This is a genomic window from Streptomyces sp. ISL-87 (assembly GCF_018614095.1).
GTDB lineage: Bacteria > Actinomycetota > Actinomycetes > Streptomycetales > Streptomycetaceae > Streptomyces.
This window is the reverse complement of record NZ_JAGGOY010000044.1, coordinates 1-43628: the sequence shown is the minus strand read 5'-3', so window position 1 is coordinate 43628 and position 43628 is coordinate 1. Positions and strand designations below refer to the sequence as shown.

At 71.3% G+C, this 43628-nt stretch carries 40 protein-coding genes, 1 tRNA gene and 1 pseudogene; 23 read left to right on the top strand and 19 right to left on the bottom strand.

The annotated features are described in order from the left end of the window. Nucleotides 1–80: 80 nt before the first annotated feature. Nucleotides 81–1067, bottom strand: a complete 987-nt coding sequence (locus tag J7I97_RS17480) for an ADP-ribosylglycohydrolase family protein (protein WP_214935927.1) — start codon at nt 1065–1067, stop codon at nt 81–83. A 247-nt stretch (nt 1068–1314) separates the two neighbouring features. On the opposite strand from J7I97_RS17480, the gene J7I97_RS17475 reads away from it, so the two are divergent. The 3 genes from J7I97_RS17475 to J7I97_RS17465 all read left to right on the top strand — a co-directional run bounded on the left by J7I97_RS17475 (nt 1315) and on the right by J7I97_RS17465 (nt 8447). Further along, complete coding sequence (locus J7I97_RS17475; protein WP_214935925.1) at nt 1315–2046, top strand: VIT1/CCC1 transporter family protein; 732 nt, start codon at nt 1315–1317, stop codon at nt 2044–2046. Between the two features lie 382 nt (nt 2047–2428). Beyond that, entirely contained in the window at nt 2429–6994 is a 4566-nt protein-coding gene (gene gltB / locus J7I97_RS17470; protein WP_214935934.1) for a glutamate synthase large subunit, read from the top strand. Further along, the gene (locus J7I97_RS17465) at nt 6987–8447 is read left to right on the top strand and encodes a glutamate synthase subunit beta (RefSeq protein WP_214935923.1); all 1461 of its coding nucleotides are present in this window, start codon (nt 6987–6989) and stop codon (nt 8445–8447) included. Before gltB ends, J7I97_RS17465 begins: the two co-directional genes overlap by 8 nt. 103 nt (nt 8448–8550) lie before the next feature. Here J7I97_RS17465 and J7I97_RS17460 read toward each other — a convergent pair whose 3' ends face one another. Then, nucleotides 8551–9333, bottom strand: a complete 783-nt coding sequence (locus J7I97_RS17460) for a GntR family transcriptional regulator (protein ID WP_214935922.1) — start codon at nt 9331–9333, stop codon at nt 8551–8553. Beyond that, complete coding sequence (locus J7I97_RS17455) at nt 9330–9872, bottom strand: GntR family transcriptional regulator (RefSeq protein WP_214935920.1); 543 nt, start codon at nt 9870–9872, stop codon at nt 9330–9332. The genes J7I97_RS17460 and J7I97_RS17455 overlap by 4 nt, the downstream gene beginning before the upstream one ends. Before the next feature lie 147 nt (nt 9873–10019). Between J7I97_RS17455 and J7I97_RS17450 the strand changes: the two genes are divergently transcribed. Both J7I97_RS17450 and J7I97_RS17445 read left to right on the top strand, forming a co-directional pair. Then, the gene (locus tag J7I97_RS17450) at nt 10020–10418 is read left to right on the top strand and encodes an ATP-binding protein (protein WP_214935918.1); all 399 of its coding nucleotides are present in this window, start codon (nt 10020–10022) and stop codon (nt 10416–10418) included. Nucleotides 10419–10465: 47 nt separating this feature from the next. Continuing rightward, nucleotides 10466–11788, top strand: coding sequence for a DUF1906 domain-containing protein (locus tag J7I97_RS17445; RefSeq protein WP_214935916.1), 1323 nt, complete (start codon nt 10466–10468; stop codon nt 11786–11788). On the opposite strand, the gene J7I97_RS17440 is transcribed toward J7I97_RS17445, so the two are convergent. The 3 genes from J7I97_RS17440 to J7I97_RS17430 are packed head-to-tail and all read right to left on the bottom strand — an operon-like array spanning nt 11781 to nt 13695. Next, complete coding sequence (locus J7I97_RS17440; protein WP_214935915.1) at nt 11781–12290, bottom strand: pyridoxamine 5'-phosphate oxidase family protein; 510 nt, start codon at nt 12288–12290, stop codon at nt 11781–11783. The two genes, J7I97_RS17445 and J7I97_RS17440, sit on opposite strands and share 8 nt — an antisense overlap. Before the next feature lie 37 nt (nt 12291–12327). Further along, nucleotides 12328–13056, bottom strand: a complete 729-nt coding sequence (locus J7I97_RS17435) for a VWA domain-containing protein (protein WP_214935913.1) — start codon at nt 13054–13056, stop codon at nt 12328–12330. A 15-nt stretch (nt 13057–13071) separates the two neighbouring features. Next, nucleotides 13072–13695 carry a PadR family transcriptional regulator gene (locus J7I97_RS17430; RefSeq protein ID WP_214935912.1) on the bottom strand — a complete coding sequence of 208 codons (624 nt, stop codon included), beginning with the start codon at nt 13693–13695 and terminating at the stop codon, nt 13072–13074. 103 nt (nt 13696–13798) lie between these two features. Between J7I97_RS17430 and J7I97_RS17425 the strand changes: the two genes are divergently transcribed. After that, nucleotides 13799–14527, top strand: a complete 729-nt coding sequence (locus J7I97_RS17425) for an SDR family NAD(P)-dependent oxidoreductase (protein ID WP_214935910.1) — start codon at nt 13799–13801, stop codon at nt 14525–14527. A gap of 28 nt (nt 14528–14555) precedes the next feature. On the opposite strand, the gene J7I97_RS17420 is transcribed toward J7I97_RS17425, so the two are convergent. After that, nucleotides 14556–14629, bottom strand: a tRNA-Trp gene (locus J7I97_RS17420). A 67-nt stretch (nt 14630–14696) separates the two neighbouring features. On the opposite strand from J7I97_RS17420, the gene J7I97_RS17415 reads away from it, so the two are divergent. The 3 genes from J7I97_RS17415 to J7I97_RS17405 are packed head-to-tail and all read left to right on the top strand — an operon-like array spanning nt 14697 to nt 16243. Then, the gene (locus J7I97_RS17415) at nt 14697–15035 is read left to right on the top strand and encodes a hypothetical protein (protein WP_214935908.1); all 339 of its coding nucleotides are present in this window, start codon (nt 14697–14699) and stop codon (nt 15033–15035) included. 43 nt (nt 15036–15078) lie between these two features. Further along, nucleotides 15079–15438 (top strand): hypothetical protein, encoded by a 360-nt coding sequence (locus J7I97_RS17410; RefSeq protein WP_214935907.1) that lies wholly within the window; start codon nt 15079–15081, stop codon nt 15436–15438. Between the two features lie 40 nt (nt 15439–15478). Beyond that, nucleotides 15479–16243 (top strand): class I SAM-dependent methyltransferase, encoded by a 765-nt coding sequence (locus tag J7I97_RS17405; protein WP_214935932.1) that lies wholly within the window; start codon nt 15479–15481, stop codon nt 16241–16243. Here J7I97_RS17405 and J7I97_RS17400 read toward each other — a convergent pair. Both J7I97_RS17400 and J7I97_RS17395 read right to left on the bottom strand, forming a co-directional pair. Then, the gene (locus J7I97_RS17400; protein WP_214935905.1) at nt 16204–17247 is read right to left on the bottom strand and encodes an acyl-CoA dehydrogenase family protein; all 1044 of its coding nucleotides are present in this window, start codon (nt 17245–17247) and stop codon (nt 16204–16206) included. The two genes, J7I97_RS17405 and J7I97_RS17400, sit on opposite strands and share 40 nt — an antisense overlap. Continuing rightward, entirely contained in the window at nt 17247–18428 is a 1182-nt protein-coding gene (locus J7I97_RS17395; RefSeq protein WP_214935904.1) for an acyl-CoA dehydrogenase family protein, read from the bottom strand. Before J7I97_RS17395 ends, J7I97_RS17400 begins: the two co-directional genes overlap by 1 nt. 85 nt (nt 18429–18513) lie before the next feature. On the opposite strand from J7I97_RS17395, the gene J7I97_RS17390 reads away from it, so the two are divergent. The 6 genes from J7I97_RS17390 (at nt 18514) to J7I97_RS17365 (ending at nt 24729) form a co-directional block, all read left to right on the top strand. Next, entirely contained in the window at nt 18514–19359 is an 846-nt protein-coding gene (locus tag J7I97_RS17390; protein ID WP_214935902.1) for an SDR family oxidoreductase, read from the top strand. A 29-nt stretch (nt 19360–19388) separates the two neighbouring features. Continuing rightward, nucleotides 19389–20003 carry a TetR/AcrR family transcriptional regulator gene (locus J7I97_RS17385; RefSeq protein ID WP_214935889.1) on the top strand — a complete coding sequence of 205 codons (615 nt, stop codon included), beginning with the start codon at nt 19389–19391 and terminating at the stop codon, nt 20001–20003. Nucleotides 20004–20021: 18 nt separating this feature from the next. After that, a complete protein-coding gene (locus tag J7I97_RS17380; RefSeq protein WP_214935887.1) occupies nt 20022–21179 on the top strand; it encodes an acetyl-CoA C-acetyltransferase in 1158 nt (385 codons plus the stop codon). A gap of 130 nt (nt 21180–21309) precedes the next feature. Then, entirely contained in the window at nt 21310–22542 is a 1233-nt protein-coding gene (locus tag J7I97_RS17375; protein ID WP_214935885.1) for a serine hydrolase, read from the top strand. A gap of 127 nt (nt 22543–22669) precedes the next feature. Beyond that, nucleotides 22670–23842, top strand: a complete 1173-nt coding sequence (locus J7I97_RS17370) for an FAD-dependent oxidoreductase (RefSeq protein ID WP_214935883.1) — start codon at nt 22670–22672, stop codon at nt 23840–23842. After that, on the top strand, nt 23839–24729 hold the full coding sequence (locus J7I97_RS17365; protein WP_214935881.1) for an RNA polymerase sigma-70 factor: 891 nt from the start codon (nt 23839–23841) through the stop codon (nt 24727–24729). Before J7I97_RS17370 ends, J7I97_RS17365 begins: the two co-directional genes overlap by 4 nt. A gap of 367 nt (nt 24730–25096) precedes the next feature. Here J7I97_RS17365 and J7I97_RS17360 read toward each other — a convergent pair whose 3' ends face one another. Further along, nucleotides 25097–25339: a DUF397 domain-containing protein gene (locus tag J7I97_RS17360; RefSeq protein WP_214935879.1), complete on the bottom strand. Its 243-nt coding sequence runs from the start codon at nt 25337–25339 to the stop codon at nt 25097–25099. Continuing rightward, a complete protein-coding gene (locus J7I97_RS17355) occupies nt 25336–26205 on the bottom strand; it encodes a helix-turn-helix transcriptional regulator (RefSeq protein WP_214935877.1) in 870 nt (289 codons plus the stop codon). Before J7I97_RS17355 ends, J7I97_RS17360 begins: the two co-directional genes overlap by 4 nt. A 118-nt stretch (nt 26206–26323) precedes the next feature. On the opposite strand from J7I97_RS17355, the gene J7I97_RS17350 reads away from it, so the two are divergent. Beyond that, nucleotides 26324–26764 carry an ATP-binding protein gene (locus J7I97_RS17350; protein ID WP_308369292.1) on the top strand — a complete coding sequence of 147 codons (441 nt, stop codon included), beginning with the start codon at nt 26324–26326 and terminating at the stop codon, nt 26762–26764. A gap of 63 nt (nt 26765–26827) precedes the next feature. Here J7I97_RS17350 and J7I97_RS17345 read toward each other — a convergent pair whose 3' ends face one another. After that, entirely contained in the window at nt 26828–27463 is a 636-nt protein-coding gene (locus J7I97_RS17345) for a hypothetical protein (protein ID WP_214935875.1), read from the bottom strand. Between the two features lie 414 nt (nt 27464–27877). Here J7I97_RS17345 and J7I97_RS17340 point away from each other — a divergent pair, with 414 nt between their 5' ends. Both J7I97_RS17340 and J7I97_RS17335 read left to right on the top strand, forming a co-directional pair. Continuing rightward, on the top strand, nt 27878–28084 hold the full coding sequence (locus J7I97_RS17340; protein ID WP_030707191.1) for a cold-shock protein: 207 nt from the start codon (nt 27878–27880) through the stop codon (nt 28082–28084). A gap of 121 nt (nt 28085–28205) precedes the next feature. Next, a complete protein-coding gene (locus tag J7I97_RS17335; protein WP_251058891.1) occupies nt 28206–29894 on the top strand; it encodes a DEAD/DEAH box helicase in 1689 nt (562 codons plus the stop codon). A 190-nt stretch (nt 29895–30084) separates the two neighbouring features. Here the strand turns inward: J7I97_RS17335 and J7I97_RS17330 are convergent, their stop codons facing one another. Genes J7I97_RS17330 through J7I97_RS17310 form a run of 5 tightly spaced genes read right to left on the bottom strand, consistent with a single transcriptional unit; the run spans nt 30085 to nt 34575 of the window. After that, the gene (locus tag J7I97_RS17330) at nt 30085–31020 is read right to left on the bottom strand and encodes a tyrosine-protein phosphatase (RefSeq protein WP_214935871.1); all 936 of its coding nucleotides are present in this window, start codon (nt 31018–31020) and stop codon (nt 30085–30087) included. Between the two features lie 31 nt (nt 31021–31051). After that, nucleotides 31052–32137, bottom strand: coding sequence for a nitronate monooxygenase family protein (locus tag J7I97_RS17325; RefSeq protein ID WP_214935869.1), 1086 nt, complete (start codon nt 32135–32137; stop codon nt 31052–31054). A gap of 4 nt (nt 32138–32141) precedes the next feature. After that, nucleotides 32142–32924: a CoA-transferase subunit beta gene (locus tag J7I97_RS17320; RefSeq protein ID WP_374103726.1), complete on the bottom strand. Its 783-nt coding sequence runs from the start codon at nt 32922–32924 to the stop codon at nt 32142–32144. Beyond that, the gene (locus J7I97_RS17315) at nt 32921–33820 is read right to left on the bottom strand and encodes a CoA transferase subunit A (RefSeq protein ID WP_214935867.1); all 900 of its coding nucleotides are present in this window, start codon (nt 33818–33820) and stop codon (nt 32921–32923) included. Before J7I97_RS17315 ends, J7I97_RS17320 begins: the two co-directional genes overlap by 4 nt. After that, complete coding sequence (locus J7I97_RS17310; protein ID WP_214935865.1) at nt 33817–34575, bottom strand: enoyl-CoA hydratase family protein; 759 nt, start codon at nt 34573–34575, stop codon at nt 33817–33819. The genes J7I97_RS17315 and J7I97_RS17310 overlap by 4 nt, the downstream gene beginning before the upstream one ends. Nucleotides 34576–34631: 56 nt before the next feature. Here J7I97_RS17310 and J7I97_RS17305 point away from each other — a divergent pair, with 56 nt between their 5' ends. Then, complete coding sequence (locus J7I97_RS17305) at nt 34632–35426, top strand: SDR family oxidoreductase (protein WP_214935863.1); 795 nt, start codon at nt 34632–34634, stop codon at nt 35424–35426. A gap of 1 nt (nt 35427) precedes the next feature. Next, nucleotides 35428–36348 carry an SDR family oxidoreductase gene (locus J7I97_RS17300; RefSeq protein ID WP_214935861.1) on the top strand — a complete coding sequence of 307 codons (921 nt, stop codon included), beginning with the start codon at nt 35428–35430 and terminating at the stop codon, nt 36346–36348. 335 nt (nt 36349–36683) lie between these two features. Here the strand turns inward: J7I97_RS17300 and J7I97_RS17295 are convergent. Further along, a pseudogene (locus J7I97_RS17295) lies at nt 36684–37139 on the bottom strand (hypothetical protein); the annotation flags it as partial. 98 nt (nt 37140–37237) lie between these two features. Between J7I97_RS17295 and J7I97_RS17290 the strand changes: the two are divergent. From J7I97_RS17290 to pepN, 3 genes are all read left to right on the top strand, one after another. Further along, the gene (locus J7I97_RS17290; RefSeq protein ID WP_214935859.1) at nt 37238–38056 is read left to right on the top strand and encodes a serine protease; all 819 of its coding nucleotides are present in this window, start codon (nt 37238–37240) and stop codon (nt 38054–38056) included. Between the two features lie 395 nt (nt 38057–38451). After that, nucleotides 38452–38799 carry a chorismate mutase gene (locus J7I97_RS17285; protein ID WP_214935857.1) on the top strand — a complete coding sequence of 116 codons (348 nt, stop codon included), beginning with the start codon at nt 38452–38454 and terminating at the stop codon, nt 38797–38799. A gap of 41 nt (nt 38800–38840) precedes the next feature. Next, nucleotides 38841–41357 (top strand): aminopeptidase N, encoded by a 2517-nt coding sequence (pepN, locus tag J7I97_RS17280; RefSeq protein ID WP_214935855.1) that lies wholly within the window; start codon nt 38841–38843, stop codon nt 41355–41357. A 63-nt stretch (nt 41358–41420) separates the two neighbouring features. On the opposite strand, the gene J7I97_RS17275 is transcribed toward pepN, so the two are convergent. Beyond that, nucleotides 41421–43295: a hypothetical protein gene (locus tag J7I97_RS17275; RefSeq protein WP_214935853.1), complete on the bottom strand. Its 1875-nt coding sequence runs from the start codon at nt 43293–43295 to the stop codon at nt 41421–41423. Nucleotides 43296–43628: the final 333 nt, after the last annotated feature.

Genomic DNA, 43628 nt, shown 5'->3' with positions numbered 1-43628 from the left:
GGGTGGGGGTAGTGGCGTGCGTGGGGTGGTTGGGCGGGGTGGGGGTTCGGGGGCCGGGTCTGAGCGGTAGGCGGGTGGGGTCATCGGGGGGCCTCGTATTCCGGGGTGAGGAGGTCCGCGATGTCCAGGACGTGGTAGCCCCGCATCGAGGGAAGGCAGCTGCCGCGGACCGGGCCGATGGCCGAGGACCAGGCGGCCGGGATCGCCGCGGCGCCGGACAGGGCGCCGGAGAGCGCGCCGGCCACGGCCGCCGTGGTGTCCGCGTCGCGGCCCATGTTGACCGCCGTCAGGACCGAGGACGGGAAGTCGCCGCGGCAGGCGGCGAAGGCACCGAAGGCCAGCCCCACCGCCTCCGGGGCCAGGTCCGTCCAGGGGTAGCCGCCGATCACCACCGCGGAGCGCACCGCCCGCTCGCCGCGCGGGGCGGCGGTGACGGCGCGGCGCAGGGAACGCGCCGTCCAGGAGTCCGAGGGGATGACGGACAGCGCGGCCGACACGACCGAGGCCGGGGAGCCCCCGGCCATGGCCGCCGCGACGCCCGCCGCGACCGCCTGGCCGCCGTAGATGCCCTCCCCGTCGTGGCTGACCGAGCCGTCGATGGCGACGAGCCGGGCGGCCTCCGCCGGGCGGCCCGCCGCGAAGACGCCGAAGGGGGCCGCCCGCATCGCCAGCCCGTCCGACCAGGCGTGGCGGTGCTGGGCCGAGATGGGGGCGGCCAGCCCGCGGCGGAGGTTCTCCAGCGTGCCCCGCTCCGAGAAGCCCGCCCCGCGGAAGGGGCCCTCGTCCAGGTCCGCGATCCAGTGGTGCCAGGCCCGCTCGACGTGGGACACGGTCAGCGCCGAGCCGTGGCGGGCCAGCAGCAGCCCCGAGAAGATCGCGTACTCCGTGTCGTCCGTGCCCGCCGGATCGTCGGAGACGAAGCCCTCGATGCGGCCCCATCGGGCACGGATCTCGGAAGGCTTCATGTTCTCGGCGGGGGCGCCCAGCGCGTCACCCACCGCGAGTCCCAGAAGAGCGCCCCTGGCCCGTTCGAGGAGGACCTGCGGATTGCATGCAATCAGCTCCATGGCGCGCCTCTCCACTTGATGGGACCCATATTGGGCCCTTGGGGGATTTGTGCCATGGCATGTGGTTTGTCGCTCGTCGCGAAACGCGTCGCCCACGCCGCCGTCACCCGGTCGCCGACCCCCAAAACCCCAGGTAAGTACGGCCTACCTTGCTGGCGGGCGGCAGAAATCGTGCGTAGTTTCGAGGTGTTCAGGGGGAGCGGTGCGTCTCACGCCGCCCGTTCGCACAAAAGGGGAGATAGGCCGCATGTCCATTATTGATACCGAAGCGCCGCTGCACACCGCTCACCGCGACAACCACACCCACCGTGATGTCAACGGTGGATGGCTGCGGCCGGCCGTCTTCGGCGCCATGGACGGGCTCGTCTCCAACCTCGCCCTGATGACCGGTGTGGCCGGAGGCGCGGTGGCCACGCAGACCGTCGTCATCACCGGGCTCGCGGGCCTGGCCGCCGGTGCCTTCTCGATGGCGGCCGGCGAGTACACCTCCGTCGCCTCGCAGCGCGAGCTGGTGCTCGCGGAACTCGACGTGGAACGCCAGCAGTTGCACAAGCACCCCATCGACGAGATGGAGGAGCTGGCCGAGCTGTACGTATCGCGCGGTGTCGAGCCGGCCCTCGCCCGCGAGGTCGCCATGCAGCTGTCGCGCGACCCGGAGCAGGCGCTGGAGATCCACGCCCGGGAGGAGCTCGGGATCGACCCCGACGACCTGCCCTCGCCGGCCGTCGCCGCGGTCTCCTCGTTCGGCTCGTTTGCGCTGGGCGCGCTGCTGCCCGTACTGCCGTACCTGCTCGGGGCGACCGCCCTGTGGCCGGCGGTGCTGCTCGCGCTGGTCGGGCTCTTCGCCTGCGGCGCGGTCGTCGCGCGGGTCACCGCCCGGTCCTGGTGGTACAGCGGGCTCCGGCAGCTGGTCCTGGGTGGCGCGGCCGCCAGTGTGACGTACATCCTGGGAACCTGGATCGGCAGCGCCATAGGCTAAACGGAGCAGGAGTGAGACACTATGCGGTACACAGCATAAGTAGTCCGTTACTCGGCGGTTTCAATCGTGTGACCGCTGGGCATCAGACTCTGGGGCCCGGGCAATGATGCCCGCCCCACCTTGGGCCTTCGCCCCGTAATCGTTCGCAGAAGTCCGCACAACGGCCGCGAAGGTCCCCTTTTCTGCTTCGGGCAGTGTCCGCATGCTGGAATGACGTATCCGCTTCTCGGGATTGCAGTCATCATGTAACCTGCACGAAATTTCGCAGAGGGCCAACGTCGTCCCTCGGCTATGCACATATGCCACGACGACGACGGGAGAGCCGATGCGTTCCGCATCCACGCACTCCGCGACCGGCCTCAGCAACACCGCCTGGTCGCCCATGGACGGTCGCCCCGCCCAGCAGGGCATGTACGACCCGCGCAACGAGAAGGACGCCTGTGGCGTCGGATTCGTGGCGAACCTCACCGGCGAGGCGACCCACACCCTCGTTGAGCAGGCCCTGACCGTACTGCGGAACCTCGAGCACCGCGGCGCCACCGGATCCGAGCCGGATTCGGGCGACGGTGCCGGAATCCTGTCCCAGGTCCCGGACGCGTTCCTGCGCGAGGTGGCCGGTTTTGAGCTTCCCGAGGCCGGCTCCTACGCCGTCGGCATCGCCTTCCTCCCCGCCGACGGCTCCGCACAGGCCGTCGCCGTGGAGCAGATCGAGGCCATCGCCGCCCAGGAGAACCTGACGGTTCTCGGCTGGCGCGAGGTGCCCGTCACCCCGGACCTGCTCGGCAACGGCGCCCGCGCCACCATGCCGGCGTTCTCCCAGCTGTTCGTCAGCAACGGGACGACGGGCATCGAGCTGGACCGCAAGGCCTTCGTGCTGCGCAAGCGCGCCGAGCGCGAGGCCGGCGTGTACTTCCCGTCGCTCTCCGCCCGCACCATCGTCTACAAGGGCATGCTGACCACCGGCCAGCTGGAGCCCTTCTTCCCGGACCTCTCCGACCGCCGCTTCGCGTCGACGCTCGCCCTGGTCCACTCCCGGTTCTCGACGAACACCTTCCCGTCCTGGCCGCTCGCCCACCCGTACCGCTTCGTCGCGCACAACGGCGAGATCAACACGGTCAAGGGCAACCGGAACTGGATGAAGGCCCGCGAGTCCCAGCTGGCGTCCGGCGTGTTCGGCTCTGCCGGCAATGGGCACAGCGGCGACGGCACACTGGACCGGATCTTCCCGATCTGCACCCCGGACGCCTCCGACTCGGCCTCCTTCGACGAGGTCCTGGAGCTGCTCCACCTCGGTGGCCGCTCGCTCCCGCACAGCGTGCTGATGATGATCCCGGAGGCGTGGGAGAACCACACCTCCATGGACCCGGCCCGCCGCGCGTTCTACCAGTACCACTCCACGATGATGGAGCCCTGGGACGGCCCGGCCTGCGTCACCTTCACCGACGGCACCCAGGTCGGCGCGGTCCTCGACCGCAACGGTCTGCGCCCCGGCCGCTACTGGGTCACCGACGACGGCCTCGTCGTCCTCGGCTCCGAGGTCGGCGTGCTCGACATCGACCCGGCCAAGGTCGTCCGCAAGGGCCGCCTCCAGCCCGGCAAGATGTTCCTCGTCGACACCGCCCAGAAGCGGATCATCGAGGACGACGAGATCAAGGCCGAGCTGGCCGGCGCCGCGCCCTATGCCGAATGGCTGGAGACCGGCGAGATCGAGCTGACGGACCTGCCCGAGCGTGAGCACATCGTGCACACCCACGCCTCGGTCACCCGCCGCCAGCAGACCTTCGGCTACACCGAGGAAGAGCTGCGCGTCATCCTCGCGCCGATGGCCCGCACGGGCGGCGAGCCGCTCGGCTCCATGGGTACGGACTCCCCGATCGCGGCCCTGTCCGAGCGCCCCCGGCTGCTCTTCGACTACTTCACGCAGCTCTTCGCGCAGGTCACCAACCCGCCGCTGGACGCCATCCGCGAGGAGCTCGTCACCTCGCTGCTGTCCTCGCTGGGCCCGCAGGGCAACCTGCTGGAGCCGACCGCCGCGTCCTGCCGCAGCGTCACCCTGCCCTTCCCGGTGATCGACAACGACGAGCTGGCCAAGCTCATACACGTCAACGCCGACGGCAACATGCCGGGCATGAAGGCCGCCACCCTCTCGGGCCTCTACCGGGTCTCCGGCGGCGGCGAGGCGCTCGCCGCCCGGATCGAGGAGATCCGCGCCGAGGCCGACGCGGCCATCGAGAACGGCGCCCGCCTGATCGTCCTGTCGGACCGCCACTCGGACGCCGAGCACGCGCCGATCCCGTCGCTGCTGCTCACCTCCGCCGTGCACCACCACCTCATCGCCACCAAGCAGCGCACCCAGGTGGGTCTGCTCGTAGAGGCCGGTGACGTCCGCGAGGTCCACCACGTCGCGCTGCTGATCGGCTACGGCGCCGCGGCCGTAAACCCGTACCTCGCCATGGAGTCCGTCGAGGACCTGCTGCGCGCCGGTACCTTCCTGTCCGGCCTGGAGCCGGAGCAGGCCATCAAGAACCTGATCTACGCGCTCGGCAAGGGCGTCCTGAAGGTCATGTCCAAGATGGGCATCTCCACCGTCGCCTCCTACCGCGGCGCCCAGGTCTTCGAGGCCGTCGGCCTGAACGACGAGTTCGTCGCGACCTACTTCAGCGGCACCGCCACCAAGATCGGCGGCGCCGGCCTGGACGTCGTCGCCAAGGAGGTGGCCGCGCGCCACGCCAAGGCGTACCCGGCCTCCGGCATCGCCGCCACGCACCGCGCGCTGGAGATCGGCGGCGAGTACCAGTGGCGCCGCGAGGGCGAGCCGCACCTGTTCGACCCGGAGACGGTCTTCCGCCTCCAGCACGCCACCCGCAACCGCCGGTACGACATCTTCCGGCAGTACACGGACCGCGTGAACGAGCAGTCCGAGCGCCTGATGACGCTCCGCGGCCTGTTCGGCTTCAAGAGCGACCGCCCGTCGATCTCCATCGACGAGGTCGAGTCGGTCGCCGACATCGTCAAGCGCTTCTCCACCGGCGCCATGTCGTACGGCTCCATCTCCAAGGAGGCGCACGAGACCCTCGCCATCGCCATGAACCAGCTGGGCGGCAAGTCCAACACCGGTGAGGGCGGCGAGGACCCGGACCGCCTGTACGACCCGGCGCGGCGCTCCTCCATCAAGCAGGTCGCCTCCGGCCGCTTCGGTGTGACCTCCGAGTACCTGGTCAACGCGGACGACATCCAGATCAAGATGGCGCAGGGTGCCAAGCCCGGCGAGGGCGGCCAGCTGCCCGGCCACAAGGTCTACCCGTGGGTCGCCAAGACCCGGCACTCCACCCCGGGTGTCGGCCTGATCTCCCCGCCGCCGCACCACGACATCTACTCCATCGAGGACCTGGCTCAGCTGATCCACGACCTCAAGAACGCCAACCCGGCCGCGCGTATCCACGTGAAGCTGGTGTCGGAGGTCGGTGTCGGCACCGTCGCCGCGGGTGTCTCCAAGGCGCACGCGGACGTCGTCCTCATCTCCGGCCACGACGGCGGTACGGGCGCGTCTCCGCTCACCTCGCTCAAGCACGCGGGCGGTCCCTGGGAGCTCGGCCTCGCCGAGACCCAGCAGACCCTGCTGCTCAACGGGCTGCGCGACCGGATCGTGGTCCAGACGGACGGCCAGCTCAAGACCGGCCGCGACGTCGTCATCGCCGCGCTGCTCGGCGCCGAGGAGTTCGGTTTCGCGACCGCGCCGCTCGTCGTCTCCGGCTGCGTCATGATGCGCGTCTGCCACCTGGACACCTGCCCGGTCGGCATCGCCACGCAGAACCCGGTCCTGCGGAGTCGCTTCTCCGGCAAGCCCGAATTCGTCGTCAACTTCTTCGAGTTCATCGCGGAGGAGGTGCGCGAGCTGCTCGCCGAGCTCGGCTTCCGCACGATCGAGGAGGCCGTCGGCCACGCCGAGCTCCTCGACACCAGCAAGGCCGTCTCGCACTGGAAGGCGCAGGGCCTCGACCTGGAGCCGCTCTTCTACGTGCCGGAGCTGCCCGATGGCGCGGTCCGCCACGCCCTGATCGAGCAGGACCACGGCCTGGAGAAGGCTCTCGACAACGAGCTGATCGAGCTCGCGGCGGAGGCCCTGTCCGCCGCCACCGCCGAAGAGGCCCTGCCGGTCCGCGCCCAGGTCGCCATCCGGAACATCAACCGGACCGTCGGCACCATGCTCGGTCACGAGGTCACCAAGAAGTTCGGTGGCGCGGGCCTGCCCGACAACACCATCGACCTGACCTTCACCGGTTCGGCCGGCCAGTCCTTCGGCGCCTTCCTGCCGAGCGGCATCACCCTCCGCCTGGAGGGCGACGCCAACGACTACGTCGGCAAGGGCCTCTCCGGCGGCCGGATCGTGGTCCGCCCGGACCGTGGCGCCGACCACCTCGCCGAGTACTCGACCATCGCCGGCAACACCATCGGCTACGGAGCCACCGGCGGCGAGATGTTCCTGCGCGGCCGCACCGGCGAGCGCTTCTGCGTCCGCAACTCCGGCGCCCTGGTCGTCTCGGAGGGCGTGGGCGACCACGGCTGCGAGTACATGACCGGCGGCCGGGCGGTCGTCCTCGGCGAGACGGGCCGCAACTTCGCGGCCGGCATGTCGGGCGGCGTCGCGTACGTCATCGACCTCGACATCAACAACGTCAACGTCGGCAACGCGGGCGCCGTCGAGACCGCCCTCTCCGACACCGACAAGCAGTGGCTGCACGATGTGGTGCGCCGCCACGAGGAGGAGACCGGCTCGACCGTGGCCGCGAAGCTCCTGGCTGACTGGTCCGTCTCGGTGGGCCGCTTCAGCAAGATCATCCCGACCACGTACAAGGCAGTGCTCGCCGCCAAGGACGCCGCTGAGCTGGCCGGACTCTCGGAGTCCGAGACCACCGAGAAGATGATGGAGGCGGCGACCAATGGCTGACCCGAAGGGCTTCCTCACCACCGCGCGCGAGACCGCCTGTTCGCGTCCCGTGTCCGACCGCCTCAAGGACTGGAACGAGGTCTACGTTCCGGGCTCGCTGCTCCCGATCATCAGCAAGCAGGCCGGCCGTTGCATGGACTGCGGCATCCCGTTCTGCCACAACGGGTGCCCGCTCGGGAACCTGATCCCGGAGTGGAACGACTTCGCGTACCGCGAGGACTGGTCCGCGGCTTCCGAGCGCCTGCACGCGACGAACAACTTCCCGGAGTTCACTGGCCGCCTGTGCCCCGCTCCGTGTGAATCCGCCTGCGTCCTCGGCATCAACCAGCCGGCCGTCACGATCAAGAACGTCGAAGTCTCGATCATCGACAAGGCGTGGGACAACGGCAACGTCACCCCGCAGCCGCCGGAGCGCCTCTCCGGCAAGACCGTCGCCGTCATCGGCTCGGGCCCGGCGGGCCTGGCCGCCGCCCAGCAGCTGACCCGGGCCGGCCACACGGTCGCCGTGTACGAGCGCGCGGACCGCATCGGCGGCCTGCTCCGCTACGGCATCCCCGAGTTCAAGATGGAGAAGGTGCACATCAACCGCCGCATCGAGCAGATGCGCGCGGAGGGCACCAAGTTCCGCACGGGCGTGGAGATCGGCCGCGACCTGGACGCCGTACAGCTGCGCAAGCGGTACGACGCGGTCGTCATCGCGGCCGGCGCCACGGTCTCCCGCGACCTGCCGGTCCCGGGCCGTGACCTCAAGGGCGTCCACTTCGCGATGGAGTACCTGCCCCTGGCCAACAAGGTCCAGGAGGGCGACTTCGTGTCCCCGCCGATCACGGCCGAGGGCAAGCACGTGGTAGTCATCGGCGGCGGCGACACCGGCGCGGACTGCGTCGGCACCGCCCACCGCCAGGGCGCGGCCTCGGTCACGCAGCTGGAGATCATGCCGAGGCCGTCCGAGGACCGCACCGCCGGCCAGCCCTGGCCGACGTTCCCCATGCTCTACAAGGTCACCTCGGCCCACGAGGAGGGCGGCGAGCGGATCTACTCCGTCTCCACCACCCACTTCGAGGGCGACGAGGACGGCAACGTCCAGGCCCTCCACCTGGTCGAGGTCGAGTTCATCGACGGCAAGCTCACGCAGAAGGAGGGCACCGAGCGCGTCCTCCCCGCGCAGCTGGTCACCCTCGCGATGGGCTTCACCGGCACCGACCGGGCCAACGGCCTGGTGGACCAGTTCGGCCTGGCGCTGGACGCCCGCGGCAACATCGAGCGCGACGCCTCCTACGCGACCAACGTGGACGGCGTCTTCGTCGCCGGCGACGCGGGCCGCGGCCAGTCGCTCATCGTCTGGGCCATCGCGGAAGGCCGCTCGGCCGCCCGCGGCGTGGACCGCTTCCTGACGGGCACCAGCGCCCTCCCGTACCCGGTCAAGCCGACGGACCGCTCCATCACCGTGTAACCCCGCGGTACCCCTCATACGGTCCGTACAACGGTGTACGGAACTCTGACACAGCGCCCGCCAAGTCCCCGACCAGGGATGGCGGGCGCTGTGGCGTGCGCGGTCAGGCTTCGGGCGTGAACTCGTACCGCAGCTCGTAGAGGTGCCCGGCCTTGACCATGACGGTGGCTTCGACAGGGCGTTCGTCGTCGCTGAGCACCGTACGGAGGGTGCGCAGGACGGGCAGGTCGCTCGGCAGTCGCAGTGCGCGGCACTGTTCCTGGGTCGGGACGCGGGCGGAGACCCGGTCGACACTCAGCCGGGGCGGGTAGCCGAGCCGCGTGAGGAGGGTGGGCGTACCGCCCTTGATCTTCCGGGCCTCGGCCAGTGGCGTGCCCTGGGCGATGGTCAGCGGATAGTAGGAACTGACCAGTTCGGCCGGTGCGTCGTTGATGTGCAGGAGCTGGCGGCGCAGGAGAGTGAGCTCACCGGACTGGAGGCCGAGCACGGCGGCCACGTCGGCCGGCGGCGCCACCTCACCCACCTCGATCAGGGTGCTGTGCGCGCTCGTACCCTGCTCGGCCGCATCGGCCAGCCACGGGTACGGGGCTTCGGCGGCAGCCGTCGTGAGGGAGCCTGCCGGGCGGATCGTCCGCTGCCGGTTCTCCCGTACGGTCACGGCCGCACCCGCGCGGCCAACGACGAGCCGCTCGTCCTTCAGGAGCTGCAACGCCTTCTGGACGGTGGCGCTGGACGCGTCAAACCTGGCCTTCAGGTGGGTGGTGGACGGCAGCTTGGCGCCCGGCGCCAGGTCGCCGCTCATGATCTCGTCCCGCAGATCGGCGGCGATCCGGACGTGCAGGGAGCGTCGGTCGAGTGCCTCCTCGTCGGGGCTGGGCAAGGTCATCCGATCTTGATCTCGTACCGCAACTGCTGGCGTTCCGCGGGCATGACCATCAGGTCCGCCTGGATCGGCCGGTCGTCCGCGTCCAGCGTGACTCGGGAAATCTGCAGGACCGGTTCGCCTGGTCCCATGCGCAGCTGGGCACATTCGTCCGCCGACGGCATGCGGGCTGTGACCTTCTCGACTGCCGTGACGCCGACGTGTCCCAGTTCGGCGAGCAGGGTGACGGCGCCGCCCCGGATCTTGGAGGTGGACGCGAGGCGGGTTCCGACCGCGATCGGGGCGGGGTAGTAGGTGTCGGTCAACTCGCACGGGACATCGTCCAGTTCGATGATCCGGCGCCGTACGACCACGATTTCGCCCACCATCATGCGCAGCATTTCGGCGACTTCGGCCGAAGCGGGCCGCTCACCGGCATGCACGATCCGCTGTCCGCCCCTGCGTCCGCGGGCCTGGGCCTCGGCGGTCCATGCGTCGGAATCCCCGGCCGCGCGGGGTGTCAGATAGGGCATCGATGTACTGGTCCACTCCCCGTTGCCCACGCTGTCCTCCTGTGCGTCCAGTCCGCCTTGCGGGTCCCACGGTATGCGACGAGGGGGCTGGCCCCTAGTCACAACCTTGCTGCTTTTTCCGAATAGCGATACGATCTGTGTGGCCTTGGAAGCTCAGCGTTAAGGCGGTGGGGTGGCATGTCTTGCTGTCGACGACAGCGGTTCCCCCGGGCTCGTGTCTCTGTACGCGCGGCCCGTCAGTTCGTCGGTGACACGCTCGGTGAGTGGGGGATCAGCGACCGTCGTGACGACATACGGCTCTGCGCTTCCGAGCTTGCGACGAACGCCGTCCTTCATGGGGTGCCGGAGGGCCGGGAGTTCGAGGTGGTGCTCATTCGGACGCCAGGCGTGGTGAGCATCGCGGTCCGGGACAGTGGGCCGGGTCTGCCGCAGGTTCGGCGCGCAGCGTCGGCGGACTTCCACGGGCGGGGCTTGTGGCTGGTCAGCGAGCTCGCCGACGAGTTCAATGTCGAGGCCGAGCCAGTGGGTAAGACGGTCCGCGTGTGCTTCAAGGTGGGTTCCGGCTGCGTGTGTTGAATGTCGACACGCGCCCGGCACGCCGCGGTCTGGTAGCAGTGGGTTACATGTCCTCACGAACGCTGCTGCGCTGCCTGTTGGGTGCCGTCCTGCTGCTGCCCGTCTCGTCTGCCGTCGCCGTCGGTGGCCCCGCCGGCCCCGCCGCGGGTGACCGGGCCGTCGATTACCGCGGGCTGCGCCTCGCCGTGCCCGACGGGTGGCGGGTTGTCGACCTTGACCGGAACCCCGGGGCCTGCCTGCGACTGGATCGGCCCACCCTGTACCTCGGGCACGCCGGGACCCAGGCCGAATGCACCGGCCGGGCCGTCCGCAACCGTGCCGAGACCCTGCACCTGGAACCGCTCGACGGCGCCCCGCCGCGCGCCGACATTCCGACCGTCGGGGTCGACGGCGGGGGTGCGCCGCCGTGGGCCCGGGGCGACAGCAACGAGGTCCGGTACGCCCTGCGCGGGTCCGGGGTGATGGCCACCGTCTCGTACGGGGATGCGCCCGACGCCGTACGTGAGCTGCTGGCGAAGGCCCGTACGGCAGCGGGCGGAGTCCCGGGCGGAGGCCGAAGGGGCCGTCCGGGCGGCCCCGGTGTCCTCGCCCGGCCCGCGGTCGCCGCCGACGGCGCGCCGTCCCGCACCGCGCAGGCGCCCTTCACCGGCCCGGGCTTCGACGCCTGCACCGCACCGGCCCAGGGCGCCATGGACGGCTGGCGGGCCGAGTCCCCCTTCGGCGCGGTCGGCATCTACATCGGCGGCCGTGCCCGGGCCTGCGCCCAGCCGCGGCTCACCGCCGGCTGGGTCGGGCGCCAAGCCGGCGCGGGCTGGCACCTGATGCCGCTCTGGGTCGGCCCGCAGCCCTGGCACAACGCCGCCACCGGCCTGTCGCCCGACCCCTCTCAGGCCAACGACCAGGGCCGGGCGGAGGCCGAGGGGGCCGTCCGGGCGGCCCGTTCGCTGGGCCTGGCCGAGGGCGCGGTGCTCTACAACGACCTGGAGCACTACACGGACCGCCGGACCTGGGACGCCCCGGTCGTCGCCTACCTCACCGCCTGGACGGTGCGGCTGCACGAACTGGGCTTCCGCTCGGGCGCGTACGTCTCGGCGAACTCGGGGGCCAAGGCGCTGAGCCTCCACCACGACCAGGCCCCCGAGGCCATGCCCGACGTCCTGTGGGCCGCGGCCTGGAAGGGCCGGGCCTCGGTCACCGACGCCGACATGGGACTGTCCGAGGGCACGCGCCAGTGGGCCGGCCGGCGCCGCGCCCACCAGCACCGCGGAGACTACGACGCCACCTACGGCGGGGTGACGCTCAACATCGACCGCAGCTGGGTCGACGTCGACCCGGCCGAACTCGACGGTCCCCGGCCGGTGCTCAGCTAGCCGGGTCCTCGCGCGGCGGCTCGTCGTCGTTGCCCCGGCGGATGGTGCGCAGACCGCGCGCCGGGGTCCACGACCGCACCACCAGGTCGTCGCCCTCGACGCCGATGTGGACCACCTCCGCGAGGTCCGCGTGGAAGAGGTGGAAGGGGTGCGGGGTGTCCGTCTCCTCCGCGTACCGGTGCAGCTCGGGCGGGTCCACGAGCTCGATCGCGCGCCCGGAGATCCGTACGTCCCCGTCCGGCATGTTCTCGCCTTCGCCGGGATTGGTGTGCAGCGCGAAACGCGGATCGCGCTGCAGGTCCCTGGCCTTCATCGAGCCCGGCATCATGCCGAGCCACAGCTCTCCGCCGCGGATGTCGACATTCAGCCCGCTCACCCGCGGGGAGCCGTCCCTGCGGAGGGTGGCGAGGACGTGATGCGGATACTGCGCGAAGCGGGCCTGGACCGCCGCCGCGAATTCCGGTTCCTGTTTCTCGAACGCTGCCCAGTTGTTCGTCGTCATGGGCCCCATCAAAGCGCGTGCCGGGGGAGGCGGTCCCTCAGACGCGCACAATCCCCGACGTGCGGGCGGCCGCCAGCCAGGCCGGGAACTCCGCGACCAGATGGTCGTACAACTCGGCGTCCGGCACCGCGCGCGGGTCCAGGCCCGCGTGGAAATAGCCCGCGTTGTCCAGCGCCCGCATCGCCGGGACGGGCAGTTCGTCCAGCCGGCGCAGGAAGTCGAACTGCGAGCTGCGCGTGTTGCCGAAGCCGACGAACTGCCAGAACAGCGGCAGCCGGGCCGCCTTGCACAGGTACTTCTCCGCCGCGAGCTTGTTGATCGGCCCGCCGTCCGTCTGGAAGACGACCAGGGCCGGAAGCGTGGACCCCGACTCCAGGTAGTGGTCGATCACCGCGTCCATGGCCAGGTGGTAGGCCGTCTTGCCCATGTGGCCCAGGCGGGAGGCGATTTCGGTGACCCGCCCCGCGTGCCCGGCGAGGGAGACCTCCTCCACCGCGTCGACCTCGGTGGAGAAGAACACCACCGGCACCCGGCCGTCGTCGTCCAGGTGCGCCGACAGGCTCAGCACCCGGTCCGCGAGGGCCTGCACGCTGCCGTCCTCGTAGTACGGGCGCATCGAACCGGAGTAGTCGAGCACCAGGTAGACGCAGGCGCGTCCGCCCTCCAGGCCGTGCTTGCGGAGCGAGACCCCGGCGCTCTTGTAGACGTTCACCAGCGCCGGAGCGGTCTCTTCCATCTTGCGGAGGTTGATCGCACTGCCCGTCATGGTCCCGAGGGTACGTCAGCCCGCGCCGGTGACATCCGGCCGGTCCCCGCCCGTGCCGGCCGCCCCGCGCCCGCTCCGCAGCGCCGCGACGTCGTCGAGCATGGCGGCCGCGAGATCGCGCTCGGAGGCGTAGTACCGCTCGGCCCACTTGAGGGTGAGGGCCGGGTACGCCCAGGACGCCTCGTCCTTCGCGCCCTCCGCGTCGGCCACCGCCTGCCGGCGCATCTGCTCCGCGAACTCCTGGTGCTGTACGAGGACTTCGCACATCTGCTCCGGCTCCAGCAGGTGGCCCAGCCACAGCCGCAGCATCGGCCCGTGCTTGAGGACGGGCGGGTCGACCGGGGTTTCGCGGGCCCATGTCCGCACGGCCGTCATGCCGTCGCCGGTGATCCGGTACACCCGCTTGTCGCGGGTGCCGGTCTCCTGGGCGACCATCCGCGAGGAGGCGTAGCCGGCCTTCTCCAGGCGCTTGAGCTCGCTGTAGATCTGGCTGAAGGACGGGCTCCAGTAGAAGAAGCGCAGCGACCGGTCCGACCACTTCTTGAGGTCGTAACCGGAGAGCTCCTCACCGAAGGAGAGCAGCCCCAGCACCGCCCAGCTGGTTGCCGGGAGCATGCGCTTGTTCGTCTCGTCTGCCATGCGGCGCAGTCTACGACCGGCCTTCGCGGCGCCCTTCCCTCTCGGAGGGGTGACTGCTAGAAGTATTCCTATTCGGAATACTCAAACCCTGGGGGTCTGACCGGTGATCTCACTGGACGGGAAGGTCGTCGTCATCACCGGCGCCGGGCGCGGTCAGGGCGCGGCGGAGGCCCGGCTGTGCGCGGAGGCGGGGGCGCGGGTCCTCGTCACGGACGTACGGGAGGAGGAGGGCCGGGCGGTGGCCGCGGAACTCGGCGCCCAGGGGCTGTACGTACGGCACGACGTCGCCGACGCGGACAGCTGGGCGGAGGTGGTGCGGGAGGCCGTGCGCGCCTTCGGCACGGTCTCGGCCCTGGTCAACAACGCGGCGCTGTGGCGCACCGCCCACGTCGAGGAGCAGCGGCTGGAGGACTTCGAGGCGCTGCTACGGGTCAACCTGCTGGGGCCGTTCCTCGGCATCCAGGCGGTGGCCCCGGTGCTGCGCGCCGGCGGGGGCGGCTCGATCGTCAACATCTCCTCCACGGCCGGGCTGGTCGGCATCCCGGGCCACGCGGCGTACGGATCCACCAAGTTCGGGCTGCGCGGGCTGACCCGGTCGGCGGCCCTGGACCTGGCGGGGGACCGGATCCGGGTCAACTCGGTGCACCCAGGGGCGATCGACACGCCGATGGTCGCCGAGGCGGTCGCGGGGCGGGACTGGTCGCACGTACCGCTGGGGCGGATGGGGCGGGCCGAGGAGGTGGGGGAACTCGTCCTCTTCCTCTGCTCGGACGCGTCCTCGTACGTCACGGGCGCGGAGTTCGCGGTGGACGGGGGGATGACGGCGCGGTGAGCGACGGCCTCCGTGGGGGGACGCGGGGGGCGGGGCGACCGGATTCGAACGGGCGTCCTCCTGCAATGGAGCAGGCGCACTGCCTCTGTGCGACGACCCCGCCCTTGGGCTGAACGTTAGCGAGACCCTGGGGCGGGGCGCACGCGGGCATCCCCGGCATGATGTGCTCATGTCGATATTGGTCCGCAACGTGCTTGTCCTGGCCGTGGAGTTCGGTGCCGTCCTGCTCCTGCGCGGCCCGGACGCCGCCCCCTGGATCCCGGCCCTGCTGGCGGTCTTCGTCGTCGGGTCCGGCGTCCTGCACGGCACCGAGGCCGAGTTCGTGCCGCGCTTCCTGGTCGCGCTCGCCGCGGTCGGGGTCGCCCGGCTCGGCAGCACGGCCTGGGGGTCGCCGGGGCAGGTGACGTTGACGGACGAAGCGCTGCTCGCCGGGGTCGGGGCGGGGGTGCTCCTGGTCGTCCAGACGGTGATCCTGGTGCGGTTCTCGCTGCGCCGCCGCCGGGCCTGAAACGGGTGGCCGACCTGCGAGTTCTTCGCCTAGGGTCGGGCCCGTGTCCCCTACGCCCCCTGTGAAGACGACGACCCTCTGGCGCCCGACGGGCCCCGTTGAACTGGACCTGGTCCGCGCACTCGACTGGCGGGCCTGGCCGCCGCGCCTGCCCGAGCAGCCGATCTTCTACCCGGTGCTGAACGAGGACTACGCGACCCGCATCGCCCGCGACTGGAACGTCAAGCACGACGGTGCCGGCTTCGTGACCCGGTTCGACGTGGACTCGGCGTTCCTGGAGCGGTACCCGGTCCAGCAGGCGGGCGGGGAAACGATCCTGGAGCTGTGGGTTCCCGCAGAAGAACTGGACGAGTTCAACGCGCACATCGTGGGCCGGATCGAGGTGGTCCGTGAGTTCCGCTGAGGAGGCCCGTATGAAGGACGCCCGCATGAAGGACGCCCGCATGAAGAACGGGCGGGTGACGGCCACTCCCCGCACGCGTGCGCGGTCCTTCGACACCGCCGCCGCGCTGTACGCCGCGTACCGGCCCGGGTATCCCGACGGGTTGTTCGCCGCCATCGAGGAGCTGAGCGGCCGCGGGCTGGCGGGCGCGCGGGTGGCCGACGTAGGGGCCGGGACCGGGATCGCCACCGGGCTGCTGCACGCCCGCGGGGCCGAGGTCGTCGCCGTCGAGCCCGGCGACGCGATGGCCGCCGAGTTCCGGCGCGCGCACCCCCGGATCCCGATCGTGCGCGGGGACGGGGACCGGCTGCCGCTCGTCACCGCCGGGTTCGACCTGGTCACCTATGCCCAGGCCTGGCACTGGACCGACCCCCGCCGTTCCCTGCCCGAGGCCCGCCGCGTGCTGCGCCCCGGCGGGGCGCTCGCCCTGTGGTGGAACGACGTGGACACCGCCGTCCCCTGGATCGCCGAGCAGGACGAGCGGATCCGCACCTTCTTCCAGGTCGACGCGGCCGACGTGGTCACCGCCCGGAACCTGCCCGCCGAGCCGGCTCTCACCACCCGGGAAGTGCGCTGGTCACGCCGGGTCCCGCTCGACGCCCACCTCGCCAACCACGCCAGCCACTCCGCCTTCCTCGTCCTCGGCCCGGACGGGACACGGGAGTTCATGGACGCCGAGCGGGCGCGGCTGAACTTCCGCTTCCCGGACGGCATGGTCGAAGAGCACTACGTCGTCACCCTCGGCCTGGCCGTCTTCACCGCCTGAAGCACCGCCGCCCGGCACGCCGCCGGTGTGCCCCAGGCGTCACGCAGCGGGCGGGCCTTGCGCAGCCACAGGGAGAGGTCCAGCTCCTCGGTGTAGCCGACCGCGCCGTGGAGTTGCAGGGCCGTCATGGCCGCCGCGTACGAGGCCTCGCCCGTGGCGAGCTTGGCGGCCGCCACATCGCCCGGGTCCAGGGACAACGCCGCCGCCCAGAGCAGCGGCCGGGCGAACTCCAGCCCCAGGAGGGTGTCCGCCAGCCGGTGTTTCACCGCCTGGAAACCGCCGATCGGCGTTCCGAACTGCGTGCGCTGCTTCGCGTACTCCACGGTGCGGGACAGCAGCGCCTCGCCCACCCCCAGGCACTGGGCCGCCGTCAGCAGCCGCGCCCAGCGACCGGCCTCCCGCGCAGCCGCCGCGACCGCCGGGCCGGAGGCCAGCAGCTCCCCGCCCGAGCCGGGGGAGGGGTGGAACAGGCGCCGTGCCGGGTCCGTCGAGCGCAGCAGCCGCCGTGTCGGGTCCGTCGAGCGGACCGGCTCTCCGCCCCCACCGCCCGCCAGCCGCAGTTCCCCGCCCTCCGACACCGTGAAGCAGTACGTCGCCACATCCGCGTCCAGCGCGTACGGACTCCCGCCAGGCAGCGTCAGCGTGGCCAGGGTCTCGCCCGCCACCAGCCCCGGGAGGAAGCGTTTCGCCAGCGCCTCGTCCCCCAGCCGTGCCAGCAGTACGCCCGCGGCCGCCGTCTCCACCACCGGACCCGGCATCCCCGCCCGGCCCAGCTCCACCACCGCCACGGACAGTTCCAGCGGGAGCAGCCCCACCCCGTCGTAGGCCTCCGGCGCGGCCGGCGCGAACAGGCCCGTCCGAGCCAGCCGGCCCCACAGCGCCCGCCCCGGCGCGTGATCCCCCGCCCCCCAGGCCCGTACCGCCGCCGGAACGTCCGAGGAGCCCAGCAGCCCGCGCAGCGTACGGGCGAAGTCCGACTGTTCGTCGGTCAGCAGGAAGTGCATCAGCGGCGGCCCTTCGGGAGGCCGAGCAGCCGCTCGGCGATGATGTCGCGCTGGATCTCGTTGGTGCCCGCGTAGATCGGCCCGGCCAGCGAGAAGATCCACGGCTCCGCCCACTCGCCCTCCGCCAGCTCCGCGTCCGGGCCCAGCAGGTCCAGCGCCGTCTCGTGCAGGGCGATGTCGTACTGCGACCAGAACACCTTGTTCAGGCTGGACTCGGCGCCGATCTCCCCCACTCTCGGCTCCGCTCGAGCGGGGGTGCCCCCACCGCCCGCCGCGAAGCGCGAGGCGTTCGCCCAGGTGAACAGCGTGTAGGCGCGCGCCCCGACCACCGCGTCCGCCACCCGGTCCGCGAGCGCCGTGTCCCCCGGATCCCCGGCCGACTCCCACAGCGCGAGCAGCCGGTCCGCCGCCGCCTGGAAACGGCCGGGGGAGCGGAGCGTGAGCCCGCGCTCGTTGCCGGTGGTCGACATCGCGACCCGCCAGCCCTGCCCCGGCTCCCCGATGACGTCCTCGTCGGGCACGAAGACCTGGTCGAGGAAGAGCTCCGCGAACGCCGGCTTGCCGTCGAGGCGGCCGATCGGCCGCACCGTGACCCCCGGCGCCCGCAGGTCGAACATCAGGTACGTCAGCCCCTGGTGCTGCCTGGGCGCCCCGGGATCCGTACGGAAGATGCCGAACGCCCGGTCCGCGAAGGCGGCCCTCGACGACCAGGTCTTCTGCCCGGACAGCAGCCAGCCGCCCTGCGTCCGAACCGCCTTCGACTTCAGCGAGGCGAGGTCGGACCCCGACTCGGGCTCCGACCAGGCCTGCGCCCAGATCACCTCACCGCTCGCCATCGACGGCAGCACCCGCGCCCGCTGCTCCGGCGTCGCGTGGTCGAACAGCGTCGGGGCCAGCAGGTTGATGCCGTTCTGGGAGACCCGGCCGGGCGCGCCCGCCGCCCAGTACTCCTCCTCGAACACCAGCCACCGCTCGATGTCCACGCTCCGGCCGCCGTACTCCTCGGGCCAGGACACCACCGCCCAGCGGCCCGCGTGCAGCAGCGCCTCCCATTCCCGGTGGGCCGCGAAGCCCTCCTCGGTCTCCAGGGAGGGGAGGGGGGAGGACGGGACGTGGGCGGCCAGCCAGGCCCGGGCCTCCGCGCGGAAGGCCTCCACCTCCGCCGAATGGGTCAGGTCCATCGGACGTTCGCCTCCTTGGGGGCGGGGGACAGCGGGCATCCGCACCCGCTTCCCTAACAAGTGTTTGGTAGGTTAGCGTACGGCCATGAGTGCCGTCGAGGAGTTCCGCACCGCACCCGCACCCGCACCCGCACCCGCACCCGCACCTGCCACCGCCCCGGCCTACGTGCCCGGGCACGGGCTGCTGAAGGGCCGGACCGCCGTCATCACCGCCGCCGCCGGCGCCGGCATCGGCGGGGCCACCGCCCGCCGCTTCCTGGAGGAAGGCGCCCGCATCCTCATCAGCGACGCACACACCCGCCGCCTGAAGGAGACCGAGGACGCTCTCGCCGCAGAGTTCGGGGCGGACCGCGTCACCTCCCTGCCCTGCGACGTCACCGACGAGGAGCAGGTCCGAGCTCTGTTCGCGCTCGCCGGGCAGGCCCACGGCGGCCTGGACATCGTCGTCAACAACGCCGGTCTCGGCGGCACCGCGAGCCTCGTCGACATGACCGACGAGCAGTGGTCCCGTGTCCTCGACGTCACCCTGAACGGCACCTTCCGCTGCACCCGCGCCGCGATGCGCGCGCTGAAGGAGGCCGGCGCGGGCGGGGTCATCGTCAACAACGCCTCCGTCGTCGGCTGGCGCGCCCAGACCGGCCAGGCCCACTACGCCGCCGCCAAGGCCGGGGTCATGGCACTCACCCGCTGCGCGGCCCTGGAGGCCGCCGCGTTCGGCGTACGGATCAACGCGGTCGCCCCCAGCCTGGCCATGCACCCGCACCTGGTGAAGGTCACCAGCGAGGAACTGCTCGCCGAGCTCACCGCCCGCGAGGCCTTCGGCCGGTACGCCGAGCCCTGGGAGGTCGCCAACGTCATCGTGTTCCTGGCCAGCGGCTACTCGTCGTACATGACGGGCGAGACGGTGTCGGTCAGCAGCCAGCACCCGTAGGGGGTGTCTTGTCGGTCGAGAATGGTCACGTGCCAACGAACAAGAAGAAGACCCAGGTGACGGCCTCACCCGAGCGGCGCCGCGAACTCCTCGACACCGCCGCCGAGGTCTTCGCCGCTCAGGGCTACAACGCCACCACCGTCCGCAAGATCGCCGACGCCGCCGGAATGCTCGCCGGCAGCCTCTACTACCACTTCGATTCCAAGGAATCGATGCTCGACGAGATCCTCTCGGCCTTCCTGAACGAGCTGTGGGAGGGGTACGACACCGTCCTCGCCGCCGGGCTCGGCCCCAGGGAGACCATCGAGGCCCTCGTCACCGAGTCCTTCCGGGAGATCGACCGGCACCGCGCCGCCGTCGCGATCTACCAGAAGGAGTCCCGGCACCTCTCCGCGCAGCCCCGCTTCCACTACCTCTCCGACTCGCAGGTGAAGTTCGAGAAGGCCTGGCTGGGGACGCTGGAGCGCGGGGTCGCCGCCAAGGTCTTCCGGGCCGACCTGGACATCCGCCTCACCTACCGATTCGTACGCGACACGGTGTGGGTCGCGGCGTCCTGGTACCGGCCGGGCGGACAGCACAGCCCCGAGGAGATCGCCCGCCAGTACCTGTCCATGGTGCTGGACGGGATCGCCCTGCGCCCGTAACCGATCAGAGGAGTCCCGATGCCCGAGGCCTACATAGTCGACGCGGTACGCACCCCCGTGGGGCGGCGGGGGGGAGGCCTGTCGGCCGTCCACCCGGCCGACCTGGGCGCCCACGTCCTGAGGGCTCTGATGGACCGGACCGGGGTGGACCCGGCCGCCGTGGAGGACGTGGTGTTCGGCTGCCTGGACACGGTCGGTCCGCAGGCGGGCGACATCGCGCGGACGGCGTGGCTGGCGGCGGGGCTGCCCGAGGAGGTCCCCGGTGTGACCGTGGACCGCCAGTGCGGTTCGTCCCAGCAGGCGGTGCACTTCGCGGCGCAAGGCGTCCTGTCGGGAACGCAGGACCTCGTGGTCGCGGGCGGAACCCAGAACATGTCGATGATCCCCATCGCCTTCGCCTCCCGTCAGGCCGCCGAGCCACTGGGCCTCACCGAGGGGCCCTACGCGGGGAGCGCGGGCTGGCGGGCCCGGTACGGGGACGCGCCGGTGAACCAGTTCCACGGGGCGCAGCTGATCGCGCAGAAGTGGGGCATCTCCCGCCTAGACATGGAGGAGTTCGCGCTCCGGTCCCACCAAAGGGCGCTGCGGGCGATCGACACGGCGCGTTTCGAGAAGGAGATCGTGGCGTACGGGCACGTGGCGGTCGACGAGGGCCCCCGGAGGGACACCTCCCTGGAGAAAATGGCAGCCCTGAAACCGGTGATGGAGGGCGGCACCATCACGGCGGCCGTCTCCTCGCAGGTCTCGGACGGCGCGGCGGCGATGCTGATCGCCTCCGAACAGGCTGTCGAGGACCACGGCCTGACCCCCAGGGCCCGCATCCACCACCTGTCAGTACGGGGCGAGGACCCCATCCGCATGCTGTCGGCGCCGATCCCGGCGACGGCGTACGCCCTGAAGAAGACGGGCCTGTCACTGGCCGACATCGACCTGGTGGAGATCAACGAGGCATTCGCCCCGGTAGTGCTGGCCTGGCTCAAGGAGACCGGCGCCGACCCCGACCGCGTGAACGTCAACGGCGGCGCGATCGCCCTGGGCCATCCACTGGGCGCGACCGGCGTGAAGCTGATGACCACGCTGCTGCACGAGCTGGAACGCACCGGCGGCCGCTACGGCCTCCAGACCATGTGCGAGGGCGGCGGCCAGGCCAACGTGACCATCATCGAACGCCTGTAGTCCGCTGTACGCGGCATCGGAGACGGCGAACTTCAAGGCTCTGCAACCGGACGGCTCGCCTCGCGACCGGTGTGGCGCAGGCATACGCTGACGTTGTTGCCTGGGTCCTCGGACGACAGGAGACCATGCAGTGAAGCCAACCCACATCCGGCTGCGCCGGGCCTGCGCGGCCGCTGCCGCCACCGGTCTGCTCATCGCCCCGGCGGTCGCGGGCTCCGCGCACGGGGCGACCGCTGCGCCGCTCTCCACTCCCGCCGCCGCACCCTCCCCGGACACCGACACGGAGTTCCGGCAGCTCACCCCCGCCGTCGCAGCGCAACTGGACGCGGCCGTGCGCCAGGTCATGCGCGAGGCGAACGTGCCGGGTGTGACCGTGGGGCTGTGGGCCCCCGGCAAGGGAAGTTACGTCAAGACCTTCGGCGTGGCGGACAAGGCGACCGGCGCCCCCATGACGACCGGGCTCCACATGCGCCTCGGCAGTGAGACCAAGACGTTCACGGTCACCGCCCTCCTCCAGCAGGTCGACAAAGGCAAGGCCGCCCTGGACGACCCCATCGGCAAGTACATCACCGGCGTCCCGAACGGAGACCGCATCACCCTGCGCGAACTGGCAGGCATGCGCAGCGGACTCTTCAACTACACGCTGGATCCGGACTTCATCAAGAAGTTCGAAGCCGATCCGGAAGAGCCCTTCACACCACAGCAGTTGCTCGACTACTCCTTCAAGCACCCGGTGCAGTTCCAGCCGGGCGCACAGTTCGACTACTCCAACACCAACCTGATCCTGCTCGGCCTCGTGCTGGAGAAGATCACCGGCCGGCCGCTCCACGAAATCATCCAGCAGGACGTGCTGGAGCCGGCCGGTCTGCACAACACGCTCTTCCCCACGGGCGCGGAGTTCCCGGATCCACACGGGCACGGCTACACGAACCAGACCGCCTCAGGCAAGATCGAGGACGCGACCGGCTGGAACCCCTCCTGGGCCTGGGCTGCCGGAGCGATGAACTCCGACCTCCAGGACCTGCGCAGCTGGGCCCACACCCTCGCCACCGGCACGCTGCTGAAGCCCGCGACCCAGGCCGAACGCCTGAAGACCACCCCGATGAACATTCCGGGTGCCGGCTACGGACTGGGAATCTTCAACGTCCAGGGCTGGATCGGCCACAACGGCTCACTGCCCGGCTACGAGGTCCTCGTCGTCTACCTGCCCCAGGCGCAGGCGACCATGGTCATCCTCCTCAACACCGACGTCCTCACCGACAACCAGGAGCCCAGCACGCTCCTCGGCCAGGCAGTAACCAGCATCGTGAGCCCCGGCCACGTGTACCCCAGCCACAAACCACTCGTACCCAAAAGCGGCTGACCGCCGCAAGGCAGACGGAGCCGGGTCCAGACGGGGACCCGGCTCTGACGTGATCTGCATCACTTCCTGTCACAACGATCGGTCCCCCGGTGTCTCGAGGGCGAACCCCTGAAACGAAGGAGACACCGTGACTGAGAATGTCCTCGTTATCGGCGGCGGATACGCGGGCGTCATGGCCGCCAACCGCCTGACGCAGCGCGACGGCGTGACAGTGACACTGATCAACCCGCGCCCCACCTTCGTCGAGCGGATCCGCCTGCACCAACTGGTCGGCGGATCCCACGACGCGGTCGTCGACTACCGACAGATCCTGGCCCAGGGCATCCGGCTGGTCATCGACACCGTGACACGCATCGACGCGGCCGATCGCACCGTGACCCTGGCCACCGGCGGCACGGTCGGCTACGACTACCTGATCTACGCAGTGGGCAGTGGCAGCGCCGACCCCCGCGTACCCGGAGCGGCCGAGTTCGCCTACCCGATCGCCGGCCTCGAAGAGGCCCAGCGGCTGCGCCCGGTCCTCGACGCCGCACCCGCAACGGCCGCAGTGACCATCGTCGGAGCCGGCCCGACCGGCATCGAGACCGCCGCCGAGCTGGCGGAGAACGGCCGCCGGGTCACCCTGGTCTGCGGCGGAGTACTGGGCCCCTACCTGCACCCCAGGGGTCGACACTCGGTGTCGAAGCGCCTGTCCCAACTCGGCGTGACCGTGCTCGAAACGAAGGTGACGGCCGTGACACACGACGCCGTACAGCTCAACGACGGCCGTACGCTGCCAAGCGACGTGACCATCTGGACCGCCGGACTCGGCGTCCCGGACCTGGCAGCACGCAGCGGGCTGAGCACCGACGCCCTGGGCCGCCTGCGCACGGACGAGACCCTGACCAGCGTGGACGACGTACACATCGTCGCGGCCGGGGATTCGGCGGCACCATCGGACCTGCCCCTGCGGATGAGCTGCCAGGCCGCGATGCCGCTGGGCGCGCGGGCCGCCGACACCGTACTCAACCGCATCGCGGGTGAGCAGCCCTCTACCCTCAACCAGGTGTTCGCCGGCCAGTGCATCAGCCTGGGCCGAAACGCCGGCATCTTCCAGTTCGCCCACAGAAACGACGTCGCCCTCTGGCTCCACATCGACGGCCGCCCCGGCGCGAAGATCAAGGAGTTCGTGTGCAAGGGCACCGTCAAGCAACTCGCCGACGAGGGACGCAAGCCCGGTTCGTACAACTTGCACCGCGTCTCAGGAGGCGCCAACCGCCAGCAACTGCTGGCCAAGTCCCCTGAAAAGATCACGATATGACCGACCACGCCACCGAGGCCTTCGTCGCCCACCGCAACCTGCTCTTCACTGTCGCGTACGAGATGCTCGGATCGGCGGCCGACGCCGAAGACGTCCTCCAGGAAACCTGGCTCCGCTGGGTCAAGGTCGACCTGGAGGAGGTGCGCGACCACCGCGCCTACCTCGTCCGGATCACCACCCGGCAGGCACTCAACCGGCTGCGCACCATGACGCGCCGCAAGGAGGCGTACGTCGGCCCATGGCTACCCGAGCCACTGCTCACCACACCAGACGTGGCCGAGAACGTCGAGCTCGCCGAGAGCGTGTCGATGGCGATGATGCTCGTCCTCGAAACCCTCTCGCCGACCGAGCGCGCCGTCTTCGTACTCCGCGAGGCCTTCGACGTCAGCTACGACGAGATCGCGGCCGCCGTCGACAAGACCCCCGCAGCCGTCCGCCAGATCGCCCACCGCGCCCGCCAGCACGTCGATGCCCGCCGCCCCCGCGAGGTGGTCTCCCCGAGCGAGTCCCGAGCAGCAATGGAATCGTTCCAGCGCGCGCTCACCACGGGAGACCTCCAGGGCCTCCTCGACGTCCTCGCCCCCAACGTCGTCCTCATGAGCGACGGCGGAGGCGTCAAGCAGGCCGCACTGCGCCCGATCACCGGCGCCGACAAGGTGGCCCGCTACATCATCGGCGGCACCGGCAAGATCGAAAGCACCCTCACCGTCACCCCCACCGTGGTCAACGGCAACCCGGCACTCCTCGTACACCTGGACGGCGAGATCGACGGCGTCATGGCCATCCGTGTCGAGGACGCCCACATCACCGGCCTCTACTACGTCCGCAACCCGGAAAAGCTGACCCACGTCGAATCCGAGACCCCGCTCACCCTGGCGGCGGAATAGCCACCGCCTATGTCCAGCCCCAGACGGGCGCCGGACGCCAAGCCGGCCGGAGCGCGTAGCGATCTGACGCGCCCCGGCTCCCGGCCGGGGTTTGGTGGTCCCGGGAGGCGGGCTGTGGCCGCACAGGGAAGCGGCCCGCGCATCCCTGGTGTGCCCGTCCCTGAATCACAACCTCCCGGCCATCCTTCGGGGGCTTCCCGACAGTCTTTGGCATTCCGGTTCGGGCCGGTCGGTCAAGGGTGGCCGCAGGCCATCGCGAAGCGACGCGAGCGCAGCGAGCGCCCTTGAGGGACCGGCCCGAACCGGAAGGACAGTGGACTGGCGGGAAGCCCCCGGACGCTCTCCGACGCCGAGTACAGGAACCCCGCTACAGGGTCACGCCGTCCAGGAATGCGGTCCAGGTGGTGGGTGCTACCGCCAGTTCCGGGCTCGCCGTGAGCTTCGTGTCCCGGATGTGGACGGTGTGGGCACAGGTGGCCACCTCGACGCAGTTGCCGCCTTCGCCGGAGCTGTAGCTCGACTTCCGCCAGGCGAAGGCGACTTCGAGGCACTCGCCGCCCTCGCCGCCGCTGTAACTGCTCTTGAACCAGGCCAGGTCGGTGGTGTTCATCGCTCTCCCAGCGTCTTCTCGATCAAGGTCAGGGACTCGTGTGGCGTGAGCGCCTGTGCCCGGATGATCCCATAGCGCTCCGCGTAGATCCTTACCTGTTCCGGGTCGGTGATGAGGTTGGGGTGGTTGTAAGTCTCCGTGTAGGCGACCTGTTGACGACCCTTGGGGTTGAGGAGAGTGAATGAACCCTCCATGGCAGGGTGTTCACCCTGGCCGAACGGCATCACCTGGAGCTCCACCGTCCGCAGGCGGCCGATCTCCAGCAAGCGGCGCAATTGCTCCGCGTGGACCTTCGGTCCGCCCACCGGGCGCATCAACAGGCTGTGATCCAGGACGAAGCTGAAGGTGGGTGAAGGCCACCGCTCGAAGATCTGCTGGCGGGCCAATCGGTCAGCCACGCGCTTCTCGATCGTCGATTCGTCCAGCAGCGGCCGGCGTTTCACGAAGATGGCCCGGGCGTGGTTCTCCGTCTGGAGCATTCCAGGCACGCCTTGGTAGCCGAAGTAGTGCAGGGCGTTGGCATCCGCTTCGGCCTTTGCGAAGTCCCGGAACCAATCCGGATGCCGAGTCCGCGCCCGCTTCAGCGCCTCCCGCACATCCGGCACCGCCGCCAGTAGCACCCCGCCCGCCCCCAGCGCGCGGTCGACGTTCTCCAGGAAGTCCGGCTGGGGGGTCCGCACCCCCCGTTCGATCGAGGACACCAGGTCCTCGCCCACATGCACCAGGGCGGCAAGTTCCTTCTGCTGAAGGCCCGCCCGTTCTCGTAGCACCTTGATGATTTTTCCGAGCGCCTTGAAGAGGTATGCGGTGCCGTCGACCTCCACTGGTCGCTCCGGCTGTTCCTCGCGGTCTGACAGGTCGTTCATAGGCTGAACCGCCCTCGTCCGTACGGGCCGTACACGCGGCAGGCGTCGCTCCTACGGGAGTCCGCCGTAGCGCCGCCGCCTCTGGCAAGCGTACGGCGAACCGGACACGCTCGGTGAGGTGACGACCGAAATCAGTGACATTGCACCCGAGGCCGAGAGCTACGAGTTCCGGCAGCGCCTTAGCGCCACCCCGCGCGGGGCCCGGCTCGCCCGGCGGCTCGCCGGGGTGCAGCTGGCCGCCTGGGGGATTCCGTACGGCTGCGCCCTCGCCGAGGACGCGGAGCTCGTCGTGGGAGAGCTGGCCGCCAATGCCGTCCTGCACGGGCTCGTACCCGGGCGGGATTTCGAACTCGGGCTCCGCTACGACGGCCGGCGGGTCCTGGTCGAAGTCAGTGATGCGCGCGGCGAGAAGACGCCGCCGGAGGGGCTCGCGCCCGCCGGTCGCTGGTCGGCGGAGGGCGGGCGCGGGCTGCAGCTCGTAGAGGCCGTGGCCCGGGAGTGGGGAGTACGGCCCCGGCCGCCGGGGCATCCGGGAAAGACGGTGTGGGCCTGCCTGTGACGGCGGTTCAGCGGGGTCAGACGGCAGCCGGGTCAGACGGCAGCGGGGTCACGCGACAGCAGATCAAGACTGCAGACTGAAGCCCCCCTTGAGGACCTTGTCGTACGGCGCCGGAGCCATGCACTTCGACAGGGTCATGTCCGCCGCTCCGGACAGCCCGACGCGCGACGGGCCGACGCCCTTGCCGGCGACGTAGAAGCTCATGCCCATGCGGACGTGGTCCTTCAGCATCTTCTGGAACGGGTCCTCGGGATAATTGGCGTCCTTCGGGTTGTTGCTGGCGGCCACGATCCGGCCGGTCACCGTCGCGTTGGGCCCGCCCTTGGTCATGCAGTCGACCTCCATGTCGGCCCAGTAGGTCCGCGACGACCCGTCCGGCCGGACCATCGTGTGGGAGAGCCGAAGGGTGCCCTCGGACCTCACGGGAAACCACGGGCTGTCCTTGGTGAAGGTGGCGCGGGCATCGACGGTGACCTGGATGTCGTCGGCGACGACGGGGTACTCCAGATGCGCCGAGCCTTTGATGTGGGCGGTGGTCTCCATCTGGGCGGTGGTCTCCACCGGCGGGGCCGTCGGCGGCGGCGGGGTCGCGGACGCCCCGCCGGCCGCCGTGGCGGTCATGACGGTGGCCAGGACGAGGAAGGTGGCGATCCGAACCGTCTTCTTGTGCCGCATGGCAAACGTCTTCTGGTGTCGCATGGCAATGCTCCGATCGAATCGAGGGGACCCGGTTTCTTGCCCGGTTCCTTGCGGTACCCCTCGATCCTCGGGAGCGGCGGCGTCCCGTGCGTCGCCCGCCAGGCCGAGTCGCCTCCCCCATCCGGTGGAGGCGGGCGGCCCCCGGATGGCCCCGCGGATGGACCCGAGGCGGTACGCCGCAGGGCCAAATTCCCGGTCTCCCCCCGGGTGTCCTGGCATCCAGGCTGGCGTCCAGGACGGAGGTCACACACGCGCGTAGGACACGTCCGGCCTTCGTGTGCTAGCTTAGAGGCGTTGCAGTTGTGGTACCCATGAACTTTATGTGCGCCTGACGGGATTGCTCCGACAGGCGCTTTAATTGTTTTTACCGGAATCTCCGGATGGGGCCCTTGCCGCCTATTCAGGAGATTCAAAATGGCACTTGGCACCGTGAAGTGGTTCAACTCGGAAAAGGGCTTCGGCTTCATCGAGCAGGACGGTGGCGGCCCGGACGTGTTCGCCCACTACTCGAACATCGCCACCCAGGGCTTCCGTGAGCTCCAGGAGGGCCAGCGCGTGTCCTTCGACGTGACCCAGGGCCAGAAGGGCCCCCAGGCGGAGAACATCCTCCCCGCCAACTAAGTATTTCAGCTTGCCGGGGTCCGCACCGTGAGGTGCGGACCCCGGCTTGTCTGCTGTTTCGACCTCGTTTCGACCTCGTTCGACCTTGTTGTACCTGCCGGTTTCAGGAGGGCATTTCCGCATGACCAGCTCCAGCTCCGCACGACCCAGCCGCCGCCCCACCCGGGGTCGAGGTGCGGCCCAGGGACGTCCGAAGGCTGGCGCGGGACGGCAGAAGTCCGCCCCCGTTGCCCGGCCGCAAGAATTCACCATGCCCGAACCGCTGACCCCGGCCCTGCCGCCGGTGGACGCGTTCGGCGACATGGACATGCCCGAGGCGCTGCTGAAGACCCTCGCCGCCCAGGGCGTGACGGAGCCGTTCCCCATCCAGGCCGCCACGCTGCCGAACTCGCTCGCCGGCCGTGACCTGCTCGGCCGCGGCCGTACCGGCTCCGGCAAGACGCTGGCCTTCGGCCTGGCGCTGCTGGCCCGCACCGCCGGCCACCGCGCGCAGCCGAAGGCGCCGCTCGCGCTGGTCCTCGTACCGACCCGCGAGCTCGCGCAGCAGGTCACCGACGCCCTGGCCCCGTACGCCACGGCAGTCAACCTGCGCATCGCGACCGTCGTCGGCGGCATGTCGATCAACCGGCAGTCCGGCGCGCTGCGCCGCGGCGCCGAGGTGCTCGTGGCCACCCCCGGCCGCCTGAAGGACCTGATCGACCGCGGCGACGCGATCCTCGACGACGTGGCCATCACGGTCCTCGACGAGGCCGACCAGATGACCGACATGGGCTTCATGCCGCAGGTCACCGCGCTGCTCAAGCAGGTCAGGGCCGACGGCCAGACCATGCTGTTCTCGGCGACGCTCGACAAGAACATCGACAAGCTCGTCAAGATGTTCCTGCACGACCCGGTCGGCCACTCCGTCGACCCGTCGGCCGGCGCGGTCACCACCATGGAGCACCACGTCCTGTACGTCATGGACGAGACCGACAAGAAGGCCGTGGCGACGCGTATAGCCGCTCGCGACGGCCGGGTGATCATGTTCGTCGACACCAAGCGCGCGGTCGACCGCATGGTCAAGAAGCTCCTGGCGGACGGCGTCCGCGCCTCCGGTCTGCACGGCGGGCGCTCCCAGCCGCAGCGCAACCGGACCCTGGACTGGTTCAAGACGGGCGAGGTCACCGCGCTGGTCGCCACCAACGTGGCCGCCCGCGGCATCCACATCGACGATCTTGACCTTGTCGTGAACGTGGACCCGCCCACCGACCACAAGGACTACCTGCACCGTGGCGGCCGTACCGCCCGCGCCGGCGAGTCCGGCAGCGTGGTCACCCTGGTGCTGCCCGACCAGAAGCGGGACATGTCCCGTCTGATGTCGGACGCCGGGATCTCCCCGCGCACCGCGCAGATCAAGTCCTCGGACGAGGAGCTGTCCCGGCTGACCGGCGCCAAGGAGCCCTCGGGCATCCCGGTGGTGCTGGACGTGCCGCAGCCCACCCCGCCGAATCCGCGCAACGGCAGCGGCCGCTCCAGTTCCGCCTCCGGCGGCCGTCGCCGCTCCGGTGGCGGTTCGGGTGGCGCGGGCGGCGCCCAGGGCGCCGGTACGTCGGCCGGCGCGGGCGAGGGCCGGCCGCGCCGGGCCCGCTCCGCAGGCGGCCAGGGCGGCCAGGGCGGCGCGGGCCAGTCCGGCTCCCGCGGCCAGGGTGGCCAGGGCGGCACCCGCGGCCAGGGCGGCGGCCAGGGCGGAGCCCGCTCCGGCGGCGCTCCGGTGGGTGCTCGCCGCCGCTCCGGTGGCGGCCGTCCGGCGGCTGGGCGCGCCAGCTCCTGACCGCGTAGCTGGCTGATCGGCCCAGACGGCCAGACGGCCAGACGGCCAGACGACCAGTCCACCCGACGACCGGCCCCCCAGTCGACCAGTCGGCCGGACCCCCAGCCGACCACCCGAAGCCCCGGTACGCCGGGCAGCGCAAGCACCCCGCGCTGCCCGGCGTACTGCTGTCGCGGGCCGGGCCGGGCCGCTAGCCGACGACCAGCTTGACCTGGAGCTTCGCCAAGGTCCGCAGGTCCAGGCCGAGGCCGTCCGTCAGGTAGCCGTAGAAGCTTCCGTAGTCGGCCTCCAGCTGGGCGGTCGCGGCGTCCAGGTAGTCCTGGCGGACCTCCTGGAGCGGGATCAGCAGGTCCGGGTTCTGCATCCGGCCGGACTGCTTCAGGCCCGCCCGCACCTGGGCGTCGTAGGTGGCGCGGAAGGTGTTCGACGCCAGGTAGTCCCGCCCGGCCGCGTCCTCGGGGACCGCCAGGGCGCGCAGCAGCAGGTAACTCATCCAGCCCGTACGGTCCTTGCCCGAGGTGCAGTGGTACAGGACCGGGCCCTGGGTGCCGTCCGCGATCTCCCGCAGGGTCGTCGCGAACTGCGCCCGGTTCTCGGGGCTGGTCACGAAGGTGCGGTAGATGTCGCGCATGTAGGCCTCGGCGCGGCCGCCGCCGAGCATCTGCTCCTGCTTGACGGGGTCGCCGCTGGCGATCGCGCCGACCAGGGTCCCGTAGAGGCCGAGGTCGCTGACCGGGCGGGAGGTGGGGGTGAGCCCAGCGGGCAGCCGGTCGGCGCCGTCGTACTGGAGCTCCATCGGGATGCGGAAATCGACGACCTTCGTGAGGCCCAGACCGGAGACGGTGGTGATGTCCGCGGCGGTCAGCTTGCTCAGTGCGTCGGAGCGGTAGACCAGCCCCTGGCGGACCTGACCGCCGGTGTAGGTGCGGTAGCCGCCCAGGTCGCGGAAGTTGACCGCGCCCTGGAGGGGGATCTGGCGAATCGTTTCCGCCGCCTGCTGCTGGTACCTGTGGTGCCTGGCGGAGGCACCGGCCGCCGGCGCGGCGTACGCGGCTGCGGGCAGAGTCCCGATGGCGAGGGCGGAGGCGAGCACCGCGGTCGCCAGGCGGAGTCGGGCACGGCTCATGTGTGGCAACTCCCGTAGCGGAGAAGGGGGATCACCCTGGTGGTGGCAGGGTGCCGAGCGGGTGCGGGGGGTGGATGCCGTGCAGGCGCTCCAGCACGGTGTATGCCTCGGCCATCACGCGGGTGACGAGCTCCGCACACGACGGAAGATCGTCGATCACGCCCGCGACCTGGCCTGATGCCATGACGCCGAGATCCGTACGGCCCTCGACCATGGACGCCTTGAGGAGCATGGGGGTGTTCGCGGCGAGCAGGACCTGGCTCCAGGACAGGTCCTTGCCGTGCTTCATCGCGAGGCCGTCCCGGACCATCCGCTGCCAGGTCAGCCCGGAGAGCTTCTTGAAACCGGCCGCGTGCCGGACCGCCCGGACCAGTGCCCCGGTGCGGCCCGCCCGCTCCAGGGAGTCCACCAGCGCGCTGCGGAGCATCCGGTGCGGCAGCCCGTCCACCGCCGTCGTGACGGTGACGTCCTTGACGGTGGCCTTCAGGTACTCGGCCTTCACCGCGTCCGGGACGGTGGAGTCGGAGGTCAGCAGGAAACGGGTGCCCATCGCGATGCCCGCGGCGCCGTAGGAGAGCGCGGCGACCAGGCCGCGGCCGTCGCCGAAGCCGCCCGCCGCGATCACCGGGATGTCCACGGCGTCCACCACCTGCGGCAGCAGCACCGTCGTGGCCACGTCCCCGGTGTGCCCGCCGCCCTCGCCGCCCTGCACGATCACCGCGTCCGCTCCCCAGGCGGCGACCTTCTCGGCGTGCCGCCGGGCCCCGATGGAGGGGATGACGACCACGCCCGCGTCCTTGAGCCGCGCGATGAGCTCCTTGGACGGCGCGAGCGCGAAGGACGCGACGCGCACGCCCTCGTCAATGATCAGCCGCACCCGCTCGGCCGCGTCCCCGGCGTCCGCGCGCAGGTTCACCCCGAACGGCGCGTCCGTACGGGACTTGACCTCCTGGACCGCCGCCCGCAGCTGGTCCACGGTCATCGTCGCCGAGGCCAGGATGCCGAGGGCTCCGGCGTTCGCTGTGGCCGAGACCAGCCGGGGGCCGGCCACCCAGCCCATGCCCGTCTGCACGATCGGGTGCTCCACCCCGACCAGCTTGGTGAAAGCCGTCTCCATCGCCTCAGACCCGGACTTCCCGGTCGCGCAGGCCCTTGGGGTCGATCACCTCGCGGATCAGCCGCAGCTCCTGCGGCGTCGGCTCGCGCGTGTACGGGACCTCGCCGGGCACGGCCAGCTCGAAGCCGGTGGCGGCCCGGACCTGCTCGACGGTGACGCCCGGGTGCAAGGAGGCCAGGCGCATGCTGTGGTCCGGGCCGGCGAAATCGAAGACACCGAGGTCGCTGACCACCCGGGGGAGCCGGTGGAACCGGGTCACCCCGGCTTCGGCGGCCCGGTCGTAGCCGACCCCGCTGACCATGTCGACCCGCTCGACGAAGACCCGTGCGGAGTGCTTGGGGATCCAGTAACTCACCGGGTTGTTGAGGGTGTTGACGGGTGCGCCGCGCACCCCTAGGAGCTGGCGGGCCGGCCGTTCCCAGTCACCGATGCAGGAGATGTTCTGGTTGCCGAACCGGTCGATCTGGCTCGCGCCCATCATCACGTGCCGCCTGCCGCCCGTGACCATGGTGAGGTGACGCCGGTACGGGAGCCAGCCCTCGGCCGTACCGTCGAGGCCGACCAGCATCGCCTCGCCGTCGGTCAGCAGGAGATCGGGGGAGAAGGTCCGCTTGGCGAGCCGGGCCCCGAAGGAGGGGATGAGGCCCATCGGGCTCGCGAGCACCTCGCCGTTGTCGCGCCAGGCCTCGGCGCAGGCGATCACGCAGTATTCGGCACGGCTGGCTGTGGCCGCTGTGCCCGCTGTGCTGGCTGTGCCCGCCGTGCCGGCTGTACTCGCTGGGCTCACTGCTGCTCCTCGTGCCAGGCCTGGACGGCCGACTGGTAGGCGTGCTCGCTCCCGCCGGACAGGAACCGCCCGGCGAACTCGGGCCAGGGGATGGTCGCGTACAGCTTCTGGAAGGCCTCGTCGCGGTCGTAGTCGGGGACGCAGGAGGTGAAGTGCGCGCCGTTCGGGGTCTCCACGACGCCGGTGACGGAGTGGCGGCTGACCAGGAGGGACTGCGGGGGCCCGGCCTTGGACAGCTCGGCGCTCTCCACGAGCTGCTCGCAGGAGACGTAGGCGGCGTCGGCGGCCTCGCAGAACAGGTCGTCGAAATAGGGGTCCGGGCCCAGGTACTGGGCGTTGCCGAGGCGGTCGGCGCGGTTGAGGTGGACCAGGGCCGCGTCCATGCGCAGGGCGGGCACGGCGACGAGCTCCTCGCCGTCGGCGTAGGGGGAGACGACGGTGCGCAGCTCCGGGTTGACCCGCATGACGTCGGAGCCGAGGCCCGCGCGGACGGGGAGGAACGGCAGCCGGTTGGCGGCGGCGTGCAGGCCCCACATGAACATGGCCTCGTCGAGCTCGGTGAGGGCGAAGGCGCCGCTCTCGCGGGCGGCCCGGAAGTGCGGCTCCAGCGGGATCGAGTCGAGGGTGGCGAAGGGCGCGACGAGCCGGGTGATCCGGCCGGCTGCGGCCAGCAGGCCTACGTCGGGGCCGCCGTAGGAGATCACGGTCAGATCGGTGATCTCGGAGCGGAGCAGTGCTCGTACCAGGGCCATCGGCTTGCGGCGCGAGCCCCAGCCGCCGATGCCGATGGTCATGCCGCTGCTCAGCTGCGCGACCACGTCTTCCGGGGACATCGTCTTGTCGGTCTGGGGGGTGGTCCGGGCGGTCGTGTCGGTCTGGGGGGTGCTGTCGGTCATGCGGATTCCGCCTTTGCTCCGGTGCCGAAGGTGTCGCGGACCCGGTCGGCGACCCCGCTGAGATTGGCCTCGAAGGTGAAGCCCTGCTCGAAGCGGTAGCTGCGGCGCACGTCGACGGGGTCGATGCCGTTGATGGCCGCCTTGGCCAGCCGGATCAGGTAGCCGTCCTTCTGGGCGATCTCGGCCGCCAGCTCAAGGGCCGCGGCGCGCAGTTCCCCACGCGGGACCACCCTCCACACCGAGCCGTGCGCGTGCAGTTCGGCGGCCGTGGCGGTGCGGGAGGTGTAGTAGAGGGCGCGCATCAGGTGCTGCGGGACCAGCCGCGCGAGATGTGTGGCGGCGCCGAGGGCGCCCCGGTCCAGCTCGGGCAGGCCGAAGGTGGCGTCGTCGGAGGCGACGATCGCGTCGGCGTTGCCCACCAGCCCGATGCCGCCGCCCAGGCAGAACCCGTTCACGGCCGCGACGACCGGGACCTCGCACTCGTACACGGCGGCGAACGCCTCGTAGCAGCCGCGGTTGGCGCCGACGAGGGAGGCGTGGCCGGTGTCGCGCTGCATCTCCTTGATGTCGACGCCGGCGTTGAAGCCCCGGCCCTCGGCGGCGAGGACGACACACCGGGTCCCGGGGTCGCGGCCGGAGGTGCGCAGGGCGTCGGCGAGGTCGTACCAGCCCTGCACCGGCAGTGCGTTGACGGGCGGGAAGTCGACTGTGACAAGTGCGATGCCCTTGTCCGGGCTTGAGGTGGAGACACCCATCAGCGGATCAGCTACCTTTCCACCAAACATTTGTTAGGTGAGGAAGGTAGCAGCCGATGGAGCTCAACGGGAGGGTCGCGGTCGTCACCGGCGGGACCCGGGGCGTAGGCGCCGGGATCGCGCGTTCGTTCCTCGCGGCGGGCGCCGAGGTCGTGGTCTGCGCCCGCCGGCCGCCGCGGGAGCCGGTGGAGGCGGGCGGGCGGCAGGCGGCCTTCGTCGCGGTGGACCTGCGCGATCCGGTTGCCGTGCGGGACTTCTTCGCGGCGGTCGCGGGGCGGTACGGGCGGCTCGACTGCCTGGTGAACAACGCGGGCGGGACCCCGTACCGGCGGCTGGGGGAGGGGGAGGGGGAGGGTAAGGGCGAGTCGGAGGGCGAGGCGGAACGGCACGCGCGGGTCATCGAGCTGAACCTGGTGGCCCCGATGACGGCCTCGCTGGCGGCGTACCCGTGGCTGCGGGAGGCGCGGGGCTCGGTGGTGATGATCGGCAGCGTCAGCGGGACCCGGCCCTCGCCGGGCACTGCGGCGTACGGGGCGGCGAAGGCGGGGCTGGAGAACCTGGCCCGGTCGATGGCCGTGGAGTGGGCGCCCGAGGTACGGGTGAACTCGCTGGTCCTGGGCATGGTGCGGACCGAGCTGTCGCACCTGCACTACGGGGACGAGGCGGGGATTGCGGCGGTGGCAGCGACCGTGCCGCTGGGGAGGCTGGCGGAGCCGTCCGATGTGGGGGAGGCGGCGGTGTTCCTGGCCTCCGGCCGGGCGGGGTATGTGAGCGGGGCGAGCCTGCTGGTGCACGGGGGTGGGGAGCGCCCGGTGTTTCTGGATGCGGCAACTGTGAACAAGGAGAGCTGAGATGGCTGGTTCGGGCGGGTTGGCCGAGGGGCGCGTGGTGATCGTGACCGGTGCGGGGCGCGGACTGGGACGGGCCCATGCGCTGGCCTTCGCGGCGGAGGGGGCGCGGGTCGTGGTGAACGATCTGGGGGTGGGGCTGGACGGGACGCCGGCGGCCGACAGCCCGGCGGGGCTGGTGGCCGCGGAGATCCAGGCGCTGGGTGGGGAGGCGGTGCCGCACGGCGGGGACATCGCCACGCCGGAGGGCGCGGCCTCGCTGGTGACGGCGGCGGTCGAGGCGTTCGGGCGGCTCGACACCCTGGTCAACAACGCGGGGTTCCTGCGCGACCGGATGCTGGTGAACCTGGAGGAGGACGACTGGGACGCGGTGATGCGGGTGCACCTGAAGGGGCACTTCCTGCCGCTGAAGTACGCGGCGGCGTACTGGCGGGGTGAGGCGAAGGCGGGGCGGGAAGTGGCGGCGCGGGTGGTGAACACCTCGTCGGGGGCGGGGCTGTTGGGGTCGGTCGGGCAGGGCAACTACAGCGCGGCCAAGGCGGGGATCCTGGGGCTGACCCTGGTCGCGGCGGCGGAGATGGGACGGTACGGGGTCCAGGTCAACGCGATCGCCCCGGCGGCGCGGACCCGGATGACGGAGCAGACGTTCGCGCGGACCATGGCGGCACCGGACGGCGGGGCGTTCGACGCGATGGCTCCGGAGAACGTGTCGCCGGTGGTGGTGTGGCTGGGGTCGGATGCGTCAGCGGGTGTCACGGGGCGGGTGTTCGAGGCGGAGGGGGGCCGGATCACGGTGATGGAGGGGTGGCGGGCGGGGCCGACGGTGGAGCGGGGCGCGCGGTTTGCTCCGCGGGAGGTGGGGGCGGTGGTGGGCAGGCTGCTGTCCCAGTCGGAGCCGCCGGGGCCGGTGTACGGGGCCGGGTGACCGTTTCCGGTTCCGGTTTCCGGGCCTCGCCCGGACCCCGTTCGGGTGCGGCGCCGTTGCCGGGGGCCGGCCCCCGGGCCCCCGCGCCTCAAACGCCGGCGGGGCGGGGTTCTGTCCGGCGGCGCTGGGCTGTGTCCGGCGGGGCCGGGTTCGCCCCGCGGTCAAAAGAATGCGGGCCCGGCCCCCTGGCGAGGGGTCGGGTCCGCAAACTCGCTTTGTGCGATGGGGTATTGCTACCCACTGCACCCACTCGCTGAACCGATTGCGGCCATCATGTTGACCGCAATCGGCCGCCGGGTCAGGTGTCGCAGTCGAGCACCGTATGGCACAGGCCGCAGCGGGCTTTGAGCGGGCCGCGTGAGGATCTCGTTCTCCTCGGTGGTCGGCAGGCTCAGGTCCAGCCGGTGCAGCAGGACATGGGTGACCTCGTGGGCCAGCGCCGCGGCAAGGTCGCGGCGGTGGGTGCGGAAGCGGTCGTTGACCTCGATGAAGTACTCGGGACCCGCGGCCAGTTCCACGGTGGCCGCATCCTCCATGTCCCGGAAGCTGATCACCATCCGTGCGTCGGGAAGCCGCAGCGCGTGCATCATCGCGGAGGCCACCCGCTGCGCCCCCAGGTAGAGGTCGTCGTCGGCGCCGAAGACCGCGTCGGCGGGGGCGAAGCTCGTCCCGTAGGCCCGGATCCCGGCGGGGGAGAGGCGCCGGAACGGGGCCGTGATCGCCGTGCGGACGGTCGGCAGGTGGGGAAATCCGTGCTCGACCGGACGGTTGCGCCTGCCGTTCTCCGTCATGCCGCCCCCCTCGCCGGACGTCCTGCCGAAAGTTGGCCAAAAACACGTTCTTGATGCGGTCCGTACCCCGGTTGTGTCATGGACTTGTCATTCACCCGATGACGCGCACGGCCCAACCCCCCACGAAAGGCAGTGTGTTGACTGTGGCTACCCTTGCCCGGTTCCTCAAGCGCGGCCTCGCCGTCGGCGCGGTCGCCCTCGCGGCCGTCAGCCTCCAGCCCACCAGCGCCGGCGCCTCCACGGCGCCCGTCGTCGGCGGAACCCGCGCCGCACAGGGCGAATTCCCCTTCATGGTCCGGCTCTCCATGGGCTGCGGCGGCGCCCTCTACACCCAGCAGATCGTCCTCACCGCCGCCCACTGCGTGGACGGCTCCGGCAACAACACGACCATCACCGCGACCGCCGGAGTCGTCGACCTCCGCAGCTCCAGCGCCATCAAGGTCAAGTCCACCAAGGTGCTCCAGGCCCCCGGCTACAACGGCAAGGGCAAGGACTGGGCACTGATCAAACTCGCCAAGCCCGTCAACCTGCCCACCCTCAAGATCGCCGACACCAAGGCCTACGACAACGGCACCTTCACCGTCGCCGGCTGGGGCGCCACCCGCGAGGGCGGCGGCCAGCAGCGCTACCTGATGAAGGCCACCGTGCCCTTCGTCTCCGACGCCAGCTGCCAGACCTCCTACGGCAGCGACCTCGTCCCCAGCGAGGAGATCTGCGCCGGCCTGCCCGAGGGCGGCGTCGACACCTGCCAGGGCGACTCCGGCGGCCCCATGTTCCGCCGGGACAGCGCGAACGCGTGGATCCAGGTCGGCATAGTCAGCTGGGGCGAGGGCTGCGCCCGCCCGAACTACCCCGGCGTCTACACCGAGGTCTCCACCTTCGCGGCGGACATCAAGGCGGCGGCCGCCGGAATGTGAGCCGAGCCCGTCCTTCCGGCCGACTGCGCTCCGAGCCGGCCGCGCGCGCGGTGTGAACCGGCCGGAAGGACGAGGCGCCATACCCCAAATGTACGTAAGGCCGGATGCGGAACCGCGGGGCCGGAACACCACTGTCCCGGCCCCGCCCGGTCCAGCCCCGCCGGCGTTTGAGGCGCGGGGTCCGGGGCGGCGCCCCAGGAAGCGCACGGCGGCGTCACCACTCACGCCCGCGCCCACGGGTGTCGGTCACCGCCACCCGGCCCCTGTGAGGCCCCCGCCACGACCGGCCGTCTCACAGACCGACTGACCGTCCGCCTCGCAGACCGACTGACCGTCCGTCTCACAGACCGACTGGCCGAGGAACCGCGCCCGCCCGCCACGTATTCTCGGGAACCATGAACATCAGCGACACCAGCGACACCGGCGACACCAGCGGCGTCGACGACATCGACGAGAACGTCACCGCCGAGCTGGCCCGCCTGCGGGACAGCATCGACAACATCGACGCGGCCGTGGTCCACATGCTCGCCGAGCGCTTCAAATGCACCCAGCAGGTCGGCCACCTCAAGGCCCGGCACCACCTGCCCCCGGCCGACCCCGGCCGCGAGGCCAGCCAGATCGCCCGCCTGCGCCAGCTCGCCGAGAACGCCAAGCTCGACCCGGCCTTCGCCGAGAAACTCCTCAACTTCATCATCGCCGAGGTCATCCGCCACCACGAGACGATCGCCGCGGGCGAAGAGTAGCCACCTGGGGCCCAGCCGCGGTTTCCGGCAGCATGGGCCCCATGTCCGCACTGACGCGCAACGAAGCGCAGCTCCGAGCCCAGGCCATCGACGTCCACCACTACGCCGTCACCCTCGACCTCACCGACGGCGACGACACCTTCGACTCCACCGTCGTCATCCGGTTCACCGCCCGCGCCGCCGCTGACACCTTCGTGGAGCTGAAACCGCACGAACTGCGCTCCGTCGAACTCGACGGCCGCCCCCTCGACCCCGCCTCCCTCGACGGCAACCGCTTCCCGCTCACCGGACTCGGCGCAGGCCCCCACGAACTGCGCGTCGACACCCGGATGCGCTACTCCCGCACCGGCGAGGGCCTGCACCGCTTCACCGACCCCGCGGACGGGGAGACGTACCTCTACACCCAGATGTTCATGGACGACATCCAGCGGGTCTTCGCGGCCTTCGACCAGCCCGACCTGAAGGCCGTCTTCGAGTTCACCGTCACCGCCCCCGCGCACTGGTCCGTCCTCGCCAACGGCATCACCGAGCGCGTCGGCAACCGTAAGACCGACAACGCCGGCATCTGGAAGTCCGCCCCGACCCCCGTCATCTCCACCTACCTCGCCGCCGTCGCCGCAGGCCCCTGGCACAGCGTCCGCACCGAGCACGCCGGACTCCCCTTCGGCATCCACTGCCGCAAGTCCCTCGCCCCCCACCTCGACGCCGACGCCGCCGAAATCCTCTCCATCACCACCGACTGCTTCGACCGCTACCATGAGAAATTCTCCGAGCCCTACCCCTTCGACTCCTACGACCAGGCCTTCGTCCCCGAATTCAACGCCGGCGCCATGGAAAACCCCGGCCTCGTCACCTTCCGCGACGAATTCGTCTTCCGCTCCGCCGTCACCGACACCGAACGCCAGCGCCGCGCCATGGTCATCGCCCACGAGATGGCCCACATGTGGTTCGGCGACCTCGTCACCCTGCGCTGGTGGGACGACATCTGGCTCAACGAGTCCTTCGCCGAGTACATGGGCTACCAGACCCTCACCGAAGCCACCCGCTTCACCGGCACCTGGACCGAATTCGGCATGGAACGCAAACCCTGGGGCTACGACGCCGACCAGCGGCCCTCCACCCACCCCGTCGCCCCCGACGCCGACGCCGTCCCCGACACCGCCTCCGCACTCCTCAACTTCGACGGCATCTCCTACGCCAAGGGCGCCTCCGCCCTGCGCCAGCTCGTCGCCTGGCTCGGCGAGAAGGACTTCCTCGCCGGCATCAACACCCACTTCACCCGCCACAAGTTCGCCAACGCCTCCCTCGCCGACTTCGTGAACTCCCTCGCCGACCACACCGAACGCGACGTCCACGCCTGGGCCGACATCTGGCTGCGCACCACCGGCATCGACACCCTCACCCCCCGCATCGAGGACTCCCACACCGAGGAGGGGCCCGGCGGCTGGACCCTCACCGTCGACCGCCACGGAAGCCGCCCCCACCACATCGCCGCCGGTGTCTACGACCGCGAACGCGACGGCACCCTCGAACTGCGCGAACTCCTCGACCTCGACGTCCCCTCCGACGAGATCGTCTCCGTCGGCGGCCCCCGCCCCGCCCTGCTCGTCCTCAACGACGGCGACCTCAGCTACGCCAAGGTCCGCCTCGACTACACCTCCCTCGAAACCGCCCTGCGCGGCCTCTCCCGCATCCCCGACCCGCTCACCCGCGCCGTCGTCTGGGGCTCCCTGCGCGACATGGTCCGCGACGGCGAACTCGACCCCGGCACCTACCTGGCCGCCGCCGAGGCACACCTCCCCGAGGAACCGGACCTGGCCATCGTCCAGGGTGTCCTCGCCTTCGCCCGCAACCAGCTCGCCGTGCGCTACCTCGCCCCCGAGCAGCGGACCGCCGCCCTCGCCACCCTCACCTCGATCGCCCGCGCCCTGGTGCGGCGCACCGAGGACGGATCGGAGCCGGGCATGCGGCTGGCCGCCGTACGCGTCCTCATCGACAGCGCCACCCAGCCCGACACCCTCCTCGGCTGGCTCGCCGACGACACCGTGACCGGCGGCCCCGAACTCGACCCCGAGCTGCGCTGGCGCATCCTCGCCCGGCTGTCCGTCCTCGGCGCCGTCGCGGAGGCCGAGATCGACGCCGCGCTGGCCGCCGACCCCAGCGCCACCGGCGAGGAAGGCGCCGCCCGCTGCCGCGCCGCCCTGCCCACGCCGGACGCCAAGGCCGCCGCCTGGCAGCGGCTCTTCCACGACGACACCCTGTCCAACTACCTCTTCAGCGCCACCGCCCAAGGCTTCTGGCAGCCCGAACAGGCCGAACTCGTAAAGGACTACGTGCACCGGTACTACACCGAAGTCGTCCCCCTCGGCGCCCGCCGCGGCCCCGCCATCGCCGAGGCCGCCGGCCGCTTTGCTTTCCCCGCCTACGCCGTGGACGAGGACAACCTCCAGGCCGGCCGGGCCTGCCTGGAGGACACCGAGATCCTTCCGCTGCTGCGCCGCAAGCTCGTGGACCAGCTCGACGACCTCGCGCGCGCCCTGCGGGTACGCACCGGCTGACCGTCACCGTCACCGCCGACCCCTGCCCCCTGCCCCTGCCCCCGGCCGCCGGGGGCAGGGCGCTCAGCGGAGGCAGCCGACGATACGGACCGAGATCTCCGCGCTGCCCGTCAAACCGCTCGCCGGATCAGTGGCGGTGAACACCAGCGGATACGTTCCATCAGGCAGCAGGGGCACCAGGAAGCTGCCGGATGCGCCGCTACCGAGCACCATCGGCCCGTTGGGCCCCTTGAGCTGCCAGCTGGTGTGCCGGGCATCGGTGATGGGCTGGCCGCCCGGGCGCGTCCGGGCCGTGCCGGCGAACGTCTCGTAGCAACCGCGCCGCAGCGCGCCGCCGCCGGCCGGCTGCTGGACGGAAACCGCCGGAGCCTGCGGCTGCGGGGTCGGGGAGTTGCCCGGGGGCGTCGTACCCGGCCGGGTCGGACTGCCGGTGGCCGGGCGGCCCGGCGTACCCGAAGTACGCGGTGTACTCGGCGTACGGGGTGCGGGGGACGCGCTCGGTGAACCGGACGGACCCGTCGAAGGCGACGGCGACTCCGAAGGCGACGACGAAGACGACGGCGACTCCGAAGCAGCCGGCACGGACGGCGCTGCGGAACCCGTCGGGCTCGGCACCACCAAAGCCGGCGGCACCTCCGGCCGGACGACCGCAGTCGGCGAAGCGCCCTTCGCGGGCTCAGTGGGCTCGGCATCGATCACGGCGCACACCGCGCTGGCGATCAGCGGCTGCACGGCCGGCACCGCCGCCGTACGCAGCTGCTGGTCGTCCCCGCTGTGCGGCTGCGAGTCGAAATAGCCGTTGCCGGTCAGCGTCTCGCGATCGCTGTGCTCGACCCACACCGAATTCCGGTACAGAGCACCGGCCTTCTGCTGGTTGACACCGGTGACATGCCACTCCCTCACCTTGCGCCCCGACGGCTCCCCGGCCGCCGGCGCGTCGGCCGAGGCGAACAGCCAGCCGTCCCCGAAGTACCGCTGCGGGGCCTCGGCGGCGCCGCCCTCGTTGGCCGCCGGGAACAGGAACCCGCCGCCCACCACCAACCGCTCCTTCGGGCAGCGCACCGAGGCATCCGCGCTGCCGCCCGCGGACACCGGCACCTCCACCTTGGCGATGGACACCGCCTTCGTCCTCACACAGATCGGCCGGACCCCCACCGCGAAGTTCGCCTGCGGCGGCTGCGGATCCTCGATCCGCGTCTTGCGCACCACGTCCTCGGACCTCGGCAGCGGGAACGAGCGGGAACTCAGCTCCGTCCCCGGATTGACCGACACCCGCCACGGCGCCGTCATCGTCGCGCCCGGCACCGCCGCCACCGGCGTCAGCCCGTCCAGCGGCACCGGCGCCACAGCCCGGCCCGCCAGGATCCGCCCGGCCCGGAACTCGGTGCCCACCAGCGTGTAACCACCGCCGCAGACAGGCACGGACACGGCATTGCCGGCCGCATCCGCATACGGGCCATCCGTCGACAGATCGTGGATGGAAGCGCCGTCGCCCACCGCCGTCACCTTGTTCAACCGGTCCCGAAACGCATGCGCCCGCCAGGCGAACTCCAGACCGGACTGGAACTCCGGCCGCGCGTTGATGCACAACGCGTACGCGGTCAGCGTCGCCGGAGCATCACCCGGGTTGAACGCCGCCGCCAGCCAGGCACCGCCGATGAAATGACTGCTCGTCGCGAACCCCGTACCGGAGATCGCGTACCCACCGCCCAGCGCCCGCTCATGCGCCAGACACCCGACGACGGAAACCTGCGCACCCCCGGCGGCGACCGACACCGACGCACTGCGCTGGACGACCACCAGCTCCGGCGCCCGCGTCAGCCACCACACGCCCGCCCCGGCGGCGGCCGTGACAGCCAGAGCACCGGCGGCCGCCACAGCGGCCGTCTTGGCGCCAACGGCACCGCCCCATCTCGCGAAGACCCCAGAACCCACCATCGATGCCTCCCGCCCCGGCCACACCCCAGCCCCTGGCCCCGCGCCTGTGGGGCGAGGGCAATGTAGTCCCGCGGCGACGCACAGCACAGGGCAGAGGAGCCAGGGATTTTCCGGCCAATGCGAACCCCGCCCGCCGGGCGTCACAGGGGTGACTCCGGTGACCCCAGCCCACGGGGGTGACCGGCCCCGCCCGGCCTCCGGGCCGCCTCCCGGACACGTACACCCCCGCGCGGCCCTCCGCGTTCGGCCCTCCGCGCTGCCCTTCCCGCGCGGTCCTCCGCGTTCGGTCCTCCGCGCTGCTCTTCCCGCGCGGTCCTCCGCGTTCGGTCCTCC

Bases quoted from the DNA above. Each gene is read 5' to 3' on its own strand.
- J7I97_RS17480 (WP_214935927.1), bottom strand. From the start codon at position 1,067: ATGGAGCTGATTGCATGCAATCCGCAGGTCCTCCTCGAACGGGCCAGG.
- J7I97_RS17475 (WP_214935925.1), top strand. From the start codon at position 1,315: ATGTCCATTATTGATACCGAAGCGCCGCTGCACACCGCTCACCGCGAC.
- gltB (WP_214935934.1), top strand. From the start codon at position 2,429: ATGGACGGTCGCCCCGCCCAGCAGGGCATGTACGACCCGCGCAACGAG.
- J7I97_RS17465 (WP_214935923.1), top strand. From the start codon at position 6,987: ATGGCTGACCCGAAGGGCTTCCTCACCACCGCGCGCGAGACCGCCTGT.
- J7I97_RS17460 (WP_214935922.1), bottom strand. From the start codon at position 9,333: ATGACCTTGCCCAGCCCCGACGAGGAGGCACTCGACCGACGCTCCCTG.
- J7I97_RS17450 (WP_214935918.1), top strand. From the start codon at position 10,020: ATGTCTTGCTGTCGACGACAGCGGTTCCCCCGGGCTCGTGTCTCTGTA.
- J7I97_RS17445 (WP_214935916.1), top strand. From the start codon at position 10,466: ATGTCCTCACGAACGCTGCTGCGCTGCCTGTTGGGTGCCGTCCTGCTG.
- J7I97_RS17440 (WP_214935915.1), bottom strand. From the start codon at position 12,290: ATGACGACGAACAACTGGGCAGCGTTCGAGAAACAGGAACCGGAATTC.
- J7I97_RS17435 (WP_214935913.1), bottom strand. From the start codon at position 13,056: ATGACGGGCAGTGCGATCAACCTCCGCAAGATGGAAGAGACCGCTCCG.
- J7I97_RS17430 (WP_214935912.1), bottom strand. From the start codon at position 13,695: ATGGCAGACGAGACGAACAAGCGCATGCTCCCGGCAACCAGCTGGGCG.
- J7I97_RS17415 (WP_214935908.1), top strand. From the start codon at position 14,697: ATGTCGATATTGGTCCGCAACGTGCTTGTCCTGGCCGTGGAGTTCGGT.
- J7I97_RS17405 (WP_214935932.1), top strand. From the start codon at position 15,479: ATGAAGAACGGGCGGGTGACGGCCACTCCCCGCACGCGTGCGCGGTCC.
- J7I97_RS17400 (WP_214935905.1), bottom strand. From the start codon at position 17,247: ATGCACTTCCTGCTGACCGACGAACAGTCGGACTTCGCCCGTACGCTG.
- J7I97_RS17395 (WP_214935904.1), bottom strand. From the start codon at position 18,428: ATGGACCTGACCCATTCGGCGGAGGTGGAGGCCTTCCGCGCGGAGGCC.
- J7I97_RS17390 (WP_214935902.1), top strand. From the start codon at position 18,514: ATGAGTGCCGTCGAGGAGTTCCGCACCGCACCCGCACCCGCACCCGCA.
- J7I97_RS17380 (WP_214935887.1), top strand. From the start codon at position 20,022: ATGCCCGAGGCCTACATAGTCGACGCGGTACGCACCCCCGTGGGGCGG.
- J7I97_RS17365 (WP_214935881.1), top strand. From the start codon at position 23,839: ATGACCGACCACGCCACCGAGGCCTTCGTCGCCCACCGCAACCTGCTC.
- J7I97_RS17360 (WP_214935879.1), bottom strand. From the start codon at position 25,339: ATGAACACCACCGACCTGGCCTGGTTCAAGAGCAGTTACAGCGGCGGC.
- J7I97_RS17355 (WP_214935877.1), bottom strand. From the start codon at position 26,205: ATGAACGACCTGTCAGACCGCGAGGAACAGCCGGAGCGACCAGTGGAG.
- J7I97_RS17345 (WP_214935875.1), bottom strand. From the start codon at position 27,463: ATGCGACACCAGAAGACGTTTGCCATGCGGCACAAGAAGACGGTTCGG.
- J7I97_RS17340 (WP_030707191.1), top strand. From the start codon at position 27,878: ATGGCACTTGGCACCGTGAAGTGGTTCAACTCGGAAAAGGGCTTCGGC.
- J7I97_RS17335 (WP_251058891.1), top strand. From the start codon at position 28,206: ATGACCAGCTCCAGCTCCGCACGACCCAGCCGCCGCCCCACCCGGGGT.
- J7I97_RS17330 (WP_214935871.1), bottom strand. From the start codon at position 31,020: ATGAGCCGTGCCCGACTCCGCCTGGCGACCGCGGTGCTCGCCTCCGCC.
- J7I97_RS17325 (WP_214935869.1), bottom strand. From the start codon at position 32,137: ATGGAGACGGCTTTCACCAAGCTGGTCGGGGTGGAGCACCCGATCGTG.
- J7I97_RS17315 (WP_214935867.1), bottom strand. From the start codon at position 33,820: ATGACCGACAGCACCCCCCAGACCGACACGACCGCCCGGACCACCCCC.
- J7I97_RS17310 (WP_214935865.1), bottom strand. From the start codon at position 34,575: ATGGGTGTCTCCACCTCAAGCCCGGACAAGGGCATCGCACTTGTCACA.
- J7I97_RS17305 (WP_214935863.1), top strand. From the start codon at position 34,632: ATGGAGCTCAACGGGAGGGTCGCGGTCGTCACCGGCGGGACCCGGGGC.
- J7I97_RS17300 (WP_214935861.1), top strand. From the start codon at position 35,428: ATGGCTGGTTCGGGCGGGTTGGCCGAGGGGCGCGTGGTGATCGTGACC.
- J7I97_RS17290 (WP_214935859.1), top strand. From the start codon at position 37,238: ATGACGCGCACGGCCCAACCCCCCACGAAAGGCAGTGTGTTGACTGTG.
- J7I97_RS17285 (WP_214935857.1), top strand. From the start codon at position 38,452: ATGAACATCAGCGACACCAGCGACACCGGCGACACCAGCGGCGTCGAC.
- pepN (WP_214935855.1), top strand. From the start codon at position 38,841: ATGTCCGCACTGACGCGCAACGAAGCGCAGCTCCGAGCCCAGGCCATC.
- J7I97_RS17275 (WP_214935853.1), bottom strand. From the start codon at position 43,295: ATGGTGGGTTCTGGGGTCTTCGCGAGATGGGGCGGTGCCGTTGGCGCC.